Genomic DNA, 56,101 nt, shown 5'->3' with positions numbered 1-56,101 from the left:
GGCATCGCTGCGCACGAGCGCGTCGGAGACCTGCGTCCACTCCACGAGGTCGGTGGAGACAGCGTGGCCGATCGATGCGCGGTAGTGACGCGCGTCAGGGTCATGGAGAGCCCGCGAGGCGTAGAGGAAGAAGAGGTGGTAGAGGTCGCCGTCGTCGGCGAACCAGTAGTCCCAGACCCAGGAACCGGGGAGATCAAACATGGAAGTCCTTCTTGGTGGGTCGAGCACGCTGAGGCACTCGTGGCAGATGGGTTTCAACCGACCTCGGTGTCGAGTTCGGCGAGTCGCGGTGGATCCGCACCGGGACGTGACACGGTGATCGCGGCCGCGCGTCCGCATCGGGTCAGCAGGGCTTCGAGTTCGTCGGCGTCGATCTCACGCGATCCGCGGAGGTTGCCTGTGCCGCCGTCGATCGCGAGTATGCCGTCGATGAGAGCGCCCATGAACGTGTCGCCCGCGCCGACGGTGTCGACCACGGCGGTCGGAACGGACGGCACTTTCACCGTCAAGTGCGCCGTGACCCCTACCGCTCCCCCGGCACCGTAGGTCACGACGACGAGCGCAGGTCCGATGCGCTGCCATTCTCTGGCGACGTCGAGCACGTCGCGCTCGGGATGCAGCCACCGCAGGTCCTCGTCGCTGGCCTTGACGATGTCGGCGTTGCTCACCAGGGTTCTGACGTTTCGGAGGACGTCCGACGCGTCGTCGACCAGCGCGGGGCGGATGGTCGGGTCGAACGTGATCGTGGCCGTCGGACGTACCCGGCTGACGATGTCGGCTGTGTCTGAGGCCCCAGGTTCGAGCACCGCGGCAACGGAGCCGATGTGGACGAGAGCGGCTGTGCGGATGCCGCTGGCCTCGACCACCTCGGAAGTCGCGGGGAGATTCCATGTCAGGTCGAAGTCGTAGGTGGCGGCGCCTTCGTCATCGAGCGTGGCGGTCGCCGTCGCGGTTCGGTCGACTCGCTCGGCCCACACGTCCACGCCGGAGTCGGCCAGCCACGACCGCACCGTCTGCCCGCGTGCATCGTCGCCGAGCGCGGTGACGAGGGACACTCTGCGTTCGAGCCGGCCGAGGGTCAGCGCGACGTTCGCGGGGCTGCCTCCAGGGGTCTCATCGACCCGGCCGCCACGGTGGACGATGTCGACGAGCGATTCCCCGATGACCACGACGCTCGGCACTCCCCCCGTCATCCCTTGACCCCGCTTGCGGCGATGCTGCTGACGAAGGCCCGTTGGAAGATCAGGAACACGATGAGCACAGGGATCGTGATCAGCGACGTGTAGGCCATGACCTCACCCCACGCCGTGTTGAGCTGGAAGAAGTACTGCATCCCGACCATGACCGGGCGCAGTTCCTCCTTCTGGACCACCATGAGCGGCCAGAGGTACTGGTTCCATGCCGGCAGGAAGGTGAGGATCGCGACCGTCGCGAACGCAGGACCCGACAGCGGAACCAGGATGCGCCGGTAGATCGTGAACCAACTGGCACCGTCGATCCGTGCCGCCTCGTCGAGCGACTTCGGAATCGTGGAGAAGTACTGCGTGAAGAGGAAGATCGAGAACGCGTTGGCGATGAACGGCACGATCTGCACTTCGTACGTGTTCAGCCATCCGAAGTCGTACTTCAACACGCCACCCTCGATGACGAGCGTCGGCAGCTGCGCGACCCAGTAGACCATCGGCACGGCGATGGTCTCGAAGGGGACGATGAGCGTCGCGATCACCAGCGCGAGGACGACGACACGTCCCTTCCACTCCAGTCGCGACAGCGCGAACCCGGCCATCGAATTGACGATCAGCCCCAACCCCACAGTGAGGACCGTCACGAGGATCGAGTTGAACATGAACTGCGCGACCGGCACCCGGTCGAACACCCCGAAATAGTTGTCGAGGCTGATGTCACCGACGGGGAGGAACGCCATCGGCGAGTCGATATCCTGCAGGATCTGCGCGTCGGGCTTGAGGCTCGAGACGAACATGAACACCAGCGGGAAGAGAAAGATGATCCCGAAGAGCGTGAGGGCGACGTAGAGGAGGATCCTGCTACGCAAGCGCACCGCCTTCGCGCTGCTCTCCGGCACGGCCGGCGTACGGCGAGAAGCGCGTCGGGAGGTGGTGAGGGTACGGGTATCGGACATCGTCAGTCCTTCTCTCGCGTGAGGCGACGCTGGATCAGCGCAATGATGAGCACGGCGACGAAGAAGATGAGTGAGATCGCGGCGGCGTAGCCGATCTCCTGCTGCTCATAGCCTTTGCGAACGGCGTGGAACACGATGGTGGATGTCGAGTTGACCGGCCCGCCCTGGGTCATCACGTCGACCTGCACGAACAGTCCGAGGGCCGCGATGGTGATGGTGACGAGGACGAAGACCATGGTGGGCCGCAGTCCCGGCCAGGTGACGTTCGTGAACTGGCGCCACGGGCCCGCACCGTCCATCTTCGCTGCCTCGTACAGCTCTTCGGGGATAGTCTGCAGCCCGGACAGCCAGATGATCATGTGGAATCCGACGGCTTGCCAGATGGACAGCACGATGATGGCGCCCAGGGCGGTCTGCGGGTTGTTGAGCCAGTCGACGCCCGACCATGAGCCGAAGGTCAGGGCGTCGATCATCGCGTTGATGAGCCCATCCTTCTGGTACATGAACTTCCACAGGATCGACACCACGACGATCGAGGTGACGACCGGAATGAAGAAGATCACACGGAAGGCCGTGATGCCGCGCATCCGCCGGTTGACCAGCACCGCGAGCAGAAGCCCCAGGCCGGCCTGAACGGGCACGACGACGAGCGCGAAGATCGCGGTGTTGCCGACGGACTGCGCGAAGACGGGGTCGACGGTGAACGCGCGGATGAAGTTGTCGAAGCCGACGAACCGCGGTGGGTTCGGCGAGATGAGTCGCGCGTTCGTGAACGACAGCGTGAACGCGAGGATCACCGGGACCACAAGGAACAGGACGAGCAGCAGCCCTGCGGGTGCGATCATCCCGAGCCCTGCCCAGGTCTCACGTCCCTTGATGGAGCGGAAGCGACGATAGGCGCGCCGAGGCTCTTCGGCGGCGACCGTCGGAGGTGTGACAGTCATCATGAATCTCTCTGGAACGCGCCGGCGAGGGCGTGGAGCCCCCGCCGGCGCTGAGGCCTACTGGAAGCCGTAGCCGTCGTTCGACGCGATGTTCGCGTCGATCTCGGACACGGCACGGTCGAGCGCCTCCTGCACGTCGGCACCGTTCATGATGTCCTTCGCCGCGGTCTCGAACGTGGCCGAGATCACCGCGTACGCGCGCGTCTCCGGCCGAAGCACCGCATACTGCTGAGAGAACTCGACGAACGGGCGTAGCGCGCCTCCGTCACCGAAGTACTCCGATGCTTGCGCGGCGGCTTCGGTGGCCGGGATCACGACCTGCTTGTCGGCGAACTCGGTGATGTACTCGTCCTGGAAGCTGAATTCGAGGTACTCGCGGGCGCCGTCGGCGTCGTTGCACTCAGACGAGATCGCCCACTGCCACGAACCGCCGCCGATCTTCGGACCGTTGCCGAGGTCCGGCGGCGGGAGGATGAGCAGGTCGTCGCCGACCGCATCGAGCGCAGCGACGGCGTTCCACACGCCGGTGTAACTGAGCGCCACCTCGTCGTCGACGAACTCCTGGTTGCCGACCGTGCCGCTGTTGTTCGCGTAACCATCGGCGAACAGACCCTGGAACCACTCGCCCCACGCGACAGCGTCCTGACCGTTCAGCGAACTGTCGGCCGACAGCATGGTGTCGCGGTGGATGAGGTCGCCGCCGAAGCTCTGCAGGAACGGCGAGTATGCGTATGGCCACCACTCACCGGTGTCCTCTGCACCGATGTCGATGGGTGTCTCGTAGCCCGCGGCCTTGAGGGTCGCGAGCGCATCGGCGAACTCTTCCTCGTTCCACGGCTCGTCGAGTTAGCAGGGTTGTCAAGTTCCGCGAGCGATGCAGTAGCCGCGGCGACCATGTCCCCCGAAATACCTACAAACCTATGCGTTGTCTTATGAGAGCATGTAGAGGTGCAAATCGATTTGCATACCTTTCCCACATGAAGGAGAGCACGATGACTCACTCGACGAGAGGGCGCGTTCGTCGCGTCCTGGCCGGAGGGCTGGCGACCAGTACCCTTGCGGCCGCCGTCCTGATCGCCGGAGCCGCCCCTGCGACTGCTCAGTCAGGGCTCCAGGACGGCCCGGAGCCGACAATTCACACTCAGCAGGCGTACGCCCCCGAGGATGATTTCACCGCCAAGTGGACACGCGCCGACGCCCGCCAGTTGCAGCGCATGTCCGACCCCACCGCGCCGTCGCGCGAGAACTCGATGCCGGCGTCCGTCACCATGCCAACTGTGCCGCAGGACTTCCCGGACATGTCCAACGAGCAGGTGTGGGTGTGGGACACCTGGCCGCTGACGGATGAGGATGCCAACCAGTACTCCGTCAATGGCTGGGAGATCATCTTCTCGCTGGTGGCCGACCGCAACCTCGGCTTTGACGACCGGCACGTGTTCGCGAAGATCGGCTACTTCTACCGTCCCGCCGGCGTACCGGCGGCAGAGCGTCCCGAGAACGGCGGCTGGACGTATGGCGGGCTGGTGTTCAAGGAAGGCGTCACCGGCCAGATCTTCGAGGATCAGTCGTTCAGCCACCAGACCCAGTGGTCGGGGTCGGCGCGTGTGTCCAAGAACGGCGAGATCAAGCTGTTCTTCACCGACGTCGCGTTCTACCGCAACTCTGACGGCACGAACATCAAGCCCTATGACCCCCGCATCGCGCTGAGCGTCGGCAAGGTGAAGGCGAACAAGAAGGGCGTCACCCTCACTGGTTTCAATAAGGTGACCGACCTGCTGCAGGCGGACGGCACGTATTACCAGACGGGGGCGCAGAACGAGTTCTTCAACTTCCGCGACCCGTTCACCTTCGAGGACCCCGCGCACCCCGGCGAGACCTTCATGGTTTTTGAGGGCAACTCCGCCATGCAGCGCGAGACGGCGACCTGCAATGAGGCCGACCTCGGCTACCGCCAGGGCGATCCGTACGCCGAGACCGTCGACGATGTCAACGCCTCCGGCGCGACCTACCAGATCGGGAACGTGGGTCTCGCGAAGGCGAAGAACAAGCAACTGACGGAGTGGGAGTTCCTCCCGCCGATCCTGTCCGCGAACTGCGTTACAGACCAGACCGAGCGGCCGCAGATCTACTTCAAGGATGGTAAGTCGTACCTCTTCACGATCAGCCACCGCGGCACGTTCGCGGCGGGACTCGATGGCCCTGAGGGCGTATACGGATTCGTCGGCGACGGTATCCGCAGCGACTACCAGCCCCTCAACGGCGGATCGGGCCTTGCCCTCGGCAACCCGACGAACCTGAACTTCTTGGGCGGGCAGCCGTTCGCCCCTGACTTCAATCAGCACCCGGGGCACTTCCAGGCGTACTCCCACTACGTCATGCCCGGCGGCCTTGTCCAGTCGTTCATCGACACCATCGGAACGCACGATGACTTCGTTCGCGGCGGCACGCTCGCACCGACGGTGAAAATGGACATCGGCGTCGGGGGCGACCCGACCAAGACGGCCGTCGACTACTCGTACGGCAGCGAGGGGCTGGGCGGCTGGGCGGATATCCCGGCGAACAAGCACCTGTTCACAAACGGCAAGTTCGGCGTGGCGGTCTCCGACGAGGCGGCGCAGAAGATCCGCAAGATCCTCGGCTCGAAGTTCGACGACTACCTCGACGGCAAGCCCGTCTCAGCCACGGTGCGAGCCCTCATCGAGAAGCTGCTGGCACAATACGGCGGCTGACATGACGGATGCCTCGGACCGGCGATCATCGCGGTCCGAGGCATCCGACAGCACCATCACCACACATCGAGGAGTCGCAGCATGACCGAGGACACACCCGACAGCCACAGCCGTCCTCCGCGCAAGCACGCACGGATCGCGCTGGTCGCGGCCGGCGCAGTCGCAGCCGTTCTCGTGATCGTGGCGGCGGTACTCGTCTGGCCGCGACCCAGCGTCGCGCCCGCTCCCCCGGATGCCGCAACCCCGAGCGCCGACGCGAGCGACGAGGGGGTGTACCGTCTCCCCGCTTCGGAAGGCGCGTTGCGGCCGGCCCTGCACCTGACGCCGGAGCAGAACTGGATGAACGACCCCCAGAAACCGTTCCTCCTCGACGGCGTCTGGCATTACTACTATCTCTACAACGCCGACTACCCCGACGGGAACGGCACCGAATGGTTCCACGCTACCTCCACGGACCTGATCCATTGGACTGACCAAGGTGTCGCGATCGAGAAGTACAAGAACGGCCTCGGCGACATCTGGACCGGCACCGCGGTGGTCGATCACGACAACACAGCCGGCTTCGGCGCGGGCGCGGTGGTCGCCATAGTGACCCAGCAGGCCGACGGCATCCAACGCCAATCGCTGTTCGTGTCTCACGACGGCGGCTACTCATTCGAACCGTTCTCCGGCAACCCTGTAATGGAGAACCCCGGCACACGCGACTTCCGGGACCCGCGTGTGCTCTGGGACGCGGAGCGTGGCAACTGGGTGATGGCCCTGGCCGAGGGTGGCAAGATCGGGTTCTACACGTCCCCCGATCTGAAGGCGTGGACGTACAGCTCGGGCTTCGAGACGTCCGGACTCGGAGTCCTCGAGTGCCCCGACCTCTTCCCGATGGCCGTTGATGGCAACCCCGACGACGTGCGATGGGTTCTGATATCCGGCGCGAACGGCAGCGCGGAAGGCATGACGACGGGGACCGTGTACTGGGTGGGCGACTGGGACGGCAAGAGTTTCACACCGCACCACGCTGAGCACCAGTGGATGGACCGTGGCGCCGACTTCTACGCGGCAGTCACCTGGGACGACCCGCGCCTTACCGCGGAGGAGCGCCTCAACGAGCGTCACGCGATCGGCTGGCTCAACAATTGGGCGTACGCAGGACAGGTGCCGGGCGATGACTGGCACGGCGGTTCGGACAGCATCGTCCGCACTGTTCGCATGACAACTCGCGACGGTGTGGCCACCCTCCTCTCCGAGCCGATTGACGAGATGAATCAGCTCGCCGGGCCTGCCCAGTCCGTCTCAGAGGCGGAAGTCGCTCCGAACGCGCCAGTCGATCTGCCTGCACCCGATGCGGACGCCTACCGCATCGTCGTCGAGATTTCTGCACCGGGCGGAGACGCCGAGTTGCGGCTGCAGATCCCCCGCGGCGATGGAGCGTTCGCCACTGTCGGATACGACTTCTCTGGTCAAACGGCGTTCGCGGTTCGCGACCAAGACGCGATTGCATCAACGATGGCGTCGGCCTATCGCGAGCCGCGCACAGCGCAAATCCCCACACACGACGGCGTGGTACGACTCGATGTGATCGTCGACAACGGCTCGGTTGAGGCCTTCGTCAATGACGGCGAGGCCAGCCTCAGCATGGTGACCGGCAGTGGGAGTACTGCTTCTCAAGGTCTTCGAGCAGCTGCGGCGCGCGGTGCTGTCACAATCCACGAGGCGACGATCACACCGCTTCGCGTCGCCCCCGTCGAGCGGATGCAATGAGATCGAAGAGGGGCCTAGGCTGAGGCGATGGGATCAGTGGCAGACGCGCCCAATGGGAAGCGCCCGCGGATCTCAGATGTAGCCCGCCGCGCCGGCGTGTCTCCCACAACGGTCTCCCACGCGTTGAGCGGCGCCCGCGCGGTGAATGCTGAGACGCGTGACCGTGTCGTTCGCGCTGCCGTAGAACTGGGATACGTGCCGGATCGGCTAGCAAGCGGGTTGCGTCGCCAGAGAACCAGCCTGATCGGTTTCATTGGGGACCACGTCGCCACCACGCCGTTCGCTGGTCAGATGATCGCGGGCGCGCGTACCGCTGGACTCGATCAGGATGCCCTCATGGTCGTTGCCGAGACGGACGGCGACCCCTCGCAGGAGCATACGCTCATCGATCGGTTGCTCGCCCAGCGGGTTGACGGCCTGTTGATCGCGCGTATGTTCCACCAGCAGATCTCGCGCCCGACGATGCCTTCCACTGTGCCCATCGTTCTCGTCGACGCGGCTCCGGAAGCAGGATGGCACGTAGACGCGATCATTCCCGACGAAGCACAGATCGCGATCCTCGCGTGTGATTTTCTGCTCCGCGCAGGGCACCGCCAAATCGCGTACGCAGGCACCAGCGATTTATCTCGGGCCGCGAGAGCCCGGCTAATCGGCGTCCGTATGGCGCTCGGCGATGCCGGTGTCCATCTCTCGCCGCAGCGGATCGTCAGCGTGGATTCCGATGCCGCAGGCGGCCGGGAGGCCGGAGCGCGGATTCTCTCTCGGGCGCACCCCCCAACGGCGGTGATCTGCTTCAACGATCAGATTGCAATGGGCGTCATGCAGGCGGCCGCCCGGATCGGGCTCCGTGTTCCTCACGACCTATCGGTCATCGGAGTCGATGACCTTCGGCCTGTCGCCGATGCGCTCGATCCGGGGTTGACGACCATCGCGCTGCCTCACGCGGCAATGGGCCGGTGGGGCATGGAACGACTGCTTGCTCGCATCAACGGTGAACTTGATTCGCCCCCCGGGCACCTTGAACGAATGCCGGGCTGGCTCGTTGAACGCGGCAGCGTCACGCCGCCCGCCGATCGCTGATCCATACACTCGAGAGCTGACGGCAAGCGGACGCCTCTGCGGAGTCTCCGGACAGCTCCCGGAATCTATCTACCGCGACCACCTTCTCAGGTAAGGCGGATGCCCAAGCCCCGGTCACCTACCGATCCGAGGGCACATCACGCTCGTGAACCGACAGCGCCTCCACCTCGAACGGCTCATCAACGCCAGCACGATCGTTCCGGCCGTCAACCAGGTCGAGCTGCACCCCGCCCTGCAGAACCGCGACGTCATCGCCGCGAACACCCGCCACGGTATCGCGACCGAGGTGTGGAGCCCGCTCGCGCAGGCTGCCGTGCTCGGCGAGCCCGCCGTCACCACGATCGCTACGGCGCACGGCAAGACTCCCGCGCAGGTCGTGCCGCGCTGGCACCTGCAGGAAGGCCGCATCGTCATCCCGAAGTCGGTGACCCCGGCACGCATCGCCGAGAACCTCGACGTCTTCGACTTCGACCTGACCGTCGACGAGCTGTCCGTGATCGACGCGCTGGACCGCGACGGCCGCACCCCGCCGAGTTCCACGGCTAATGACCGCGCTTCGATTCCGCCCTCACGACCCGCCTCGGCAGGCGACTCCTTCCTGATGCGGTCATGCGCCCATGCTCCGAAGCGCGCCTGCGCTCGGCGCAATCAGTAGAGGAGGACACGGCGGTCAAACCACCGGACGACAGGAGTGCCGGGGATGCCGGACAACGGCATCCCCGGCACTTGTGTGTCAGCGCTTGACCGTGACTGTCAGCGGGTCGCTGCGGGTCGCCCCGGCCGCGTTGACGAACTCCACCACGTAGCTGCGCTTGCCCACGGCGGCCCCGGTGACGTCGAGCACGGCGGTCTGCCCACCAGGCGTCGCAGCGGTGAGCACGCCCTCGCCGATGACCCGCCCGTCCTCAAGGAACCGGTACGAGGTCGCGTTCGTCCCCCACCACAGGTGCGCGGTGAGCCGGTACGAGCCGTCCCCGTCGTGGTTGTCGTGCCGCAGCACGGGCTTCGCAGGGTTGGCCTGAGTCACCTTGACCGTCGTGCTCATAGTCGCGGTGACGCCCTTGCTGTTGACCAATTCGCCGGTGTAAACGTACGTTCCGTTGCCGCGCCCGGTGACCGGTACGGCCGCCCGCTGCGGCGCGAGTCCGTCGTACGTGAGCGGCACGGTCGCGATGAGCGCACCGTTCTCATACAGCCGGAACGTGGAGCCGTTCTCACCCCACCACAGGTTCATCGTGACGGTGTAGTCGCCGTCGGCGATACCGGTGTCCCACCCGTTGTCGTGCGACAGGGTGCCGCGCGCCGGCGGCGCGGTGGCGGCATCCGTCGGTTCCTCAGGAACCTTGTACATCGTCGGGGTGAGGGGTGTGACAGACAGCGACTCGACGATGGCGGTGCCGCCCTCCGCCCACGCCGTGACGGCAACAGCGCCCGCCTCTGGAAAGACCTGGTCCGTGAGCGTGACCCGGCCGTCCTCGGCGAAGAGCTCCACCGACGCGCGATCGAGGTACACCTCGAACGACACGGTGCCGTCCTCGGCGAGCGCGACGGGCGCGTCCTCCACCGAGGCGAATGCGGGGTGGAACCCGACGTCTCCCGAGTCCCTCCGGTCAATGAAGACCCGGCCGAGCTCGGCGTCGTACCCGATCCGGGTGCCCGAGTCGGCGTCACCGAACACAGTGATCCCGGCGCTCTCTGCGTCACCGGGCCGCAGCACCACGTCGAGCTTGGCGACCTCGGCGTCAAGCCCCAGGTCCGCCCGGCCGTCGACCGTCACTTCAGCGACGCTGGTGGCGTCGTCGGTCTCGAGCTGGTCGGAGATCTGCGGCACCACGCGCTGGGACAGACGCGGCCCCTGCGGCGTCGACACGAGGGTCACCTCGCGGGGAAACGCCATGGAGCTCCGCCACGTGGACGTCGGAATGTCGTTGGCGTAGTCCCAGTTATTCATCCAGGCCTGCATGATCCGCGCGCCCGGCGCGACACCCTCCGTACCGAAGTACGACACGCCAGCGTAGTAGTCCCGGCCCCAGTCGACCCAGTCGTAACTCTCTAGGCGCGTGGGGGCCGCGGCATCCGCGAACATCACCTGATCGACGAGGATGTGGCCCCATCCGAACCGGTTGTTGTCGATAATGCGGATGGATGCCTCGCGCCCGGCGAACTCTTTCACGTTCCAGTTCGTCCAGTCGAGCGTCTCGCTGTCGGCGCCGGTCGCGGTGCGCACGATCTCGCCGTCGACGATGAGGTTGACAGATGTCTCGTCCGAGCGCGCCTTCGCCGGCTCGTCGCCGACGATGAGGTGGTCGAACGTGAGGTGCCCCCAGCCCCCGGTCGCCTCGTCGCGGATACGCAGGGTGGCTTGGCGGCCCTGGTACTCCGCGACATCCCACGAACGCCAGTTCAGTTGGCGCGCCTCCGGCCCGGTCTGCGTGCGCACGACCTCGCCGTCGACGACGAGCTCGGCCTGCAGGGTGCCGTCGGTGCGTTTTCCGCCGCCGATGAGGAACGAGACGAAGGCTCCGTCGAGCGCGAACGCCGGCGAAGTGAAGAGGCCGACGTTGTCGTCGCCGTTGGGACCGCCCTCCCACGTGTTCACGCGCTTCGCGCCGAGGTAATAGTCGCCGCCCGCGGTCGACGGGTTGCGCGGGGGCTCGGTCGCGAAGTCGCCGGTGATGTCCCAGCCGCTGTCGGCGAGGGCCTGGCCGTCGGGCAGCTCGAAGTCGAACACCGCGGTGCCGGCGGGCGGCTCGTTCCCGAACTGCGTGCCGTCGACGTGCGGGTGGCGTCCACCGCCGACGAGCAGGTTCACATAGTCGTCCTCGATCGTGAACGAGGGCGACTCGAGCGTACCAAGGGGCCAATCGCCATCGTTGAACCCGTTCACGAGACCCCCGCCGATGAAGCCCGACACGGGGTTCTGTCCGGGTAGCGAGCCGGTCGGGGGCGCCAGGCCCCAGGGGCCGTCCTTCCAGTTGCCGGGCTCGTTGCCGACGGTCCATCCGCCGTATGTGCCGTCATCGAAACCCGCGAACAGCGTGCCCGCGGGAAGCGCATCCGCACCTTCGGTGCTCTCGCTGTTGAAAGTGACGCCGTCGAACTCGCCGACGAAGTACTGACCTCCGCTGCCGCCGGCGACCGACCCCGGATTGAGGTTGACGACCATCACCCACTTGCTGTTCCCCAGGTCACCGTCCACGGGCAGCTCGAACAGGTCGGGGCATTCCCAGATGCCACCGGTGGAGTTGGCGGGGCCGAAGTCCGAGAGGTGCTCCCAGTTCTTAAGGTCGGCGCTCTTGTACAGCACCACCTTGTGGTCGAGCGCTTCGACGGCGGCCATCACCCAGTAGGCACCGGCCGGTCCGTCGTACCAGAACACCTTGGGGTCGCGGAAGTTGCTGGACCCGCGGTCGAGGACGGGGTTGCCGGCGTACTTGGTCCAGGTGTACCCACCGTCGGTGCTGTAGGCGAGGGACTGCGCCTGCTTGCCGGCCAGGGTCGGATGGGCCGGTTCGTACGCGCTGGTGTAGATCGCGACGAGCGGTGCGCTGTCGCCGACGCCGAAGCCCGAGGTGTTGTCCTCATCGACGACGACCGATCCCGAGAAGATGCTCTCGATCGGGCGGCCCTCGGCGTCGAATGTCTGCGGGATCGCGATCGGCTGCTCTTCCCAGTGCAGCAGATCGCCGGATGTCGCGTGGCCCCAGCTCATGTTGCCCCACCGGGTGCCCTGCGGGTTGTGCTGGAAATAGAGGTGGTACGTGCCGTCGACATGGACCATGCCGTTGGGGTCGTTCATCCAGTTCTTCTCCGGCGAGAAGTGGACCAGGGGCCTGTACTGTTCGTCGCCCGGCTCCGTCTCGGCGCCGGATGCGGGAGCCGTCGTCAGTCCGGCGAAGAGGAGCGCGGCGGCGACCGCCGCCGCGATCGCGGTGCGCCTGCGCCTGGAATTCGCGTCGCTGATCGGTTGGGGGATGTCGGCGTCGAGGTGCGGCGGCCTTGGCGGCTTCATTCGCTCTCCTTCGGGCGGCGCCGTCTCCCCGGCGCGGGGCGAGTGACAACGATGTCAGTCGCGATGGGCGATGCTAGGGACTGTCCACAGGACAATGCAAGCGCCCCTCGCCCGTTCTTTCGCGACGGGGATCGGAAACCTACGCAGGTGGCGGGATCTCGCCGCTGCCGCGAGCGATGAGCGTGGTGGGGATGAGCAAGTGGCGGGGCGGGCTGGCATCGCCTTCCAGACGCGCGAACATGCGCTCCACGGCGACCCTCCCGATCTCATGCGGATCCTGGGCGACGACGGTGACGCCAGGGTCGACGAGGTCCGCGAGCGGGACGTCGTCGAAACCGACCAGCGCGACCGTATGCTGCAGGCCGTGTGCGCGCAGCGCGTGCAGGGCTCCCACTGTGATCAGGTTCTGGCCACTGAACACCGCGGTCGGGGGGTCGTGGGACTCGAGCAGATCGGTGAGAGCGGCGCGCGCCGCCGCCTCGTCGTGCAACTCGGTGACGATCGTCGCGAGCGAGGTCGGGATGCCGGCGCGTCCCATGGCGTCGAGGAAGCCATCCCGACGCGCCTGCGCGGACTGAATCTCGAGCCGGTCGGCGAGCAGCGCGATGCGGCGATGCCCGCGAGCGATGAGATGGGTGGTCGCAGCATCCGCCCCTCCCCGATTGTCGCTCGCGACCGCATCCACGCCCACGGCAGCCGGCTCCCGGTCGATGTAGACGACGGGTATGCCGCGCCCCTCGATCGCTCCCAGATACCCCGGCCGGCGTTGGGCCGTCGTCAGGATCAGCCCGTCGACGCGACGGCGGAGGAACGCCGCGACGGCGCGCTCCTCGCGCTCGGGATCATCGTCGAGGCTCGATGCGAACACCGCGACCTCGCGCCGGAGCGAGACCTCTTCGATGACGCGGTGGATCACGCCCGAGAACGGGTTGTCGACGCTGCCGACGAGGAGCCCCAGCGTCCGTGTGCGACCGTCGGTGCGCCGCAAGCTCCCCGCCTGCAAGTCGATGTGATAGTCGAGCGCCCGCACGGCGTCCCACACACGCGCGGCTGTCGCCGGCGCCACGTTCGGCTCGTCGTTGACTTCCTGCGATCCGCATCCGACCCGACACGTTCGAGATCGCAATCGACGGCGAAGAGGTCGAACCGGCCCCGTCCGCATCTCTTCCGCTGGCCCAGCTGTACAGCATGTTCTGACGCCTCCATGGACTCCGCCACGCACACCGTCAGCCTGCTGCTGGCCGACGCACGCCTTCCCTCGGGAGGGCATGCTTTCTCGGCAGGGGTGGAGCCCGCCATCCAGGGAGGCCTGCCGCGGGCGGACGTCGGTGCATTCCTGCGTGCCCGGGCGCTCACGACCACGCGAGTCGATGCCGCGACGGCCGTCGTCGCACGGCGCGCGGGTCTGACCGGCGGGTCTTACGCGCCGGTCGAACGAGCATGGGCCGCGCGCACACCGAGTCGCGCGGCGAGAACCGCCTCGATGGACCTCGGTCGCGGACTTCTGCGACTCGCGCAGCGGCTGTGGCCGCAGTCACCGGCGATCACCGCGCTGAGCGCGCGCGGCGCGGCTGCCGCTCCCCGGCCCATCGTGCTCGGCGCGATCGCCGCGCACACCGGGCTCGACGCGGAGACGCTGGTGCGCGTGGCGGTGTACGACGACATGGCCGGCGGAGTCGCTGCTCTGCTCAAACTGGAGCCCGGTGACCCCGTCGAGGGGGTTCGGCTCGTCATGGACGCCTGCGCGGCCGTCGATCCGTTCATCGAGCAGCTCGCGATGACCGACACGCCCGCGGCGATCCCCGCCGCGAGCGCCCCCCAGGCCGAAGCGTGGACCGAACTCCACGCCGCAACGAACAGGAGACTCTTCCGTGGCTGAGACATCACACCCCTCTCGGGCCCTCCGGCTCGGCGTCGCCGGCCCCGTCGGCACAGGCAAGTCGTCGCTCATCGCCACGGTGTGTCGCGTTCTCGCCGCCGAACTCCGGCTCGGGGTGATCACGAACGACATCTACACGGACGAGGATGCCCGATTTCTTCGCTCCGCGGGCGTGCTCGCGCCCGAGCGCATCCGCGCCGTCGAGACCGGGGCGTGCCCGCACACCGCGATCCGAGACGACATCACGGCGAACCTCCTCGCCGCGGAAGACCTCGAGCGCGACTTCGCACCCCTGGACGTTGTGCTGATCGAGTCGGGCGGGGACAACCTGACAGCGACCTTCTCCCCCGCGCTCGTCGACGCGCAGATCTTCGTCCTCGACGTCGCCGGCGGCGGGGACGTCGCCCGCAAGGGTGGTCCGGGCATCGGCCGTGCGGACCTGCTGGTGGTCAACAAGACAGACCTCGCGCCGTACGTGGGCGTGGACGTCGCGCAGATGGTGACGGATGCCGAGGCAGCGCGCGAGGGCCGTGCCGTCCTCGCGCTGTCACGGCATGACGCGTCCTCCGTCGCGGCGCTTCGCGCGTGGGTCCTCACCGTTCTGGCGAGTCACCGCGCGGGCACGCATGTCGCGCAGGACCCGGGACCGATGGCGCCGCACTTCCACGCCGACGAGGAGCACCCCGACGGCGGTTTCGTGCATGCGCACGAGGAGAACCAGAGGCTCGGGACCGACTTCGGACACCAGCACTCGCACGCTCACGCCGGTGCGCGCGGGGAAGCGACCGAGTGACGCCCACGCGCATCGCGGTCATACCCGGCGAGCCGCGCGCGCGTGTTGAGCTCACCGTCGGGGCTCTCGCGCCGCGGCTCATCTCCCGCGAAAGCGCACGAGCTCACGTCGCCGTCGCTGCGGCCGGGATGGTGCTCCTCGGCGGTGACCGGGTGGACATCGAGATCGACATCGCCCCCGGCTGCACACTCGAGATCGAAGACGTGGGGGGAACTGTCGCCTACCCCGGCCCCCGGTCGACCTGGAACCTCTCGGTCCGCATCGGAGCCGGTGGAGCGCTGACATGGGACGGTCTCCCCTTCGTCGTCACCACGGGAGCGGACGTCCTGCGCAGAAGTTCCCTCACTCTCGGCGCCGATGCGCGAGCTGTCATCCGCGAAACTCTCGTGCTCGGCAGGCACGGAGAGCACGGCGGCCGACTGGTTTCGGAACTCGCGGTGACCGACGACGAGGGCCCTCTCGTCGTGGAGCGACTGGACGTGCACGGCGATGCGCCGGAGCCCGGCGTTCTGGGTGACAACCGGGTGCTCGACGCGGTGATCGCGATTGGTTTCCGTCCGCCGACGCGAGCCGCCGACCTCGAGTTCGCCGGGGCCGGAGCGATGGCCCGACACCTTTCCGATCACACTCACGGCTCACCGTTGGACGACGTATGGGGCAGCTGGGTCGCACACGCGGAGAGGTCCCGCCATGACGTCACGGTCTGACGCGCCCGCGACCCCGCGCATGCGAGGCGGCACGATCGGTGTCATCGCTTTCATCATGCTGCTGCACGGGCTGGGGTGGGGGGTGCTCATCCTGCTCGTGATACCCGCCGGCATTCCACTCGGCGGGGCCAGTGCGAACGGGAGTGGCGCGCTGGTCACGCTGGGCGTCGGGTTGACCGCCTATGCGCTCGGCGCTCGGCACGCGTTCGATGCCGACCACATCGCGGCGATCGACAACACGACACGCCGCCTCGCGGAACGGGGCAGATCCGCCAACACAGTGGGCTTCTGGTTCTCACTCGGACATTCGACGGTCGTCGTGGTTCTGTGCATCCTGCTGACGCTGGGGATCGCCGCAATCGGCTCGTCGCTCGCCGATGAGTCTTCCGCACTTCGCACCTGGACCGGAGTGATCGGGCCGGTCGTCTCCAGCCTCTTCCTCATCGTGATCGCAGCGGTCAACGTCGCCACACTGCGCCGCCGCCACGGACATCTCGGTGGCCCCGTCCTTCGACTGCTCGGACCGTTCGAAGCAGCGGTCGATCGGCCTTCGCGGATGTACGCGGTCGGGCTCTTGTTCGGTCTCGGCTTCGACACCGCGACCGAGATCGGGCTGCTCACCCTGGCCGGCGCCGCCACACTCGGAACCGTCCCATGGTGGGCGACGCTCACCCTTCCGGTCCTGTTCGCCGCAGGGATGAGTGCGTGCGACACCACCCAAGGCGCAGTGATGCGACGCGCCTACGGCTGGCAGACGGGCGGCAGACGGTCAGGCGCCATCTACGCGCTCGCGATGACAGGACTGTCCGTGATCGCCGCCGTGCTGATAGCGACCGTGCAACTCGCGGGGGTACTCGTCGAAAATGTCGCCCTTGCGGGTCCCCTTGAGTGGCTGGCCTCCGTCGGCATCGATGGCCTCGGGTTCGTGCTGACCGGCATACTCCTGGCCACGTGGGGTGTCGTGCTCGTCACCGCACGAAGAGGTTTCACGCAAGTCAAGTGACGCTCTTTGGCGAGGTTGATGCTGCCGGCCGGTTGCCGCACACAATGCCGCGTCGACCGGACCGCGGTCTATCCACTATGGGCAGAAGCGCGGCAGCGGCTACCGTCGCACCCACGCCGACCAGCACACGGGATACATCGATCCCCCGTCTACGCCTCCCTACGCGTTCGGTCGCCTATCGTCCACCACCTTTGGATACAAGACCATCGCAGCTCAGTCCTCTCGGTGCCGACCGACGGCGGAACGATCCGAGTCGGGGTTGGGTTTGCGCCGGGCTCCTGCTCGCGCTCTTTGGCCTCGTCTTGTCGGATTCGGCCTTAAGTTCCGCATCCGTGACTGGTCGAGAAGGCGCGGGATCGCGCGTCCGGCGGATGCGCCACCCGTCCCAGACGTCGGCTCGACCTGACGCTGCCGACACGCCGCGCAAGTGCGGCTCGCACGTCCTGCGCTCGTCGAGGTACCCTCATCGCGCAGTGCCCGATTGCGGATCGCATGGGGGCGTGAATCGGGTTGTTGATCGCGTACGCTCGCGGCATGGAGCCGTACACCCCGGTCGAGCTCGCGCGTCTTCTCGGATACAGCAACGAGGCTCGGCCTGGACTCGTGGTCCGCAAATACCTCCGCGCCACGTATCCCGATCACGTGAAGAACTCCCGGTGGGAGCTGACCGAAGCGGAAGCCGCCGACGTGCTCGCGAACGTTCCGAGAGCTCAACTCGGAAGCAACATGTAGCCTCCCTCGCGTCACGCCAGACTGGTGAGCGCTGCGACGGTCCATCGGTTCCGTGCTGCCCCGGACGCGGACGTCAGGTGCCAGGCGTGGCAGGACCGGCAGGGGTGTATCCCAGCCTCGCCTCGCTCTGGATGCTCGCGGTGGATACGGCGGAGTGCACGCGCGGCGCTCGCTGGTGTCGGATACGGGCGTTTCTGGCAGGCGGGCATCGCCGCTCCCTTCATGTGAGGAAACGACGCGCTTCGGCCTAGCCTGCCGACCAACGTCCGAGCCTGCGGCTCTATCCAACCCAGGCCCTGCGGGATGCCAGTCCGGACTTACACCGAGATCAGCATGCCCGACGCGGCCACGAACCCGCAATCAGCGCCCGAGTGCAAGGTGTCATCGCCAATCGAGGCCGCGAGCCTCCAGGCATGCCTTGGCCATTGGTACGTCGAGCGAGTAGCGCTCGACGTACCAATGCGGGCCGGCGATGGTGATGAATCGACCGTTCGGATCCTCGTGGGCGACGATCTCCTCGAGCTCGTTTTCGAACGCAGCCTCCTGCAAGGGCCAACACCCTCGGCACTCGTGTCCGTCATCGATGATTCGGTACGCCATGTGAACCCTTCTGCAAAGCGGTGCCGTGCAAGTCGCTATCGGTGTAGGGGGAATGTCTCGGTGAGCCGGCGGTACACGGTATCCGCATCGATCGAGGCTCCGTTGGCGGGAATGATCCGATTCACGAGCAGTCGGGGCCACACGACGTGGATCCCGCCGACGATGAAGTCCCCGCCGATGAGCGGCCAGTCCGCCTCAACGAAGCACAGCACTCCGGTCACCGTGACCGCCGGATCGGCGATGGCGTCCCTCACACTTTCGACCTGAGTCGTGACGCCGGCGACGAGTTTCGTGCCATCGCGCCCGCCGATCCGCAGCGATTCACTACGTGGACGGATCAGGCCACCCTCAACTTGCAATCTGGGGCGCCTGCCTTTGTAGCGCTTCGTGTCGATGACCCAGACCCCCGTCGGCGTGACCACGATGTGATCGATGTTGGCACGTGTGCCGGGGATCCGGCGGTCGTGAAGGACACGCGCCGTGTCGGGGAGTTCTTGGAGACGCGATGCGAGAAGTTCCTCACCGACTGCGCCACGCTCCCATGCCCTTGTGCTCTGCGGCTCGTCCGTCAAAGCGAGGATCAGCCACCCAAGCTTGGGGTGGCTGCTTCTGATCCGTGATTCGCGGGCGTTCTTGCGTCTCTCGTACTCGCGGCGTGCAGAGCCGCCGGCGATGTCTGCTGCCGGCTCGGTCACGGACGGGCATGCGACGCATCGCACCGTCTTCGTCGCGCGCTCGTATATGGCCTCCCGCCCAGCGCGCAGATCGTCGCCGCACAACCGACAAGTGCCGGCGTACCGCAGCCGCATCTGCTTGTCCGCACTCGCCGACTCCTCAGTCACGCGCCGAACCTAGCAGTCGATGCCGACCTCGCACTGCAGCGGCTCAACTTGGTCGCGGGACGGCAACCGCGACACAGTCGACCGCACCCGCATCGCGGGTACCCCATGGTGCAACTGTCCGCACGTGAGTCCGTCAGAGCGAGATCTCAGGTCCGCGTTTGGCGAGGTCGGTCGTGAGCCAGCGGAAGACGGTGATCGACGACGTCGGCGACGCAACACTCGCCCTCAGGTAGCCACGGCTCGCGAACTCGAGCGCGTGACGGCGGGGCTCCGTGTGCACGTCGAGCGGCAGCATCCCACCCCTGAAGCGCGCCCGCGAGACCTCAGCGACCCGCGCACGAAGCTCCACCTCGTGTTCGGCGAAGTACTCCTCGGCGATCGCGAGGATCTCGCGGACGACACGACGGTTCTCCGAACGCTCCTGCATCGCGTGAACCAACTCGGGTGGGGTCGGCACGTCTTGCTCTCTGATGCGAGCGACTTCCTGACCACTGCGCCTTTTCGCGAAGAACTCGTCCGCTGCAGCGTCGTTGTGGCGTCGATCCGGAGCGTGCACCCGGTGGAGCTGTCGCTCGGGTAGCCCGGCGCGTGCTCGGCGACGCGCGAGGCGCCTCGCTTCGTTCTCGCGCTCACGATACGTCGCACGCTGTTCAGGAGTGGGCGACCAGGCCGAGTCCCGCCCGCCGGCCCTGGCGCGGTCGACGGCGCGGCGACGGGCCTCATTCGCCTTCTGAGGGTCGGCCGCCTCACGTGCGCGACGACGCTCGGCGATCGCGTCCCGATTCCGGTGGTAGTAGTCGCGCTGAGCCTGCTTGTACGCCTCGGGATGCTTCTGCTTGTACCGCTCGCGCGCTCGCTGGCGCTCCTCTGGGTGCTCCTTCGCCCACGCCGTCGCGCGATCGATGCCCTTCTGGCGTCGAGCCTTCTCCTCGCGCTCACGTTGCGCGCGATCACGCTCACGCTCACGGTTCTTGCGACGGATGTCCTCGCGATTGCGCTCCCGGTACTCGGCGTAGTAGCCCGGGTGCGCGTCGTTCCAGGCCTTCCGCTGTGCGGCCAGGCGGGCCGCACGCTCTTCATCACTCGGGTGGGTGTCACTCATGGTCATCTGCGACGAACACGCCGTCGAGCTCCGCGAGCGCAGTGAACAACTCTTCGCGCGTCGCGGTGGGGTCCGTGATGGCGCGCGCGAACAGCTCGGCGATCCGGCCCCGTTCGGCGTCGGACACGTCACCGAGCCGCGCCAGACACCAATCGATGTCCTCGTCGAGGCTGTAGCTCGGATCATCCGCCTCGATGCCGGGGTAGTAGAGGAAGGCGAGCACAGCTACGTGCTCCAGGACGGCGTCAGCGCGCTCACGATCGCTCATGGCAGGAAGGTGCACATGGCGCGCCCAAGGGACGCCCGGCGGTGTCTGTGACCCGTTCTACGCTCATGGGTGTTCGGCTGGAGGAGGAGACCCAATGGCCGAGTCGAGCCGATGGCACCCGATCATCGCGGCGAGGGAAGGTCCGCCGGGCACGTGGAGCTTGCTCGACGGGTTCGAGCGCGTCTATGGCACCATCGAGATCCGCCGCGTGAACGCCACCGACGTCCGCTACCGCGCCACCTTCCAGGGAGAGGTCATCGGCTGGTCAACGAGCCTCAACGTCGCCTGCGAGCACGTACACGCCGCGTTCATTCAAGCCCATGGGCCGAGAGGTGGACCGATCGCGAGTTGGGGCCGAAGCGCCCCGAACCGGTAGGTCGATCCTCTCCTACGCGGCTTCGGTGTCTTCCTCATCGAGGAAGTCGAGCGCCGGATCGTCAGCCGCCCCGTTGTCTGTCGAGAGAAGCGAGGTGTCCGGATTCGTGCGGCGCAGAGTCCGTTCGAGGATTCCTGCTGGCCCCCGGTCCACGGTGCGGTCGGGCTCGATGTAGTGCCCCTCTGTGATCGCCGTCGATCCGTGGCCGAGGAAGGTCGCGGCAGCGTCGGCGCTCGCACCTCGCGCGATGACCGTGGCGCCCGTGCGCCGATACCAGCGAAGGGTGATCCCCTCCCCCGCGAGATCCGCCAGCTCGAGAAACGCGCGGAAGGTCCGCCGCACGTTGAACGGGCTGAGAGGCTTGCCTGCGCGGTTGGCGAAGATCGTCCGTTGATGGTCACTGGTCGGGATGCCGGCGAGGCGTGCGCGAAGCACGGCAGCTGCGAAGTCGGGGACCGCGATGCGGCGGATTGAGTGCTCGGTCTTCGGGTGATCTTGACGCACAGCGCCGCTCCCCGTTCGCAACACGACCGTCCCTTTCACCGAGATCGTCATCCCACTTGGACCGTCATCGACGTCGCACACACGGAGGGCAAGGCACTCGCCGATGCGGAGCGCGGTGCCGAGAAGCACTTCGATGATGTCGCGCACCTGACCATCGGGCTTGGGGCCCTTGACGTCGGGACCGGTGCGCCAGCGACCTGCGGCGTCACGGATCGCGTTGATCTGGTCGACCGTCAGCGCCTGCGGCTCGCCCTTGGGTCGGCGGAGTGGGCTGGTGCCCTGCACGGGGTTGCGCGGAATCGCATCGTGTCGGAGCGCAAACCCGAACAGAAGATTGAGCATTGTCCGCGAGTGCTTCGCTCGGGAGAAGGACACAGCGGCCTCAGAACGCAGAAACCATTCGACGCGCCCGGTCGTGATCTCCCCCAGAGTGAAGTGCTCGAACTGCGGCAACACATGGAGGCGCAGGTCGTCGCGGTAGTTGTCCTTCGTTCCCTCAGAGAGCTTCTGCAGCGCGAGGTCCTCCAGCCACAGTTCGGCGAGGTCACGGAACGAGCTGGTGAGATCAAGCAAGCCACCCGTACCAAAGCTCGGCCGTTCGAGCAGTCGCTGCTTCAACCTCGCCCGGGCCGCCGAGTCGGTGCGCGCGGCACCGGTCACTCTACGCAGGCGCCCGTCAGCGTCGCGAATGCGCGCCAGCGCCACGTAGGACGTTCCGCGCCTGGTCACGCTGATGGTCCCGTACGAACCGATCAGGGTGCGTGGCCGCCCACCGTTCACGATGCGCCGCCGGCGTGGCGCTGCTCGTCGGCGAGCTCCATGCGCTCGACCCACGCGTCGATCTCGCTCTCGCGAAACCGCAACTGGGTGCCGACACGGAACCCGCGGGGGCCGCGCCCCTTGCTGCGAAGGTCGTAGATCGTCTGGACGGAGACCTTCAGCTGCGCGGCAAGCTCAGCGAGCGAGACATAGTTCCCGTGTCCCGAATCTGAAGTGCTGACGCCGTCCATATCGCGAAGGTGCGCGGGCTGTGCCGCGTACCTTCCAGATACTCCGAGAAGGCTCGAAAGCGCCCTGCGGCGACTCGGCGAAGTGTCCAGTAAACGACTACCAAACATTCCAACTCCCTGATCAGGGAGTGAAGTTTCGGTGCTTTACCGGGAGTTTTGGTGGACCTGAGGGGACTCGAACCCCTGACCCCCTGCATGCCATGCAGGTGCGCTACCAGCTGCGCCACAGGCCCTCCGTCGCCGCTCGCGGCAACCCCACTAGATTACTACACGCCGAGGGGTGCCGCGAACCACGACGCCTATTGCGCGGTGGTGTGGGTCGGAATGTCCACCGCGATGACGGGGCAGTCCTTCCACAGCCGCTCGAGGCCGTAGTACACCCGCTCCTCCTCGTGGAAGATGTGCACGACGAGGTCGCCGAAGTCCAGGAGCACCCAGCGGGACTCCTGCCGGCCCTCACGGCGCAGGCGCTTGAAGCCCGCCTGGAGGAGCTGGTCCTCGATCTCGTCGGCGATCGCCGCGACGTTGCGCTCACTGCGGCCGGTGACCAGCAGGAACGCGTCGACGAGCGGGAGGGGCTGGGAGACGTCGAAGGCGACGAAGTCCTCCCCGCCCTTGGAATCCGCGGCGGCTGCCGCGATCTGCACCATCCGGTGCGATTGTTCGCTTGCTGCCATCAGAACACTCCTGTCACGAAGGCGAGGATGAGGACCCCCGCCAGGGCGAGCGCGAGGACGCCCGCCGTGATGGCCAGCGCCATCATCAATTTGCTGCCCTTCTCCGGCGCCGGGGGACGGATGATGTCCTCAGCGCTCTTGATGGTGCTGACCGCCGCGCTGGCGGCGATCGGCGTCGGAGAGGAGGCGGAAGGGAGCTCGCCGTCGAGCAGGACGGCGTCGACGTCCTTGCCGTCGGCGGAGCCGGGGACACGTCCGGTGGAGCCGTAGGTGTCCGGGAGGGCGAAGGTGCCGGTGATGAGCACCTCGCCGGTCGCGGCGACGGGAGAGACCAGCGATCCGGTCTCGGGCGTCTGCGAGAGGATGAGCGCGTTCGCCGTCGACAGGGACGCGCCGCCGTTGCCGCCGCGGGGCAGCATCTGGTCGAAGGATGGCGGCAGCGCGATCTCGATGTCGACCTCGGCGGGCTCATCGCTGCGCCCGAGGCCGAACGCCGCACCGGCGACAGCGGGCGCGGCCTCCTCGGGCTCGGCTGCGTCGGAGTGCTCGCCGGGCTCGACGGGCTCGGCATCTTCGGCCGCCACGGGCACGGAGTCGTCGGACGCCGGTGCCTCGTCGACCGCTGTCTCCGCTGCCTCCGCCGATGCCGGTTCTGCGTCCTCGGCCACGTCCGGTTCCGCCTCGATGACCGCCGTGACGGGGCCGGTCGACGCGGAGTCCTCGGGAGCGTCGTCGCGCGTGGCGACGAGCTCCTCGACCGGGTCTCCGGCATCCTGCCCGGCGGACCCGGCGGCCCCGTCGGCCGGGGCGTCGCCTGCCGGAGCGGCGGACTGCACGGGGATCGCCGCGGTGCGGAGCCGCTCCTGCTGACGGGCGGCGCGGCGGGTGAGGGCGTGGCCGCCCAGGTCGACGGCCGAGTCGGCGATCGGCGCCTCGGGGATGTCCACGGGCACGGCGGCGCGCGGAAGCGGTGCGACCGGCGCGGACGCGGGCGCGGGAACCTCCGCCGGGGCCTCCGCCGCGGCATCCGTCACCGGGGTCTCCCCGGTCTCGGCGCGTGCCATGTCGGGCGTGATGATGGGGGTCGATGCGGTGTTGCGTATTTCGCGCAGCTGGCGGCGGGTCAGCTGAGGAGTCTCCGGCTGGTCGGGTGTGCTCATGCCTCGCTCCGGTAAAGGTGGTGCTTCGCAATGTATTGGACGACGCCGTCAGGGACGAGGTACCACACCGGGTGTCCGCGTCCGACGCGGGCCCGGCAGTCCGTCGACGAGATCGACAGGGCGGGGATCTCGAGCATGCTCACATCGTCGGTGGGCAGTCCTGCGGTGCTCAGGACGTGCCCCGGTCGGGAGACGGCGACGAAATGAGCGAGGTCCCAGAGTTCATCATGGTCCCTCCAGCTGAGAATCTGCGCGATGGCGTCTGCGCCGGTGATGAAGAAGAGCTCCGAGTCCGGTCGCTGCGCGTGCAGATCACGGAGCGTGTCGATCGTGTAGGTCGGGCCCGTCCGATCGATGTCGACCCGGCTGACGGTGAACTGCGGGTTGGATGCGGTCGCGATCACCGTCATCAGGTAGCGGTGCTCGCTGGGCGAGACCTTCTCCTTCTGGTACGGGATGCCGGTCGGCACGAAGATCACTTCGTCGAGGTCGAACGACTGGGCGACCTCGCTGGCCGCCACCAGGTGCCCGTGGTGGATCGGGTCGAACGTTCCGCCCATCACACCGATGCGCGGGGCGCGCGTGGCTGCCATCCGCGCGGCCTAGTGGTGGTGCCCTGCCTGGAGTTCGGCGCCGTGAGCCTGCGCGTACGCCTCCGCCTTGTGGGCGTGGCGGTTGGCCACGTTGCGGTAGGACAGCGTGACGAAGCCCAGCAGCAGGAAGACGACGAAGGCGATGATGCCGAAGACGAAGGTCTCCGCCTGGACGTTGCCGTGGTGCTCCTCGGTGGCGAGGGCGACGATCGTGGCGAGGGTCATTCGTGCTCCGTTTCGGTTCGGGTGGCGCTCGGCCCAGTTTAGGCGGTCAGGACCGGATCTGCCCGGACCCGCGGGCGAGCCACTTCACACTCGTGAGCTCAGGGAGGCCCATAGGCCCGCGCGCGTGCAGCTTCTGCGTCGAGATGCCCACCTCCGCACCGAAGCCGAACTCGCCTCCGTCGGTGAACCGCGTCGAGGCGTTCGCCATCACGACGGCGGCGTCCACCTCGGCGAGGAACCGCTCGGCGTGGGCATCGTCGGTCGTGATGATGGACTCGGTGTGCTGTGTGGAGTACGTGCGGATGTGCGTGAGCGCCTCGTCGAGGTCGTCGACGATCCGCAGCGAGAGGTCGAGGCTCATGTGCTCGGTCGCCCAGTCCTCCTCGGTGGCGGGCACGATGCCGGGCGCGAGGCGCCGGGCATCGGCGTCGCCGTGCACCGTGACGCCGGCGCTCTGCAGCGCCGCGACGACGGGCGGGACGAGCCGCTCGGCGGCGTCGCGGAGGACGAGGACGGTTTCGACGGCGTTGCAGACGCTGGGCCGCTGCACCTTCGCGTTCACGACGATGTCGCGCGCCCAGTCCAGCGGCGCGGACGAGTCGAGCACGATGTGCACGACGCCGGCTCCCGTCTCGATGACAGGGACCGACGACTCGGCGACGACGGTGCGGATGAGCTCCGCACTCCCCCGCGGGACGAGCACGTCGACGAGTCCGCGGGCGCGCATGAGCTCGCGGGCGCCGTCGCGGCCGAAGTCGTCGACGGTCTGGATCGCCTCGGGGTCGACTCCCTGCGCGGCCAGGACGCCCCGCATCACGGCGATGAGGGCGGCGTTGGATGACTGGGCGGCGCTGCCGCCGCGCAGGACCACGGCGTTCCCGGCCCGGAGGGCGAGCGAGGCGATGTCGACGGTGACGTTGGGGCGTGCCTCGTAGATCGATCCGATGACGCCGAACGGCACGGAGACCTTCTGCAGCCGCACGCCGCCGGCGATCGTCCGCTCCTCGAGGACCCGTCCGACCGGGTCGGGCAGGTCGGCGACGTCGCGCACGGCGGATGCCAGGGCGTGCACGCGCGCCTCGTCGAGGCGGAGGCGGTCCTGCAGGCCGGCCGAGAGGCCGTTCGCGCGGCCGCGCTCGAGATCCTCGGCATTGGCGGCGACGATCTCCGCCGCCGCGGCGTCGATGCCGTCCGCGATGGCGCGCAGCAGGTCGGCCTTCTGCGCGTCGGTGAGAAGCCCGACGCTCCGCGAGGCGTCCTTGGCCAGCAGCATGCGCTCCCGCGCGGTGGCGGCGATGACGGTCATCCCGCCAGTCTACCGAGGCGGGGCGCCGGAGCGGCCCGGCTCAGATCGTCGACGAGGTGTGGACGGGCGCCGTGCCGGCCGGGACCGGAGCGGCCGGGTTCGGCGCGAACCAGGTGCCGATCTCGGCCCCCCGCAGTGCCTCCTCGACGAGGTCGGCGCTCGTGACGAGCACGCCGACGCCCGCGGTGGCGGCGAGTCGGGCGGCGGACACCTTGGTCGCCGCTCCCCCGGTGCCGACGCTGTTGACGACGACCGAGCCGAATTCGAACCCGTGGAGGTCGTCGCCGAACTCGACACGGTCGATGGGGCGGGCGCCCGGCTCGCCGGGCGGGCGGGTGTAGAGGCACTCGATGTCGCTCAGCAGCACGAGCGCGTCGGCGCCGATCAGCTGCGCGACGAGCGCGGCGAGCCGGTCGTTGTCGCCGAAGCGGATCTCATGGGTCGCGACGGTGTCGTTCTCGTTCACGATGGGGAGGATGCGCAAGCCCAGCAGCCGTTCCATGGCGCGGCGCGCGTTGGAGCGGTGCGTGGGATTCTCGAGGTCCCCCGCGGTCAGGAGTACCTGGCCGGTGACGATCGCGAAGGGGCGCAGCGCATCCTGATAGCGGTAGATCAGCACGTTCTGGCCGACGGCGGCGGCCGCCTGCTGGGTCGCGAGGTCGACGGGACGCTCATCCAGGAGCAGGTACGGCATCCCGGTCGCGATCGCGCCGGACGAGACGAGCACGACCTCGGTGCCGCGGGCGTGCGCGGCTGCGAGGGCTTCCACGATCGGCTGGATCTTGTGCGCGTTCTCGCCGCTGATCGATGACGAGCCGACCTTCACGACGACACGACGTGCCCCGGCGAGGCCGGCGCGCTCCCTCACGGTCACAGCTCGTCCTCGTCCTCCCCGCCGCGGACGGCGAGTCGCTCCGCCTCGAGCTCGGCGCGTGCGTCGGCCTTGGCATCCATGCGCTCGTGGTAGCGGTCGCGGCGCTGCGACGTCGTACGGCGCGGGTTGAGATCCAGTCGCGGGTCCGTGCCGCGTGGTGCGGTCATGAGCTCGGCGGCCGAGGAGAGCGTCGGATGCCAGTCGAAGACGATGCCGTCGCCCTCGCCGATGACGACGGTGGACCCGGCCTCGGCTCCCACGCGGAAGAGCTCGTCCTCCACCCCCAGCTTCTCGAGCCGGTCGGCGAGGAAGCCGACGGCCTCCTCGTTCTGGAAGTCGGTCTGCTGCACCCAGCGGAGCGGTTTCGCGCCGAGGATCCGGTACACGTTGCCGTAGGTGCCGCCTTCGACCCGGATCTCGAACTCGCGGCGCGAGCCCTGCGGACGGATGATGACGCGCTCCGGCGCCGGTGCGGCGGCCAGGTCGGCGCGGTGCTGCGCGACGATGTCGCCCAGCGCGTAGTTCAGCTGGCGGAGGCCCTCATGACTGACCGTGGAGATCTCGAAGACCCGGTAGCCGCGCGCCTCCAGGTCGGGGCGCACGAGGTCGGCGAGGTCCTTCGCCTCCGGGACGTCGACCTTGTTGAGCGCGACGAGCTGCGGACGCTCCAGCAGCGGGAGCTGACCCTCCGGGACCGGGTAGGCCGCGAGCTCGGCGAGGATGACGTCGAGATCGCTGATCGGGTCGCGGCCGGGCTCGAGGGTCGCGCAGTCCAGGACATGGACGAGGGCGGTGCAGCGCTCCACGTGGCGGAGGAACTCCAGGCCCAGGCCCTTCCCCTCGCTCGCCCCCTCGATGAGGCCGGGCACGTCGGCGATCGTGTAGCGGACGTCGCCGGCCTGCACGACACCGAGGTTCGGGTGCAGCGTCGTGAACGGATAGTCCGCGATCTTGGGGCGGGCGGCGGAGACGGCCGCGATGAGGCTCGACTTCCCGGCCGACGGGAAGCCGACGAGCGCGACGTCGGCGACGGTCTTCAGCTCGAGGAGGACATCGCCCTCCCAGCCCGGCGTGCCGAGCAGCGCGAAGCCGGGCGCCTTGCGCTTGGTGGTCGCAAGCGCCGCGTTGCCGAGCCCGCCCTGACCGCCGGGAGCGGCGACGAACCGCGTGCCCGGGACGACGAGATCGGCGAGGACCTCGCCGTCGACGTCCTTGACCACGGTGCCGACCGGCACAGGCAGCTCGAGGGGCTCGCCCAGCGCGCCGGAGCGGTGATCGCCCATGCCGAAGCCGCCGTTGCCGGCGGAGCGGTGCGGTGAGTGGTGGTACGACAGCAGGGTCGTGACCTGCGGGTCTGCGACGAGCACCACGTCGCCGCCGTGGCCGCCGTTTCCACCGTCCGGACCGGCGAGGGGCTTGAACTTCTCGCGCTTGACGGAGACGCAACCGTTGCCGCCCTTGCCCGCCCTCAGATGGAGCGTGACGCGATCGACGAAGGTCACCATGGAATGTCTCCTGACGGGAACAGGCGAGGGGCGAGCCGAAGCCCGCCCCTCGCCAAGGAAGTGTGTACGACTACTCTGCGGCCGCCACGATGTTGACGACCTTGCGGCCGCCCTTCGTGCCGAACTGCACGGCGCCCGCTTCGAGAGCGAACAGCGTGTCGTCGCCACCGCGGCCGACATTGGCGCCCGGGTGGAAGTGGGTTCCGCGCTGGCGGACGATGATCTCGCCGGCGAGGACGGTCTGGCCGCCGAAGCGCTTCACGCCCAGTCGCTGGGCGTTGGAGTCGCGACCGTTACGGGTGGAGCTTGCGCCCTTTTTGTGTGCCATCTCTGCGTCTCCCTGGCTTTACTTGATGCCGGTGATCTTGACGCGCGTGAGGTCCTGACGGTGGCCCTGGCGCTTCTTGTAGCCGGTCTTGTTCTTGAACTTCTGGATCACGATCTTCGGGCCGCGCTCCTCGCCGAGGACCTCCGCGGTCACGACGACCTTCGCGAGCTTGTCGGCGTCGGTCGTGACGGCGTCGCCGTCGACGAAGAGGACGGCGGGCAGCTCGATCTTGTCGCCGACCTTCGCCGCCTGACGGTCCAGCACGACGATGGTGCCGACCTCGACCTTTTCCTGACGGCCACCGGCGCGCACAACTGCGTAAACCACTTCACACCTGTTTTTCTTCTGTGGAGCGCACGGCTCCGTCTGTCTTTGTGAGACTGGGAAGTCTTGGTGCGGAAGCAAAGCTCTCGGTCGCCATAGGCCAGCGACACGCGACGCACCAAGGGTCCACTTTACCGGATGCCGTGCAGGAGGGCAAAAGCACGCGTCTGGCGTGTCGGAATCGGCGCCATGCCTAGGATCGGGACGTGGCCATCCTCGTCGACGAAGCAATCTGGCCGGCGCACGGCCGGCTGTGGTCGCACATGGTCAGCGACAGCGATCTGGCGGAGCTGCACGCGTTCGCGCGGGCGCACGGCATCCCCCCGCGGGCGTTCGACCTGGACCACTACGACGTCCCGGAGGACGCGCTGGAGCGGCTCGTCGCGGGCGGCGCCGAGCGCGTGAGCGGGCACGAGCTCGTCCGACGCCTGATCGGCTCCGGCCTGCGGGTGACAGCACGCGAGCGCCGCGGGCTCTGACGCGCAGAGCCCGCGGCGCCGGGTGATCAGTCCTCGGACGGCGCGGTGCTCACCGGCGTGCCGCTGAGCGCGGCCGTCGTGACGCGGCGGCGCGAACGCCCCTGCCCGGGAGCCTTCGGCTCGGGAAGCGCGCTCAGGACGGTCTCCAGGAGCAGGTCCTTCTCGGTCTTGGGCGCTCGCGAGGCGGGCGGCGCGCCATCCGTCTTCTTCTTGCGCGACTTCTTGGGGCGCTCGACGGGTTCGGCGGTCTCCACGACCGGCTGCTCCCCCGCGTCCTCGGCGGCGGTGTGGATGGTGGACGCCGCGATCTGGGCGAGGGCGGACTTCGCGCCCTCGGTGATCACGTGCGTGCCACCATTGCCGCCGGCGGGAGCCGGGGGCGCCTGCCGCGGGCGGCGGGCGGAGCTGCTCTGCTGCGGGGCGCGGTGCTTGACGACGGGGTCGTGGTGGACGATGACGCCCCGACCGGCGCAGACCTCGCACGCCTCGCTGAAGGTCTCGAGGAGGCCCAGTCCGAGCTTCTTGCGCGTCATCTGCACGAGGCCCAGCGACGTGACCTCGGCCACCTGGTGCTTCGTCCGGTCACGGCTCAGGCATTCGACGAGGCGACGCAGCACGAGGTCGCGGTTGGACTCAAGGACCATGTCGATGAAGTCGACGACGATGATGCCGCCGATGTCGCGGAGCCGCAGCTGCCGGACGATCTCCTCCGCCGCCTCGAGGTTGTTCTTCGTGACGGTCTCCTCGAGGTTGCCCCCGGTTCCGACGAACTTGCCGGTGTTGACGTCGACGACCGTCATGGCCTCGGTGCGGTCGATGACGAGCGAGCCGCCGGAGGGCAGCCAGACCTTGCGGTCCAGCGCCTTCTCGATCTGCTCGGTGACGCGGAACCGGTCGAACGGGTCCTGCTCGTCCTCGTACTTCTCGATGCGCTCGATGAGGTCCGGCGCGACGCCGGCGAGGTACGAGGTGATCGTCTGGTGCGCGTCCTCACCCTGGATGAGCATCTTCCGGAAGTCCTCGTTGAAGACGTCGCGGACGATCTTGACCAGGAGGTCGGGCTCGGAGTGCAGGAGAGCGGGCGCCTGGATGTTCTCCAGCTGCGCGCTGATGTGCTCCCACTGCGAGGTGAGGCGCTGCACGTCGCGCGTGAGCTGCTCCTCCGTGGCGCCTTCGGCGGCCGTGCGGACGATGACGCCGCTGGACTCCGGGAGGACCTCCTTCAGGATGCGCTTGAGGCGCGCCCGCTCGGTGTCCGGGAGCTTGCGGGAGATCCCGTTCATGTTGCCGCCGGGCACGTACACCAGGTAGCGACCGGGGAGCGAGATCTGGCTCGTGAGCCGGGCGCCCTTGTGCCCGACGGGGTCCTTCGTGACCTGCACGAGGACGCGGTCGCCGGATTTGAGGGCGAGCTCGATGCGGCGGGGCTGGTTGCCGGTCTCCACGGCATCCCAGTCGACTTCGCCCGAGTACAGCACCGCGTTGCGGCCGCGGCCGATGTCGACGAACGCGGCTTCCATGCTCGGCAGCACGTTCTGCACGCGCCCGAGGTAGACGTTGCCGATGAGGGACGCGTCCTGGTTGCGGGCGACGTAGTGCTCGACGAGGACGTTGTCCTCGAGGACGGCGATCTGGATGCGGCCGTTCTTGGAGCGGACGATCATGTCGCGGTCGACGGCCTCGCGGCGCGCGAGGAACTCGGCCTCGGTGACGACGGGGCGGCGATGGCCGGCTTCGCGACCGTCACGGCGACGCTGCTTCTTGGCCTCCAGGCGCGTGGAGCCCTTGATGCGCTGCGGCTCGGTGATGAGCTCGACGGCGCGACGACGGGGCTGCGCGGGGGCCTCGTCGGGGGCGTCGGCCCCGTTCGCTCCCCCGCGGCGGCGGTTGCGGCGCCGGGCGCTGGAAGGCGACTCGGCGTCCTGCTCCTCCCGGGACTCGTCGTCGTGGCGGGGCGGCAGCGGCGCGATGGCCGGGGCGTAGAACACCAGCTGCGTCGAGACGGCGGAGACGAAGTTCTCCGGCAGGAGGCCCAGGCTCACGGCCGTGAGCGGCTTCTCCGGCTCGGCGGGCGTCTCCGGCTCGGCCGGCGTCTCCGGCTCGGCGTCGGCCGCACCATCGGCCTCGGGCGCAGGCGTCGCGTCGTTGGCGGCGGGCGCGTGCTCCTCGACGGCCTCGACGGAGGTCACGACATCGGCGAGCTCCGCGGCGGGCGCGTCGCTCAGCGTGACGGGCTGCTCGTTGTCGGACGGGGAATCTTCGGTGTGCTCATCGGCCATCACTGGCTTACTCCTAGCGGGACGGCACCGCGCGCCGTCCGGCGAAAATCTGGCGGCGCCGCTCCGGTTCGGAGGAGCCGCGGTCTCACTCGGTCTGCAGCGGGAGCTTGCTCATCTGGCCGTGGCTCGTGCTGCGAAGGGCGTTCATCGCCCGAAGTCTTCGGTGATGTCCGGTCGCGGCGCGGCCGCGGGGAGCATCGGCGACCATTATCGCACTTTCGGTGCCCGAATGCTCGTTTCGCTGTCCGCGGCGCGTGCCGGTGCGGTGCCGGGAGTCCGTTCGCCGGTCGATGCGATAATCGCAACCATGCCCACCCGCCTCACGCACACCCGTCCGCGGGCGCTCGCGGTATGGCTCATCATCGCCGGCGCCGTGGGCCTCTTGGCCGCTTTCGAGCTGACGGTGGAGAAGTTCCACCTCCTCGCCGAGCCCGGGTCGACGGCATCCTGCGACGTCAACATCGTCGTGCAGTGCGGGAAGAACCTCGACTCCTGGCAGGGCGCGGTTTTCGGCTTCCCGAACCCGCTCCTCGGGCTCGTCGGCTGGGTCGCCCCGATCGCGGTCGGCGTCGCCATCCTCGCGGGCGCCCGGTTCGCCCGCTGGTTCTGGTGGCTGTTCTGGTCCGGCACGGCGTTCGCGTTCGGCTTCGTCGTGTGGCTCATCGCGCAGAGCGTGTTCGTCCTCGGCACCCTCTGCCCGTGGTGCATGGTGACGTGGATCGTCACGATCCCGACGTTCTATGCCGTCACGCTGCACGTGCTGCGCTCGGGCGTCGCACCGGCACCGGGCCGCGTGCGCGCGGCGTCGGACACCCTCCTCGGGTGGGTCCCGCTCCTCGCGATCCTCAGCTACGCCGTGATCGCACTGATCGCCCAGCTGCGGCTGGACTGGATCGGCACCCTGTAACCGCAGCGCGCCCTGCCGTGTCCCGGTTCATGCGGGTCGCGCCGCGCCGCACCCGCGCATGGCGGGACATGCGGCGGGTCGGCGTCACAGCATCCGCGGCTCCGCACGGACGCCGGATCCCGGCTCAGCCGAACCAGATCTCCAGCTCGCGCGCGGCCGACTCGGGGCTGTCGCTGCCGTGCACGAGGTTCTGCTGCACCGCGAGGCCCCAGTCGCGGCCGAAGTCGCCGCGGATCGTGCCGGGCGCGGCCGTCGTCGGGTCGGTCGTGCCGGCGAGCGAACGGAAGCCCTCGATGACGCGGTTGCCGGCGAGGCGGATCGCGACGGAGGGACCCGACATCATGAACTCCAGGAGCGGCTCGTAGAAGGGCTTGCCGGCGTGCTCGGCGTAGTGCCGCTCGAGCGTGTCGCGCTCCGGCTCGACGAGGGCGATGTCCACGAGCGCGTAGCCCTTGGCTTCGATGCGGGCGAGGATCGCGCCGGTGAGTCCGCGCGCGACGCCGTCCGGCTTGACGAGGACGAGGGTCTCTTCCGTGTGCATGTCAGTCTCCGTTCGATTCCGCCTGAGCGGCCAGCTGTGCGTTGCGCTTGTCCAGCGCGCCGCCCTTGATGGTGCCATACGCGTACATGGCACCGAAAACGAGGGCGACCAGGAGCAGCGCCGGCAGCACGATGGCGCCCAGTGCGACGACGAGCTGCCACACCCAGCCGAGCGCGATCCCCCAGCGGTGGCGGGCGACGGCTCCGGTGGCCACCATGAGGACGGCGAGGACGCTGCCCGCGACGATGGCCCACCAGCCGGGGACCCCGTCCGGGAGGGCGCCGAGCCCGTAGGCGACCATGCCGCCGAGGAAGACCACGAGGGCTTCCGCGGCCAGCACGATGGATGCCAGCGACTCGGCGGCGCCGCGGGGACGGCGGGGTCGCCGGACGCGCTCGCTCACTCCTGCCACCCGCTCTTCCAGTCGTCGTCCGCGGCGAGCATCACGGCTTCCCCGGCGAGCACGACGCTGCCGGCGATGATGACGGCGCGACGGTCGGACGCGGCCGCCCACGCGCGGGCGGCCTCGGCCGCGTCGGCGAGGCCGTGGTGCACGGTCACCGGCGACCCGGCGTCCTCCACGAGGTCGGCGATCTGCTCCGGGTCGGCGGCGCGCTCGGAGTCCGGTGCCGTGGCGAACACGTGCGCGGCGGCCGGGGCGAGGGTCGAGACGATGCCCGCGGTGTCCTTGTCGCCGAACACCCCCAGCACGAGGCCCCACTCGTCGAAGTCGAACGACTCGCGGAGCGCCGCGACGAGGGCGGCCGCGCCGTGCGGGTTGTGGGCGCTGTCGGCGAGCACGGTCGGCGCGACGCCGATCAGCTGCAGACGGCCCGGCGAGGTGACGTTCGCGAGGGCATCGGCGAGGACGTCGGGCGCGATCGGCTGCGTCCCGGCGCCGATGAGCGACTCGACGGCGGCGATCGCGAGGGCCGCGTTTCGGCCCTGGTGCGCGCCGTACAGCGGCAGGTACAGCTCGTCGTAGGTGCCGGCGAGGCCGCGCACCGAGATCTGCTGCCCGCCGACGGCCAGCCGCTGCGCCGTGAGGGCGAACTGGTCGCCGTCGACGGCGAGGGACGCGTCGTGCGCGGCGGCCGCGGCACGCAGGACGGCGGCGGCGGCCGGGTCCTGGGCGGCGGAGACGACGGCGGCATCCTGCTTGATGATGCCGGACTTCACGGTGGCGATCGCCTCGATCGTGTCGCCCAGCCGGTCGGCGTGGTCGATGTCGATGGGCGCGAAGACGGCGACGTCGCCGTCCGCGGTGTTCGTGGAGTCCCACGCCCCGCCCATCCCGACCTCGATGACGGCGACGTCCACCGGGGCGTCTGCGAAGGCGACGAACGCCAGCACCGTCAGAAGCTCGAAGAAGGTCAGCGGCGCCTCGCCGGTGGCGGCGAGTTCGGCATCCACGAGGTCGACGAACGGGGAGATCTCCTCCCACGCGTCGGCGATCGCGGCGTCCGCGATCGGCTCCCCGTCGATCATGATCCGCTCCGTGAAGCGCTCCAGGTGCGGGCTCGTGAACAGCCCGGTGCGCAGGCCGTGGGCGCGCACGATCGTCTCGATGATGCGGCTCGTGGACGTCTTGCCGTTCGTGCCGGTGACGTGCACGACCCGGTAGGTGTGCTGCGGGTCGGCGAGCAGCTCCAGGACGCGCCGGGTGCGCTCTACGCGGGGCTGCACCCAGCGCTCGCCCTGCCGGGTCAGCAGCGCCGCGTAGACGGCATCCGCTCTCGCGCGGTCGTTCATGCGGATGCTCCGATCCGGGACACGGCGACGTGGAAGCCGCCCTCGTTGGCGAACAGGCCCTCGCGCTGGTAGGCGACGTGCTCCGGCGCGGCGCCGAACGCGGCGCGCTGCCAGGACTCGTCGGTCTCGCCGCCCCGCACCGGCACGTCGCGTCCTTCGACGGCGATGGAGTGCTCGAGCGCGAGGGTCTCCCCCGCGACCTCGGCCGTGTCGAAGGCGGCGGAGACGGCATCCGCGTCCGCCGCCGAGGCGAACACGAGTCGCAGGCGGATGCGGTCGCTGACCTCGAAGCCGGCGGCCTTCCGGGTGTCCTGCACGGCGCGGATGACGTCGCGGGCCAGGCCTTCGGCCTCCAGCTCCGGCGTCGTGGCGGTGTCGAGCAGCACGAAGCCACCCGCGGGCAGCAGCGCGATCGCCGTGCCGGCGGCCATTCCGCCCGCCTCGAGCGTGAGCTCGTACTCCCCCTCCTGGAGGGCGATCCCGTCGACGACGACGACACCGTCGACGACGGACCACAGACCGGCCTTGGCACCGCCGATGACGTGCTGCACCTGCTTGCCGAGGCGCGGTCCGGCCGCGCGCGCGTTGACGGCGAGCCGCTGGCTGATGCCGTACCGCTCGGCGAGCCCGTCGACGAGCTCGACGACCTCGACGCGCTTGACGTTGAGCTCCTCCCGGAGGATGTCCTCGAACTGCGCGAGGCCTGCCGCGTCCGCGACGGCGACGGTCAGGCTCGCGAGGGGCAGCCGCACGCGCTTGCCCTCGCGCTTGCGCAGCGCGTTGGCGACGGAGGAGACCTCGCGGACGGTGTCCATCGCGACGCGGATGTCGGCCGCGGGGGCGAACGCGTCGGCGTCGGGCCAGTCCTGCAGGTGCACGCTGCGCCCGCCGGTGAGCCCCTGCCAGACACGCTCGGCGACGAGCGGGATGAGCGGCGCCGCGACGCGCGTGAGGGTCTCGAGCACCGTGTAGAGGGTGTCGAAGGCCTCCGTGGAGGTCTCGTCGGCCGAGACGCCGACCCAGAACCGGTCGCGGGAGCGGCGGATGTACCAGTTCGTCAGCGCCTCCGCGAAGTCGCGGAGCTTGGCCGCGGCCATCGTGGAGTCCAGCGCCTCCAGGTCGGTCGCGACGTCGCGGACGAGGTCGCCGGTGAGGGCGAGGATGTACCGGTCGAGCACATTCGTCGAGTCGGTGCGCCACTGCGCGTCGTAGCCGGCGCCGTCCGGCCCGCCGGCGGCGCCGGCGTACGTGGCGAAGAAGTACCACGCGTTCCACAACGGCAGCAGGAACTCGCGCACTCCGGCGCGGATCCCCTCCTCCGTGACGACGAGGTTCCCGCCGCGGAGCACGGAGGATCCCATGAGGAACCAGCGCATCGCGTCCGAACCGTCGCGGTCGAACACCTCGCTGACGTCGGGGTAGTTCCGCAACGACTTGGACATCTTCTGCCCGTCGCTGCCCAGCACGATGCCGTGGCACGCGACGCCCGTGAACGCCGGGCGGTCGAACAGCGCGCCGGAGAGCACGTGCATGACGTAGAACCACCCGCGCGTCTGCCCGATGTACTCCACGATGAAGTCCGCGGGGGCGTGCTCGTCGAACCATTCCCGGTTCCCGAACGGGTAGTGCACCTGCGCGTACGGCATCGAGCCGGAGTCGAACCACACGTCGAAGACGTCCTCGATGCGGCGCATCGTGGCGCGCCCCGTGGGGTCGTCGGGGTTCGGGCGCGTCAGGTCGTCGATGTACGGGCGGTGCAGGTCGACCTCGCCCGCCTCGTTGACGGGGAGGCGGCCGAAGTCGCGCTCGATGTCGGCAAGCGAGCCGTACACGTCGACCCGCGGGTACTCGGGGTCATCGCTCTTCCACACCGGGATCGGCGACCCCCAGAACCGGTTGCGGCTCACGGACCAGTCGCGCGCGCCCTCGAGCCACTTGCCGAACTGTCCGTGCTTGACGTTCTCCGGCGCCCACGTGATCTGCTCGTTGAGCTCGACGAGGCGGTCCTTGATGGCCGTGACGCGCACGAACCAGCTGGAGACGGCCTTGTAGATGAGCGGGTTCCGGCACCGCCAGCAGTGCGGGTAGGAGTGCTCGTAGCTCGCCTCACGCAGCAGCCGGCCCTCGGCCTTGATGAGGCGGATGAGCGGACGGTTCGCATCCATCCACAGCTGCCCGGCGACATCGGTCACCTGCGGCAGGAACTTGCCGCTGTCGTCGAGGCTCATGATGAGCGGGATGCCGGCGGCCTCGGTGATGCGCTGGTCGTCCTCGCCGTAGGCCGGGGCCTGGTGGACGATGCCGGTGCCGTCGCTCGTCGTCACGTAGGCGTCGACGAGGATGCGCCAGGCGCGATCGGTGCCCCAGGTCGCGGCATCCGCGTAGTAGTCGAAGAGGGCGTCGTAGTGCACGTCGGCGAGCTCGGCGCCGAGGATCGTCCGCTCGACGGCGGCGTGCGCGGCCTCCGCCGACGCGTAGCCGAGGTCCTTCGCGTACCCGCCGAGCAGGGCGGATGCCAGGAGGTAGCGGTGCGCGTCCGCCTCCGCGCGGTCCTCGTGCACGTCGGCGACACCCTCCGGGCCGCCCGGGAGCACGGCGTACTCGATCTCCGGTCCGACGGCGAGGGCGAGGTTCGTCGGCAGCGTCCAGGGCGTCGTCGTCCAGGCGAGGGCACGGACGCCGGTGAGCCCCAGCGCCTCCGCCTTCGTGCCCACGAGGGGGAACGTGACCGTCACGGACGGGTCCTGACGCATCTTGTAGACGTCGTCATCCATCCGCAGCTCGTGGTTGCTCAGCGGCGTCTCGTCGCGCCAGCAGTAGGGCAGGACGCGGTGGCCCTCGTACGCGAGGTCCTTGTCCCACAGCGTCTTGAACGCCCACAGCACCGACTCCATGTAGCCGGGGTCGAGCGTCTTGTAGCCGCGCTCGAAGTCGACCCAGCGCGCCTGCCGCGTGACGTAGTCCTCCCACTCGCGCGTGTAGGCCAGGACGGAGGAGCGCGCCTTGTCGTTGAACGCGGCGATCCCCATCTGCTCGATCTCGCTCTTCTCGGTGATCCCGAGCTGCTTCATCGCCTCGAGCTCGGCGGGCAGGCCGTGCGTGTCCCACCCGAAGACGCGGTCGACCTTGTGGCCGCGCATCGTCTGGAAGCGCGGGAAGAGGTCCTTGGCGTAGCCGGTGAGGAGGTGGCCGTAGTGCGGCAGGCCGTTCGCGAACGGCGGGCCGTCGTAGAAGACCCACTCGGGTGCGTCCGCGCGCTGCGCGATCGAGGCGCGGAAGGTGTCGTCGTCCTTCCAGAAGGCCAGGATCTCCTGCTCGATCTGCGGGAACCGCGGGCTCGCGACGAGATCGGCGGCGGGGCCGAACGATGAGGGCTTCGGGTAGGTCATGTCTCTCCAGCAGGTCGCGGTGCTTCCTGCGAGGACGATCTGACGACCGCGGTACCACCCCGCTTGCCCCGGAGGGCCACTCTCCCTGCGGCTGTGACGGGCCTGCCCCGTCCGGTTCTACTCCCCCGCGGGGTTTCTTCCGGAAGCTCCCCGGTGATGGCCGGATCGATGCTGGTCGTCCCATCATACGCGCGCGATAGGGTCCCGGCATGGCCCGGCGCACCGACTCCCCCGTCCCTCCCCGCGATGCGGCACCCGATCTGCCCGCCCGGCTGGAGGCCGTCACCGGCCTCGCCCGGCATGGGGATCTGCTCGGCGCGCGGGTCGCGGATGTCACCGGCGCGGTGGATGCCGCACACTGCCGGCTCACCGAATCCGTGGTGGAGGGGATGAGCGCCGACCGGCTGGACCTGACGGGCGCGGTGCTGACCGACGTCCGGCTGGCCGAGCCGCGCGCGACCGAGATCGTCGCCCGCGACGGGCGGTGGCGGAGCGTGGAGATCGTCGGCGGGCGGATCGGCACGCTCGACCTGCTGCGGGGCGAGCTGGACGGCGTCGTGCTGCGGGACGTCCGCATCGACTACCTGAGCCTCCCCTCCGCGCGGATCGCGGATCTGCAGGTCGTCGGCTGCGTCATCGGGACCATGGATCTGCCGGAGGCCGACGTGACGCGCGTGGCCTTCCAGGACACGCGCGTGGACGAGGTCGACACGCGGGGGCTCCGGGCGACGGACCTCGACCTGCGCGGCCTGGAGGCGCTGTCCTACACCGAGCCCGCGGCGCTCCGCGGCGCGACGATGTCCGCGGCGCAGCTGCTGCTGCACGCCGGCGCCTTCGCGCGGGCACTCGGCATCCGCGTCCTCGGCTGACCCGGCCGACCCGGCGCCGCCCCGGGACCCCGGTAGAATGGCCGGACATTCCCACACTCAGGCACGCTCACACAGTGCCGCATATACGGCTCGAGGAGTCCCATGACGAACGCGCACATTCCCGACAAGCCGGCCCTCGAGGGCCTCGAGCAGAAGTGGGACGCGGCCTGGGCCGCGCAGGGCACGTACCTGTTCGACCGCGATGCCGCGAAGGCCGCCGGTCGCGCCGGCGTCTTCTCCGTCGACACCCCGCCGCCGACGGCATCCGGGTCGCTGCACATCGGGCACGTCTTCAGCTACACCCACACCGACGTCAAGGTGCGCTTCGAGCGCATGCGCGGCAAGACGGTCTTCTACCCGATGGGCTGGGACGACAACGGCCTGCCCACCGAGCGCCGCGTGCAGAACTACTACGGGGTGCGCTGCGACCCGTCGCTGCCCTACGACCCTGACTTCACCCCGCCGTTCGCCGGCGACGCCAAGAGCCTGAAGCCCGCCGACCAGGTGGCGATCAGCCGCCGCAACTTCATCGAGCTGTGCGAGAGCCTGACCCTCGAGGACGAGAAGCACTTCGAGGCGCTGTTCCGTCAGCTGGGCCTGTCCGTCGACTGGACGCAGACCTACCGGACGATCTCGGACGACACGATCCGCACGAGCCAGCTCGCGTTCCTGCGGAACCTCGAGCGCGACGAGGCGTACCAGGCCATGGCGCCGACGCTGTGGGACATCGACTTCCGCTCCGCCATCGCGCAGGCCGAGCTGGAGGACCGCGAGCAGCCCGCCGCGTACCACCGCGTCGCGTTCCACCGCACCGACGGCACCGGCGACTTCCACATCGAGACGACCCGTCCGGAGCTCCTTGCGGCGTGCGTCGCGCTCGTGGCGCACCCCGACGACGAGCGGTACCAGGCGTCGTTCGGGACGACGGTCCGCACGCCGCTGTTCGACGTGGAGGTCCCCGTCCTCGCGCATCCCCTCGCCCAGAAGGACAAGGGCTCGGGCATCGCCATGATCTGCACGTTCGGCGACGTCACCGACATCATCTGGTGGCGGGAGCTCGACCTCCCCAACCGTACGATCCTCGGCAAGGACGGCCGTGTCCTCGCGGAGGCTCCGGACGTGATCGTGACGGATGCCGCGCGTGCGGCGTACGCCGAGATCGCGGGGAAGACGGTCTTCAGCGCCAAGAAGCGCATCGTCGAGCTCCTGCAGGAGTCCGGCGAGCTCATCGGCGACCCCAAGCCGTTCACGCACCCGGTGAAGTTCTACGAGAAGGGCGACCGCCCCCTCGAGATCGTGTCGACCCGGCAGTGGTACCTCCGCAACGGCGCGCGCGACGCGCAGCTGCGCGACAAACTCATCGCCCTCGGGCAGGAGATGAACTGGCATCCCGACTTCATGCGCGTCCGCTACGAGAACTGGACCAACGGTCTCACCGGCGACTGGCTCGTCTCGCGCCAGCGCTTTTTCGGCGTGCCGATCCCGGTCTGGTACGCCCTGGACGAGAACGGGGAGCGCGACTACAACCGCGTCCTCACGCCGGACCACGCGAGTCTGCCCATCGACCCGACGACCGACGTGCCCCCGGGCTTCACCGAGGACCAGCGCGGCGTGCCGGGGGGGTTCGACGGGGAGAAGGACATCTTCGACACGTGGGCCACGTCGTCGCTGACCGCGCAGCTCGCGGGCGGCTGGGAGCGCGACGGCGAGCTCTGGAACCTCGTCGCACCGTTCGACCTGCGGCCGCAGGGGCAGGACATCATCCGCACATGGCTGTTCTCCACGATGGTGCGCAGCGCCCTCGAGGACGACCGCGCGCCCTGGACGGATGCCGCCATCTCCGGCTTCATCGTCGACCCCGACCGCAAGAAGATGTCGAAGTCCAAGGGCAACGTCGTCACGCCCGCCGACATCCTGGACACGCACGGCACCGACGCGGTGCGCTACTGGTCGGCGTCGAGCCGGCTCGGCGCGGACGCGGCGTTCGACCCGCAGAACCCCACGCAGGTCAAGATCGGCCGCCGTCTCGCGATCAAGGTGCTCAACGCGGCGAAGTTCGTGCTGTCCTTCCCGGTTCCCGAGGGCGCCGAGGTGACGCACGCGCTCGACGCGTCGATGCTGGCGACCCTGGACGGCGTCGTGCGGGAGGCGACGAAGGCGTTCGAGGCCTACGACCACGCCCGCGCCCTCGAGCTCACGGAAGGGTTCTTCTGGACCTTCTGCGACGACTACCTCGAACTCGTCAAGGAGCGCGCGTACAACCAGACCGACGTGGGGCAGGCCTCCGCCGCCCTCGCCCTGCGCCTGGCGCTGTCGACGCTCCTGCGGCTCCTCGCGCCCGTGCTGTCCTTCGCCGCCGAAGAGGCGTGGTCGTGGTTCGAGGAGGGCTCGGTGCACAACGCGAGCTGGCCCGAGCCGCTCGGCATCGAGGGCGACCCGGCGGTCCTGCGCACCGTGGGTGAGGCGCTCATCGGCGTCCGCCGCGCGAAGACCGAGGCGAAGGCCTCGCAGAAGACCCCCGTCGACACGCTCACGATCACGGGCCCGGAGGCCGCGATCGCCGCGATCCAGACGGCGGAAGGCGACCTCAAGGCCGTCGGCCGGATCGGCGAGATCACCTACGGCACGGGCGAGTCGATCGCCGTGACGGAGATCGTCCTGACGGTGCAGGAGGCCTGACATGCAGCTCGGAACGCGCTGGTCGAGCGGCGACGAGCCGCCGACCGCGGTCCCGGCCGTCCTGCGGCCGCAGATCGCGGCGGTCGATGCCGCGATGCCGGGTGATCAGCTCGGGCAGCCCCGGCCGCGCTGGACGCTGACGTGGCTCGAGGGCCGACCCATCGCCGAGCTCGACACCGGCGTCCTCGTCGAGCTCGACGCGGCCGGGAACGTCGTCGTCCGCCACGACGTCGGCGACGAGTTCGGCTGAGCCTCAGTCAGCGGCGGCTGCCGAGAGTGACTCTGCTCCCGCACGGCGGGTGCCGGCCACGACGGGGCGGGCGCTCACCAGTGCGGTGAGCACGACGACGGCGCCGCCGATCCAGAACGGCATCCGCAGATCTGCGCGGCCCACCCAGCCGCCGACGACGGTCGCGATGGGGAAGAGCCCCCAGGTGAGCGTGCGGATGACGCCGAGCACCCGGCCGAACATCTCCGGCGGGACGATCTGCTGACGCAGGCTCCCCCACGGCACGTTCCAGATGGCGATCGAGCACGCCGACAGCGCGAACGAGGCGACGGCGGTCCAGACGTTCGGAGAGGCGCCGGTGCCCAGGAGCGTCACGCCGCTCGCGAGCACCGCGCCGAACATCACGGGACCCCGCCCGAACCTCGCGACCAGCCGCGGCGCAAGCAGCGAGCCGCCGAGCGCGCCGACGCCGATGCCGGCCGTCACGAACCCGATGATGGCGGCGGGGACGGCCATCGTGTCGAGGAAGAACAGGATGATGACCGCCTGGGAGAAGGACAGCGCGGACCCGATCACCGAGGTGAAGACGACCATCGCACGCAGATACCGGTGTCGCCAGAGGAAGGCGAGCGCGTCGCGCGTGCTGACGCGACGTGACCCCTCATGGCCCGCTTTCTCCCCGGTGCGCACCGCCCGCGCGGCCGACAGCGGCAGCAACAGGGCGAGGGCGACCGGCACGATGTAGCCGAGCGCACCGAGCCACAACGGGAGGGCGAGCGAGACGGCGAACAGGATGCCGGCGATGGGTGTCGCGATGAAGCTGTCGATCGTGATCTGCGCCGCCTGCATCCAGCCGTTGGCCCGGTCGAGCCGGCGGCGCCCCACCACCCCCGGGATCGCCGCGTTCGTCGCGTTGTCGAAGAGCGTCTCACCGACTCCGAACACGAGGACGCCGAGGAAGAGCCACCAGATGGTGAGGCCACCGGAGACGGTCAGCAGCGCCAGCGCGAGCGCCACGCCGCCGCGCAGGGCGTTGGCGGACGCCATCACGACCCGCCGGTCGCATCGATCCACGATCATTCCGGCGGGCAGGCCGAACACGAGCCACGGGACGAAGGCCAGCGCCGCGATGATGGAGATGGCGAGCGGATCGCGGGTGAGCGTCGTGGCGATCAGCGGGACGGCGGTGCGGCCGAGGCCATCGGCGAGGTTGCTGAACGCCGCCGCGGTCCAGAGCTTGCCGAAGTCCCGGCCGAGCGAGGGACGGGTGTCCGTCACCGCCCGGCCGGGCCTGTCGAGACGGGTCACCCGTTGAGCCGCCCGCCGAAGCCGTACGTCGAGGCCGTGGCACGGACATCGAGTGCGCTGACGACGGTGCGGGCGGGCCGGGAGGAGGCGACGCGGCGCTCCAGGCGGGCGAGGACGAAAGCGTCGATCCGATCCGAGGTGGTGAGCAGCGCGCGCTCGAACCAGGTGGCGCGCGCGAGAGTGCGGGGTGCGATGACTGCGGTCATGACTGTTCTCCGAGAGAGGGGAGCGGGAACAGGTCGGCACGGATTGTCACGGGCCGGACGTTCTCGCCGGTTTGATTGCGATAGGTGTCCACGGCTTCGTCGATGACGGCCATGATCTTCAGCGTCAGCTCTTTGCTCTGTTCGGGAGTGAGCCGCGTGGTGGCGGTGGAGATGAGCGTCCCCTCCTGCCATTCTTCGCTTTCGGCGGCGATGCCCCGGTTCACGAAGTCGAGGAGCTGGTCGTTGCGGTTGCGGAGGAACTCGCTCATCACGAGCTGCGTGGCCGCACGCCCGGCGGGCGTCGCCATGGCATCCGGATTGGTGAACGACACCCCGCCGACCGGACGCTCCCACCAGCGCTCCCGGGCCGTACCGCGGTCCGCGGCCTCACGGATCAGGTCGTGCTTGGCGAGCGCGCGAAGGTGGTAGCTGGTCGAACCGCTGGACTCCCCCAGGCGCTCGGCGAGGGTGCTCGCCGTCTGGGGGCCGTACTGGCTGAGGATGTCGTAGATCCGCACGCGCAGCGGGTGCGCGAGCGCCCGGAGTGCGCCGGTGTCGAGGACGCGGTCCTGGTTGTGCCGCGCCTCGGCGCGAGCCAGCGCATCCGCCTGCGCCCGAATATCGGGAGCGGTCTCGTTCTCTGCCATGCCCATCACGATACACATGCAAAGGATCCTTTGCAACACGTTCTTTGCAAAGATTCCGCGGCATCGTTCTCGAGGAGTCGATAGGCTAACCGGATGACGATCGAGAACCCGCTGCTGTCCCCCTCATCGCTGCCGTACGGCCTGCCCGACTACACCGCCATCCGGCCCGCCCACTACCTCCCGGCCTTCCGTGAGGCGTTCGCGCGGCACGCGGCCGAGGTCGCGGCGATCACGTCCGACCCCGCTCCCCCGACGTTCGAGAACACCCTGCTCCCGCTGGAGGAGAGCGGCCGGCTTCTCGGCGACGTCGCACGCACCTTCTACACGGTGTCCTCCGCCGACGCGACCCCGGAGATCCAGGAGATCGAGGAGGAGCTTGCGCCGTTGATGTCGGCCCATCAGGACGCGATCCAGCTCGATGCAGCCCTCTTCGCGCGGGTCGCCGCCATCCACGCGCAGCTCGACGCGCTCCCGCTGAGCCCGGAGCAGCGCTACCTCGTCGAGCGGCACCACCGCGAGATGGCGCACGCGGGTGCCGCACTGGGCGAGGATGCCAAGGCCGAGCTCACGGCGCTGAACCAGCGGCTGTCGACCCTGACGACGACGTTCGAGAAGAACCTCCTCGCCGACACCAACGACCTCGCGGTCGTCTTCGACACTGCGGACGAGCTGGAGGGGCTGACCGAGGGCGAGCTCTCGGCCGCCGCGCAGGCGGCCGCCGACCGGGGACTGGAGGGCAAGTGGGCCGTGACGCTCACCCTGTTCACGGGCCACCCCTACCTCTCGTCCCTCGTCCGCCGCTCCAGCCGCAAGCGCATCCTCGACGCCTCACGCTCGCGGGGTTCCCGCGGCAACGACGCCGACAACCGTGGGGTCCTGCGTGAGATCGTCCGGCTGCGCGCGCAGCGGGCGGCCCTCCTGGGCTATGAATCGCACGCCGCGTACATCACCTCCGACGAGACCGCCGGCTCCCCCGCAGCCGTGCACGACCTCCTCCGCCGGCTCGCCGTGCCCGCCGCCCGCAACGCCCGCAACGAGCAGGCGGCCCTGCAGGCCATCATCGACGCCGAGACCGAGCCGTTCCCGCTGGAGGCGCACGACTGGGCGTTCTACACGGAGAAGGTGCGCGCGGCGGAGTACGACCTCGACCGGGGAGCCCTGCGCCCGTGGTTCGAATCCGAGCGGGTGCTGCGGGGCGGCGTGTTCCGGGCCGCGACCGAGCTGTACGGCGTGACCTTCACCGAGCGCACCGACATCCCGGCCTACCACCCCGATGCCCGCGTCTTCGAGCTGCACAACGCGGACGGCTCCGAGCTCGGCCTCTTCGTCCTCGACCTGTACACGCGCGACACGAAGCGCGGCGGCGCGTGGATGAACTCGATCGTCTCGCAGTCGGCACTGCGGGGCACCCGGCCGATCGTCGTCAACAACCTCAACGTGCCCAAGCCCGCCCCGGGCCGGCCGACCCTCCTCACCCTCGACGAGGTCACCACCCTGTTCCACGAGTTCGGGCACGCGCTGCACGGCCTCTTCGCAACCGTGACCTACCCGCACTTCGCGGGCACGGCGGTCTTCCGCGACTTCGTCGAGTTCCCCAGCCAGGTCAACGAGATGTGGATCTACTGGCCGGAGATCCTCGCCTCGTACGCGCGGCACGTCGACACGGATGAGCCCCTGCCGGCGGAGGTCGTGGAGAAGCTCCACGCATCCGAGGCGTTCAACCAGGGCTTCGCGACGAGCGAGTACCTGGCCGCGGCCTGGCTCGACCAGGCGTGGCACTCCCTCGGGGTCGCCGAGGCCGAGGCGGAGATCGACGTGGCGGCCTTCGAGGCGCAGGCACTCGCCGAGATCGGGCTCGACAATCCCGTCGTGCCGACGCGCTACTCCTCGACGTACTTCGCGCACGTCTTCTCCGGCGGATACAGCGCGGGGTACTACTCGTACATCTGGAGCGAGGTGCTCGACGCGGACACCGTCGAATGGTTCCGCGAGAACGGCGGCCTGACGCGCGCGAACGGCGACCGGTTCCGACAGCGACTCCTGGGCGTCGGCGGGTCGAAGGACCCGCTCGACGCCTACCGCGACTTCCGCGGTCGGGATGCCGAGATCGACCCGCTGCTGAAGCGCCGCGGCCTGTCGGACTGAGCCTGGACGGCGACGGGGAACGCGGGGAGGATGTCATCATGACCGACCCTGCCTTCCCCACCGCTGTGTTCGCTCCGGCCGAGCGGATCACGCTGCAGGCGACACCTCTTGCCGTGATCCGGGAGGAAGGCCTCCGCGTGGCGGATCTCGGCGCCGTGTTCGACCGCGGCTATACCGCGATCGGCGGACTCTTCCAGTCCGGTGAGCTCGTGCCCACCGGACCCGCGCTCGCGATCTACTACGGCGATCCGATGGGCGAGTTCGACCTCGAACTCGGGTTCCCCGTCACCGTGTCGCCGGCGGCTCCGATCGTTCGTGGCGACGTCGTCGTCCGGGCATCGCAGCTGCCCGCGGGCCCGGCGTTCGCCACCACCCACATCGGGCCCTACGACGGTCTCGGGGCAGCCTGGGGTGAGCTGGCGGGCGCCGCCGACGGGACGCCCACGGGCGTCTGGATCGAGAGCTACGTCGGAGAACCGGGCAGCACGGCGCCGGAGGAGCTGCGGACCGATCTCATCCTGCCGGTGCGGGACTGACCGCGTAGACGAGTCGCGCGAACTGGCCGACGGCCTTCGCGCTGACGAGCCGGAGCCGGTCCGAGTCCAGTCGGCGCGGGAGGAGGGGCGCCCCGCCGGTCAGCAGCACGGGCGCGATCGACACGGCGATCTCGTCGAGCGCGCCCGCGTCGAGGAACTGACCGGCCAGGTCACCGCCGCCCACGACCCAGATGTCGGTGTCGCCCGCCACCTCCCGGATCGCGGGGAGTGCGTCGGCGACGGGGCCGGACACGAAGCGGATGTCCGCACCCTCGGGGCGCGGCAGATCGCGCGTCGTGAAGACGAACGTGGGACGGTCGCCGTGGAAGTCCTGCCACTTCTCCGGGTGCGCGAGGATGTCGGACTCGGCGAGCACCCACTCGTAGGTCGTCGACCCCTCCACCAGCACCCCGGCGTTCCCGGGCAGCACTTCCGCATCCGGTGTCGTCCCGCCGTCGACGGCGAAGAGCCAGCTCAGCGAGTTGTCCTCGTCGGCGATCCAGCCGTTGAGAGAGGTCGCGGTGTCGAAAGTGATGCGCGTCATGACGTGACGCTACCGCCGGCCGCGGACACGCGCTCGATGCCGGCTCAGCCGAGGAGGCCGAGCCCTCCCGCGAAGGCACGGACCCGGTCGGCCATGGCGCGAGGGACCTCGGCGACGGTGAAGTGCCCACCGCGCTCCAGCCGCTCGAACGTGCGGATGTCACGGTAGAACCGGCGGGCCAGGGACTCCGGGTAGTCCCTCTCGTGGCGCTGGATGTGGATGGACGCCGGCACCTCGACCGGCGGGATGGCATCGGGCTGATCGGCGCCCTCGTAATAGGGCCGGAAGGAGGTTCCGATGCTCTGCGCCGCCCAGTACAGCATCGCCTCGGTGAGGATCCGGTCGCGGGCGATGAGCTGCTCGACCTGGGACGGGTCGCCGCTCGGCGTGTCGCTCCACTCCACGAGCTTCTCCGCGAGCCACGCGAGCAGCCCGGCGGGCGAGTCGTTGAGCGCGGCAGCGAGCGTGTCGGGGCGCGTCGCCTGCACGTGGCCGTATGCGCCGCTCGCCGCGCTCCACGCGGCGAGCCGGTCGAAGAACGCCCGTTCGTCCTCGTCGTCGAGCGCAGCACGCTCGGCCTGTGACGGGAAATGCGCGTGCGTCACGACGATCCCCGCCACCGCCTCCGGATGCGTCGCGGCGAGCAGATCGTTGACGTTCGCCGAGACGTCCTCGCCGTAGGTCAGGTAGCTCGCGTAGCCCAGGACGTCTGTCATGAGCTTATGCATGGTCTCCGCCAGTCGGACCTCCGTCATCGGTTCGTCGGCATACGGCGCGGAGAAGGCGAAACCCGGAAAGCTCGGCACGACGACGTGGAAGTCGGGCAGCAGGTCGGCGAAGTCCAACTGCAGGGCGAACGTATGCGGCCATCCGTGCATGACGAGGAGGGCGGGCGCGTCCGGCCGGGCGGAGCGGAGATGGGCGAAGTGCACCGTCGTGTCACCGATCGGCGCCCGGAACTGCGGGTGCGTGTTGAGCCATGACTCGCGGGCACGCCAGTCGAAGGCGCCCCAGGACGCGACGAGCGCATTCAGGTAGTCAGCGCTCATTCCTGCGGCGGGACGCCGCGGCGAATCGGGCAGCGCCCGCGTCCGCGACAGGCGCGTACGCAAGTCGTCGAGGACGGCATCCTCGACCCGGACGACGAAGGGTTCGACGGTCATGCGGCGACGCTACGCGCGGCATCCGACACCCACCGCTGCCGCAGGGGCCCCGGGGCGTCAGGCGCTCTTGCGCTTCTGCCGGAGCACGAGCGTCGGCGCGGCGCCCTCGGTGACCGCGGGAAGCGTGACGATGACCTTCACGACGTCCTCGGCGGACGGGATCTCGAACATGATCGGCCCGAGCACGTCTTCGAGGATCGCGCGGAGGCCGCGGGCGCCGGTCTTGCGCGCGACGGCGAGATCGGCGATCGCCATGAGCGCGTCGTCGTCGAACTCCAGCTCGACGCCGTCCAGCTGGAACATCCGCTGGTACTGCTTGACGAACGCGTTCTTGGGGCCGGTGAGGATCTCGATGAGCGCCTTCTGGTCCAGCGGCGACACCGAGGTGACGACGGGCAGGCGGCCGATGAACTCGGGGATCAGGCCGAACTTGTGGAGGTCTTCGGTCTGCACCTCGCTGAACAGGTCGAGGTCCTTGCCCTTCTCGTGCAGCGGGGCGCCGAAGCCGACACCGTGCTTGCCCACGCGGGCCGAGATGATGTCCTCGAGACCCGCGAAGGCGCCCGCCACGATGAACAGGACGTTCGTCGTGTCGATCTGGATGAACTCCTGGTGCGGGTGCTTGCGGCCGCCCTGCGGAGGGACCGAGGCCACCGTGCCCTCGAGGATCTTCAGCAGCGCCTGCTGCACGCCCTCGCCCGACACGTCGCGCGTGATCGAGGGGTTCTCGGCCTTGCGGGCGATCTTGTCGACCTCGTCGATGTAGATGATGCCGGTCTCGGCGCGCTTGACGTCGAAGTCCGCGGCCTGCAGGAGCTTCAGGAGGATGTTCTCGACATCCTCCCCGACGTACCCGGCCTCCGTCAGCGCGGTCGCGTCGGCGACGGCGAACGGGACGTTGAGGCGCTTCGCGAGCGTCTGCGCGAGGTAGGTCTTGCCGCAGCCGGTGGGACCGAGGAGCAGGATGTTGCTCTTGGCGATCTCCACCTCGTCGGCGCGCTGCTCGGCCGGCTGCAGGGTCGCGTGGGCGCGGACGCGCTTGTAGTGGTTGTAGACGGCGACGGACAGCGCCCGCTTGGCGGGGTCCTGACCGACGACGTACTCCTCGAGGAAGGAGAAGATCTCGCGCGGCTTCGGCAGATCGAAGTCGGCGACGGCGCCGTCTCCGGACTCCGCCATCCGCTCTTCGATGATCTCGTTGCAGAGTTCGACGCACTCGTCGCAGATGTACACGCCGGGGCCCGCGATCAGCTGCTGGACCTGCTTCTGGCTCTTGCCGCAGAAGGAGCACTTGAACAGGTCGGCGCTCTCACCGATACGAGCCATGGCGCCCTCCTTCAGGGTTCACTGCGAATGCGTTCTCGAGCCTAATCGCTGACACCGACAACGTGGCGGATTGCGACGGGGATTGCGGAAGCCGGACGACGGAGCCCCGCCCGAGGTGGGCGGGGCTCCGGTGCGTCGATCAGACCGTGATGGCCGACGGCGTGCGCTTGCGCGAAGTGAGCACCTGGTCGACGATGCCGTACTCCATCGCCTCGGACGCCGAGAGGATCTTGTCGCGGTCGATGTCCTTGTTGACCTGCTCCTGGGTGCGGTTGGTGTGCCGCGCCATCGTCTCCTCGAGCCAGGTGCGCATGCGGAGGATCTCCGCCGCCTGGATCTCGATGTCCGACGCCTGCCCGTGGCCGGCCTCGCCGACGGCGGGCTGATGGATGAGGATGCGGGCGTTGGGCAGCGCGAGGCGCTTGCCCGGCGCGCCGGCGGCCAGCAGGACGGATGCCGCGGATGCCGCCTGGCCGAGGACCACCGTCTGGATCTCGGGCGAGACGTACTGCATCGTGTCGTAGATCGCCGTCATGGCAGTGAAGGAGCCGCCGGGCGAGTTGATGTACATGATGATGTCGCGGTCGGGGTCCTGGCTCTCCAGCACGAGGAGCTGCGCCATGACGTCATCCGCGGACGCGTCGTCGACCTGGACGCCCAGGAAGATCACGCGGTCCTCGAACAGCTTGTTGTAGGGGTCCTGGCGCTTGTAGCCGTAGGCGGTGCGCTCCTCGAACTGCGGGAGGATGTACCGGCTGGAGGGCATCTGCACGCCCTGCGGGATGCCGAAGGTCGGGGTGTTCATTTCTGGATGTTCCTCCGGTGCTTTCAGTTCTCGGTTCCGCCGCCGCCGATGACATCGGACGCGGATTCGCGGATGTGGTCGACGAAGCCGTACTCGAGCGCCTGGTCCGCTGTGAACCAGCGGTCGCGGTCGCCGTCGGCGTTGATCTGCTCGACGGTCTTGCCCGTCTGCGCCGCCGTGATCTCGGCGAGGCGCTTCTTCATGTCGAGGATGAGCTGCGCCTGCGTCTGGATGTCGCTGGAGGTGCCGCCGAACCCGCCGTGGGGCTGGTGCAGCAGGACGCGGGCGTTGGGCGTGATGTAGCGCTTGCCCTTCGTGCCGGCCGTCAGCAGCAGCTGACCCATCGACGCGGCCATGCCGATGCCGACGGTGACGATGTCGTTCGGGACGAACTGCATCGTGTCGTAGATCGCCATGCCGGCCGTGATCGAGCCGCCGGGCGAGTTGATGTAGAGGTAGATGTCCTTCTGCGAGTCCTCGGCGGCGAGCAGGAGGATCTTGGCGCAGATCTCGTTCGCGTTCTCGTCGCGCACCTCCGACCCGAGCCAGATGATGCGGTCCCTCAGCAGTCTGTCGAAGACGCTCGTCGCGACAAGTGGTTCAGCCATGAATGCTCCTGTTTCCGGGTTGCGGTTCGTCAATGAATCTACCGACGCGCCGCGAGCGACCCGCCCGTGTTCGCCGTCGGCATATCGGGCGGCCGGCGGAGACGACGAACGGGCGGATGCCGCAGCATCCGCCCGTTCGCGAAAGGGGTCTTACTCGGCGTCGGCCTTGGGGGCGGCAGCCTTCTTCGCGGCTGGCTTCTTGGCCGGGGCCTTCTTCGCGGGCGCCTCCTCGGGGGCCGCCTCGTCGGCGTCGGCCTTCTTGGCGGCCGGCTTCTTGGCGGGAGCCTTCTTCGCCGGCGCCTTCTTGGCGGGCTTCTCCTCGGCGGCGGTCTCCGACTCGGCGGTCTCGGACTCGGCCGTCTCGGCGTCGTCGTCCTCGGCGGCGAAGCCGGTCAGGTCGACGGCCTTGCCGTTCGAGTCGACGACGGAGACCTTGCCGAGCGCGATCGCGAGCGCCTTGTTGCGGGCGACCTCGCCGATCATGGCGGGCAGCTGGTTGCCCTGCTGCAGCGCGTCGACGAACTCCTGCGGTGCCATGCCGTACTGCGCGGAGGACTGGATGAGGTACTGCGTCAGCTCCTCCTGCGAGACCTGCACCTCGTGCTTCTCGGCGAGCTTGTCGAGGATCATCTGGGTGCGGAATTGCTTCTGGCTGGCCTCGGTGACCTCGGCGCGGTGCACGTCGTCCTCGAGGCGGCCCTCGCCCTCGAGGTGCGCGTGCACCTCGTCCTCGACGAGCTGCTCGGGGACGGGGATCTCGACCTTCTCCAGCAGCGCCTCGACGAGCTTGTCGCGCGCGGCGGCACCCTGCGTGAAGACGGACTGCTGCGACACGCGCTCGACGAGGCTCTCGCGGAGCTCGGCGATGGTGTCGAACTCGCTCGCCATCTGGGCGAAGTCGTCGTCGGCCTCGGGGAGCTCGCGCTCCTTGACGGCCTTGACCGACACGGAGACCTCGGCCTCTTCGCCGGCGTGGTCGCCGCCGATGAGCTTCGAGCGGAACGTGGTGTCCTCACCTGCGGTGAGGGACTCGATGGCCTCGTCGATGCCCTCGAGGAGCTCGCCGGAGCCGAGCTCGTACGACACGCCCTCGGCGCGGTCGATCTCGTTGCCGTCGATCGTGGCGACGAGGTCGAGTTCGACGAAGTCACCGGTCGCGGCGGGACGGTCAACGGTCACCAGGGTGCCGAAACGCGCACGGAGGCGGTCCAGCTCGGCGTCGATCGCGGCGTCGTCGGTCTCGACGGCGTCGACCTCGATCGTGACGTCGTCGTAGGACGGCAGCTCGAACTCGGGGCGGACGTCCACCTCGACCTCGACCTTGAGGTCGCCGGAGTAGTCCTTCTCGCTCGGCCACTCGACGATCTCCGCCGACGGACGGCCGACGATGCGCACCTCGTTGGCCGTGACGGCCTCGCGGTAGAACGTGTCCAGGCCCTCGCTGACGGCGTGCTCGAGCACGGCGCCGCGGCCGATGCGCTGATCGATGATCGGCGCGGGGACCTTGCCCTTGCGGAAGCCGGGGATCTGGACGTCCTGGGCGATGTGCTCGTACGCGTGCGCGATGCTGGGCTTGAGCTCGTCCGGGGTGACCGTGATGTGGAGCTTCACCCGGGTGGGGCTGAGCTTCTCGACGGTGCTGGTGACCATGCCTGTTCGTTCTCCTCCGTGAAGCGGCCGCGCACATGCGCGTCCGCTGGTGGTCTGGTTCTGGGGGCCGTTGTCGGGGCGACAGGATTTGAACCTGCGGCCTCCCGCTCCCAAAGCGGGCGCTCTACCAAGCTGAGCTACGCCCCGGGCGCGCACGCAGGCGAGCGCCGAAATACGGCCGCGGGTCAGTCTAGCCGACGCGTCCGCGGATCCCGGTGGCGGGCCCCGGATGCTAGCGGGCCTGCACCCACTGCGCGCGCCATTCCGGCGCGGGGAACGGCTTCGTCCAGTACGCCGTCTCCTTCGCGATCTTGCCGTCGCGCAGCTCGAAGATGAAGACCGTCTGGTAGGGATCGCCGTCACCGTAGTCGAGGTCGGCCTCCGCGACCCAGAGGTCGCCCTCCCCCGTGATCCGTCGCGGAGTGATGCTCGGCAGTTGCGGGAACGCCCCGTACACGCCGCGGCGATTGTCTCCTCCGACGATCCGCTCCCCCGACTGCGGCCATTCCATGACCGCGTCCTCATGGAAGACGGCATCCATGCCCGGCACGTCGCCCGCGTTCAGTGTGGCGATCAGCGCCTCGATGACCTGCTGTCCCGACATCATCGTCTCCTCCCGTGATCCGCGCGGAGGCTGGCGTCAGGGGGCGATGCCCGGTCGTGTATTAGGATGGATCGGTGCCCGTCAGCGGGCGCACGGGGATGTAGCTCAATGGTAGAGCCTCAGTCTTCCAAACTGATGGTGCGGGTTCGATTCCCGTCATCCCCTCCGAACTCCTCCTCCCGCAGCATCCCGACCGATGTCGCACAGGCGTCTCCCCGCCAGGCCTCGATGCCTTCGCGGACCGCGAAGCCGGCGATCACGAGCGCGGCGAGGGAATCGGCCCACCACCAGCCGAACCACCCGTTCAGCATCAGGCCGATGAGCACCGCGGCGCTCAGATAGGCGCAGATGAGGGTCTGTTTCGAGTCGGCGACGGCGGTGGCCGATCCGAGTTCGCGGCCGGTCGTCCGCTCCCACCACGACAGGACCGGCATGACGACGACGCTGACGGCGGCGACGAGGATGCCGAGGGTGGAGTGCTCCGGCTCGGCCCACACCCCCGTGAGGGTGAGCGCGGCGCTCACCGTCACCCATGCCGCGAGGGCGAAGAACGCCACCGCGATCACACGGAGGGTGGGCTTCTCCCACCGCTCCGGGTCGCGTCGCGTGAACTGCCACGCGACGGCCGCCGCGGAGAGCACTTCGATCGTGGAGTCCAGGCCGAACCCGATCAAGGCCGTCGAGGACGCGGCGGCACCGGCCGCGAGGGCGATGACCGCCTCGACGAGGTTGTAGGTGATCGTGATGCCGACGATGAGCCGGATGCGGCGCTGGAGCGCCGATCGGCGCACCGACGTGAGCGAGGTCACAGCACTGCCTCGCAGGAGTCCGCGTCGCGGTTCATGATGCCCCTTTCAGTGCGGGTGCCGGTGGTGTGCGTCCGGGTAGTGCTCGTGCGAGTGCGTGACGGCCTCGTGCGTGTGCACATGCCGGTGCCGCGCCCCGGCCGGCAGCACCGCGCCGCCCGGATGCTCGTGCTGGTGGTGTTCGTCGTGCGTGTGCCAGTGCTCGTGGGTGAGCGCCTCGTGGGTGTGCTCGTGTTCGTGGTGCTCGGTCAGATGCAGCCACACGCCCGTGGCCATGAGGGCGGCGGCGATCACGAGAGGCAGCGTGACGGGCTCCCCGAGGAGGACCGCGAGCACGGCGCCGAAGAACGGGGCGACGGAGAAGTACGCGCCGGCACGCGCCGTGCCGACGTGCCGCATCCCGACGATGAAGAGGGCGAGCGAGACGCCGTAGGCGAACAGGCCGACGGTCATCGCCGCCCCGACTGCCCAGATCTGCGGAAGCTCGGCGCCGAGGACGAACGCGAGGGCGAGGTTGACGGGTCCGGCGACCATGCCCTTCACCGCCGCGAGCCACGTCGCATCGTTGAGCGCGACCTTGCGGGTGAGGTTGTTGTCCAGGCCCCAGCACAGGCACGCGCCGAGGATCGCGAGGGCGGGCCATCCGGATCCGAAGTCGGCACCCCACGGCACGCTCAGGAGGACCGCGCCCGCCACGATCGCGACCATCCCGAGCGCGATCCGCCGGTCGACGTTCTCGCGGAAGACGACCCAGGCGAGGAGTGCCGTGAAGACGGCCTCGGCGTTGAGCAGGAGCGACGCGCCGGATGCCGGCATCCCCGCGAGACCCGCCATCAGCAGGACGGGCGCCACGACGCCCCCGAGGAGGACGGCCCCCGCCAGCGGAGGGAGTTCCTGCCGAGGGATGCGGACCCGCGGCGCCCGCCGGACCAGCCGCCACGCCGTGAGACCCAGCCCCGACCCGGTGTACAGCAACCCGGCGAGCAGCCACGGGCTCACTTCGCCCAGGAGCAGCTTCGCAAGGGGGGTGCCCGCGCCGAACAGGACCGCCGCTGCGACCGCTGCCTGCACGCCGACCTGCCGGACACCTCTCATGCCTCAAGTATCGTCCGGGCGTCCTCTCGCAGCGCACCGCGGCGGCTCGGCCGGCTCAGGCGGCTC

The 56,101-nt window shown here is 69.1% G+C and carries 55 protein-coding genes, 3 tRNA genes and 1 pseudogene (1 of these 59 cut by a window edge); 18 read left to right on the top strand and 41 right to left on the bottom strand.

The window, feature by feature from the left end; all coding sequences use genetic code 11:
• The 5 genes and pseudogenes from MSA03_RS12410 to MSA03_RS12390 form a co-directional block, all read right to left on the bottom strand.
• A protein-coding gene (locus tag MSA03_RS12410) for a family 43 glycosylhydrolase (protein WP_147051234.1) crosses the window boundary here: on the bottom strand, positions 1–201 show its 5' end (the start). 765 nt of this gene lie to the left of the window's left edge; the window shows 201 of its 966 coding nt (coding positions 1–201); the start codon lies at positions 199–201; its stop codon lies off the left edge, out of view.
• Between the two features lie 53 nt (positions 202–254).
• On the bottom strand, positions 255–1,193 hold the full coding sequence (locus tag MSA03_RS12405) for a carbohydrate kinase family protein (RefSeq protein WP_147051233.1): 939 nt from the start codon (positions 1,191–1,193) through the stop codon (positions 255–257).
• Complete coding sequence (locus tag MSA03_RS12400; RefSeq protein ID WP_371863103.1) at positions 1,190–2,053, bottom strand: carbohydrate ABC transporter permease; 864 nt, start codon at positions 2,051–2,053, stop codon at positions 1,190–1,192. Before MSA03_RS12400 ends, MSA03_RS12405 begins: the two co-directional genes overlap by 4 nt.
• A gap of 89 nt (positions 2,054–2,142) precedes the next feature.
• Entirely contained in the window at positions 2,143–3,084 is a 942-nt protein-coding gene (locus MSA03_RS12395; RefSeq protein WP_147051231.1) for a carbohydrate ABC transporter permease, read from the bottom strand.
• Between the two features lie 57 nt (positions 3,085–3,141).
• Positions 3,142–3,918: pseudogene (locus tag MSA03_RS12390) on the bottom strand (extracellular solute-binding protein); the annotation flags it as partial.
• Between the two features lie 143 nt (positions 3,919–4,061).
• Here MSA03_RS12390 and MSA03_RS12385 point away from each other — a divergent pair.
• The 4 genes from MSA03_RS12385 to MSA03_RS12370 all read left to right on the top strand — a co-directional run bounded on the left by MSA03_RS12385 (position 4,062) and on the right by MSA03_RS12370 (position 9,303).
• The gene (locus tag MSA03_RS12385) at positions 4,062–5,813 is read left to right on the top strand and encodes a glycoside hydrolase family 68 protein (RefSeq protein ID WP_244946418.1); all 1,752 of its coding nucleotides are present in this window, start codon (positions 4,062–4,064) and stop codon (positions 5,811–5,813) included.
• Between the two features lie 81 nt (positions 5,814–5,894).
• Positions 5,895–7,568 carry a glycoside hydrolase family 32 protein gene (locus tag MSA03_RS12380; protein ID WP_147051230.1) on the top strand — a complete coding sequence of 558 codons (1,674 nt, stop codon included), beginning with the start codon at positions 5,895–5,897 and terminating at the stop codon, positions 7,566–7,568.
• Positions 7,569–7,595: 27 nt separating this feature from the next.
• Positions 7,596–8,648: a LacI family DNA-binding transcriptional regulator gene (locus MSA03_RS12375; RefSeq protein WP_147051229.1), complete on the top strand. Its 1,053-nt coding sequence runs from the start codon at positions 7,596–7,598 to the stop codon at positions 8,646–8,648.
• 145 nt (positions 8,649–8,793) lie between these two features.
• A complete protein-coding gene (locus tag MSA03_RS12370; protein ID WP_244946417.1) occupies positions 8,794–9,303 on the top strand; it encodes an aldo/keto reductase in 510 nt (169 codons plus the stop codon).
• Between the two features lie 78 nt (positions 9,304–9,381).
• Here MSA03_RS12370 and MSA03_RS12365 read toward each other — a convergent pair whose 3' ends face one another.
• Together MSA03_RS12365 and MSA03_RS12360 are read right to left on the bottom strand one after the other, a co-directional pair.
• On the bottom strand, positions 9,382–12,660 hold the full coding sequence (locus MSA03_RS12365) for a GH32 C-terminal domain-containing protein (protein ID WP_147051227.1): 3,279 nt from the start codon (positions 12,658–12,660) through the stop codon (positions 9,382–9,384).
• A gap of 139 nt (positions 12,661–12,799) precedes the next feature.
• A complete protein-coding gene (locus tag MSA03_RS12360) occupies positions 12,800–13,822 on the bottom strand; it encodes a LacI family DNA-binding transcriptional regulator (protein ID WP_147051226.1) in 1,023 nt (340 codons plus the stop codon).
• Between the two features lie 42 nt (positions 13,823–13,864).
• Here MSA03_RS12360 and MSA03_RS12355 point away from each other — a divergent pair, with 42 nt between their 5' ends.
• The 5 genes from MSA03_RS12355 (at position 13,865) to MSA03_RS12335 (ending at position 17,774) form a co-directional block, all read left to right on the top strand.
• Complete coding sequence (locus MSA03_RS12355; protein ID WP_147051225.1) at positions 13,865–14,539, top strand: urease accessory protein UreF; 675 nt, start codon at positions 13,865–13,867, stop codon at positions 14,537–14,539.
• Complete coding sequence (gene ureG / locus MSA03_RS12350) at positions 14,532–15,332, top strand: urease accessory protein UreG (protein WP_147051224.1); 801 nt, start codon at positions 14,532–14,534, stop codon at positions 15,330–15,332. Before MSA03_RS12355 ends, ureG begins: the two co-directional genes overlap by 8 nt.
• Complete coding sequence (locus MSA03_RS12345; RefSeq protein ID WP_244946416.1) at positions 15,329–16,039, top strand: urease accessory protein UreD; 711 nt, start codon at positions 15,329–15,331, stop codon at positions 16,037–16,039. The genes ureG and MSA03_RS12345 overlap by 4 nt, the downstream gene beginning before the upstream one ends.
• Positions 16,040–16,058: 19 nt before the next feature.
• On the top strand, positions 16,059–17,042 hold the full coding sequence (locus MSA03_RS12340; protein ID WP_218028819.1) for a HoxN/HupN/NixA family nickel/cobalt transporter: 984 nt from the start codon (positions 16,059–16,061) through the stop codon (positions 17,040–17,042).
• Between the two features lie 534 nt (positions 17,043–17,576).
• A complete protein-coding gene (locus tag MSA03_RS12335; protein WP_147051222.1) occupies positions 17,577–17,774 on the top strand; it encodes a hypothetical protein in 198 nt (65 codons plus the stop codon).
• A gap of 381 nt (positions 17,775–18,155) precedes the next feature.
• Here the strand turns inward: MSA03_RS12335 and MSA03_RS12330 are convergent, their stop codons facing one another.
• The 4 genes from MSA03_RS12330 to MSA03_RS12315 form a co-directional block, all read right to left on the bottom strand.
• A complete protein-coding gene (locus MSA03_RS12330; protein ID WP_147051221.1) occupies positions 18,156–18,374 on the bottom strand; it encodes a hypothetical protein in 219 nt (72 codons plus the stop codon).
• A 35-nt stretch (positions 18,375–18,409) separates the two neighbouring features.
• Positions 18,410–19,216, bottom strand: coding sequence for a nuclease-related domain-containing protein (locus MSA03_RS12325; RefSeq protein ID WP_244946415.1), 807 nt, complete (start codon positions 19,214–19,216; stop codon positions 18,410–18,412).
• 133 nt (positions 19,217–19,349) lie between these two features.
• Complete coding sequence (locus tag MSA03_RS12320) at positions 19,350–20,318, bottom strand: hypothetical protein (protein WP_147051220.1); 969 nt, start codon at positions 20,316–20,318, stop codon at positions 19,350–19,352.
• Positions 20,311–20,541 carry a hypothetical protein gene (locus tag MSA03_RS12315; RefSeq protein WP_147051219.1) on the bottom strand — a complete coding sequence of 77 codons (231 nt, stop codon included), beginning with the start codon at positions 20,539–20,541 and terminating at the stop codon, positions 20,311–20,313. The genes MSA03_RS12320 and MSA03_RS12315 overlap by 8 nt, the downstream gene beginning before the upstream one ends.
• A 139-nt stretch (positions 20,542–20,680) precedes the next feature.
• Between MSA03_RS12315 and MSA03_RS12310 the strand changes: the two genes are divergently transcribed.
• Positions 20,681–20,962 (top strand): hypothetical protein, encoded by a 282-nt coding sequence (locus tag MSA03_RS12310; protein WP_147051218.1) that lies wholly within the window; start codon positions 20,681–20,683, stop codon positions 20,960–20,962.
• A 12-nt stretch (positions 20,963–20,974) separates the two neighbouring features.
• On the opposite strand, the gene MSA03_RS12305 is transcribed toward MSA03_RS12310, so the two are convergent.
• The 12 genes from MSA03_RS12305 to rplU form a co-directional block, all read right to left on the bottom strand.
• Positions 20,975–22,171 (bottom strand): site-specific integrase, encoded by a 1,197-nt coding sequence (locus tag MSA03_RS12305; RefSeq protein WP_170245504.1) that lies wholly within the window; start codon positions 22,169–22,171, stop codon positions 20,975–20,977.
• 71 nt (positions 22,172–22,242) lie between these two features.
• Positions 22,243–22,476: a helix-turn-helix transcriptional regulator gene (locus tag MSA03_RS12300; RefSeq protein ID WP_147051216.1), complete on the bottom strand. Its 234-nt coding sequence runs from the start codon at positions 22,474–22,476 to the stop codon at positions 22,243–22,245.
• Positions 22,477–22,633: 157 nt separating this feature from the next.
• A tRNA-Ala gene (locus MSA03_RS12295) sits at positions 22,634–22,709 on the bottom strand.
• A 66-nt stretch (positions 22,710–22,775) separates the two neighbouring features.
• Positions 22,776–23,153, bottom strand: coding sequence for a ribosome silencing factor (gene rsfS, locus MSA03_RS12290; RefSeq protein ID WP_028495529.1), 378 nt, complete (start codon positions 23,151–23,153; stop codon positions 22,776–22,778).
• Positions 23,153–24,313, bottom strand: coding sequence for a hypothetical protein (locus tag MSA03_RS12285; RefSeq protein ID WP_147051215.1), 1,161 nt, complete (start codon positions 24,311–24,313; stop codon positions 23,153–23,155). The genes rsfS and MSA03_RS12285 overlap by 1 nt, the downstream gene beginning before the upstream one ends.
• Entirely contained in the window at positions 24,310–24,906 is a 597-nt protein-coding gene (gene nadD / locus MSA03_RS12280) for a nicotinate-nucleotide adenylyltransferase (RefSeq protein ID WP_028495527.1), read from the bottom strand. The genes MSA03_RS12285 and nadD overlap by 4 nt, the downstream gene beginning before the upstream one ends.
• A 9-nt stretch (positions 24,907–24,915) precedes the next feature.
• Positions 24,916–25,131, bottom strand: a complete 216-nt coding sequence (locus MSA03_RS12275; protein WP_028495526.1) for a hypothetical protein — start codon at positions 25,129–25,131, stop codon at positions 24,916–24,918.
• Positions 25,132–25,177: 46 nt separating this feature from the next.
• Entirely contained in the window at positions 25,178–26,437 is a 1,260-nt protein-coding gene (locus MSA03_RS12270) for a glutamate-5-semialdehyde dehydrogenase (protein ID WP_147051214.1), read from the bottom strand.
• Between the two features lie 40 nt (positions 26,438–26,477).
• Complete coding sequence (proB, locus tag MSA03_RS12265; RefSeq protein ID WP_028495524.1) at positions 26,478–27,311, bottom strand: glutamate 5-kinase; 834 nt, start codon at positions 27,309–27,311, stop codon at positions 26,478–26,480.
• On the bottom strand, positions 27,308–28,816 hold the full coding sequence (gene obgE, locus MSA03_RS12260; RefSeq protein ID WP_028495523.1) for a GTPase ObgE: 1,509 nt from the start codon (positions 28,814–28,816) through the stop codon (positions 27,308–27,310). Before obgE ends, proB begins: the two co-directional genes overlap by 4 nt.
• Before the next feature lie 70 nt (positions 28,817–28,886).
• A complete protein-coding gene (gene rpmA, locus MSA03_RS12255; protein ID WP_028495522.1) occupies positions 28,887–29,144 on the bottom strand; it encodes a 50S ribosomal protein L27 in 258 nt (85 codons plus the stop codon).
• 18 nt (positions 29,145–29,162) lie between these two features.
• Complete coding sequence (gene rplU / locus MSA03_RS12250; protein WP_028495521.1) at positions 29,163–29,471, bottom strand: 50S ribosomal protein L21; 309 nt, start codon at positions 29,469–29,471, stop codon at positions 29,163–29,165.
• A 203-nt stretch (positions 29,472–29,674) separates the two neighbouring features.
• Here rplU and MSA03_RS12245 point away from each other — a divergent pair, with 203 nt between their 5' ends.
• A complete protein-coding gene (locus tag MSA03_RS12245) occupies positions 29,675–29,947 on the top strand; it encodes a DUF4031 domain-containing protein (protein WP_028495520.1) in 273 nt (90 codons plus the stop codon).
• Between the two features lie 26 nt (positions 29,948–29,973).
• Here the strand turns inward: MSA03_RS12245 and MSA03_RS12240 are convergent, their stop codons facing one another.
• Entirely contained in the window at positions 29,974–32,226 is a 2,253-nt protein-coding gene (locus MSA03_RS12240) for an Rne/Rng family ribonuclease (RefSeq protein ID WP_147051213.1), read from the bottom strand.
• A gap of 307 nt (positions 32,227–32,533) precedes the next feature.
• Here MSA03_RS12240 and MSA03_RS12235 point away from each other — a divergent pair, with 307 nt between their 5' ends.
• Positions 32,534–33,133, top strand: a complete 600-nt coding sequence (locus MSA03_RS12235) for a vitamin K epoxide reductase family protein (RefSeq protein WP_147051212.1) — start codon at positions 32,534–32,536, stop codon at positions 33,131–33,133.
• A 124-nt stretch (positions 33,134–33,257) separates the two neighbouring features.
• On the opposite strand, the gene ndk is transcribed toward MSA03_RS12235, so the two are convergent.
• The 4 genes from ndk to ileS are packed head-to-tail and all read right to left on the bottom strand — an operon-like array spanning position 33,258 to position 38,815.
• A complete protein-coding gene (ndk, locus tag MSA03_RS12230; RefSeq protein WP_028495517.1) occupies positions 33,258–33,674 on the bottom strand; it encodes a nucleoside-diphosphate kinase in 417 nt (138 codons plus the stop codon).
• A gap of 1 nt (position 33,675) precedes the next feature.
• The gene (locus MSA03_RS12225; protein WP_231478565.1) at positions 33,676–34,077 is read right to left on the bottom strand and encodes a DUF4233 domain-containing protein; all 402 of its coding nucleotides are present in this window, start codon (positions 34,075–34,077) and stop codon (positions 33,676–33,678) included.
• Positions 34,074–35,426, bottom strand: a complete 1,353-nt coding sequence (locus MSA03_RS12220) for a bifunctional folylpolyglutamate synthase/dihydrofolate synthase (RefSeq protein ID WP_147051211.1) — start codon at positions 35,424–35,426, stop codon at positions 34,074–34,076. Before MSA03_RS12220 ends, MSA03_RS12225 begins: the two co-directional genes overlap by 4 nt.
• Positions 35,423–38,815 (bottom strand): isoleucine--tRNA ligase, encoded by a 3,393-nt coding sequence (gene ileS / locus MSA03_RS12215; RefSeq protein ID WP_147051210.1) that lies wholly within the window; start codon positions 38,813–38,815, stop codon positions 35,423–35,425. Before ileS ends, MSA03_RS12220 begins: the two co-directional genes overlap by 4 nt.
• A 209-nt stretch (positions 38,816–39,024) precedes the next feature.
• Between ileS and MSA03_RS12210 the strand changes: the two genes are divergently transcribed.
• From MSA03_RS12210 to MSA03_RS12200, 3 genes are all read left to right on the top strand, one after another.
• Complete coding sequence (locus tag MSA03_RS12210) at positions 39,025–39,684, top strand: pentapeptide repeat-containing protein (protein ID WP_147051209.1); 660 nt, start codon at positions 39,025–39,027, stop codon at positions 39,682–39,684.
• A 102-nt stretch (positions 39,685–39,786) separates the two neighbouring features.
• Positions 39,787–42,363, top strand: coding sequence for a valine--tRNA ligase (gene valS, locus MSA03_RS12205; protein ID WP_147051208.1), 2,577 nt, complete (start codon positions 39,787–39,789; stop codon positions 42,361–42,363).
• A 1-nt stretch (position 42,364) separates the two neighbouring features.
• The gene (locus MSA03_RS12200) at positions 42,365–42,613 is read left to right on the top strand and encodes a hypothetical protein (RefSeq protein WP_028495511.1); all 249 of its coding nucleotides are present in this window, start codon (positions 42,365–42,367) and stop codon (positions 42,611–42,613) included.
• Between the two features lie 3 nt (positions 42,614–42,616).
• On the opposite strand, the gene MSA03_RS12195 is transcribed toward MSA03_RS12200, so the two are convergent.
• Genes MSA03_RS12195 through MSA03_RS12185 form a run of 3 tightly spaced genes read right to left on the bottom strand, consistent with a single transcriptional unit; the run spans position 42,617 to position 44,753 of the window.
• Complete coding sequence (locus MSA03_RS12195) at positions 42,617–43,900, bottom strand: MFS transporter (protein ID WP_147051207.1); 1,284 nt, start codon at positions 43,898–43,900, stop codon at positions 42,617–42,619.
• Positions 43,897–44,106 (bottom strand): hypothetical protein, encoded by a 210-nt coding sequence (locus MSA03_RS12190; RefSeq protein WP_147051206.1) that lies wholly within the window; start codon positions 44,104–44,106, stop codon positions 43,897–43,899. The genes MSA03_RS12195 and MSA03_RS12190 overlap by 4 nt, the downstream gene beginning before the upstream one ends.
• Positions 44,103–44,753 (bottom strand): ArsR/SmtB family transcription factor, encoded by a 651-nt coding sequence (locus MSA03_RS12185; RefSeq protein ID WP_081782663.1) that lies wholly within the window; start codon positions 44,751–44,753, stop codon positions 44,103–44,105. Before MSA03_RS12185 ends, MSA03_RS12190 begins: the two co-directional genes overlap by 4 nt.
• 93 nt (positions 44,754–44,846) lie before the next feature.
• Here MSA03_RS12185 and MSA03_RS12180 point away from each other — a divergent pair, with 93 nt between their 5' ends.
• Positions 44,847–46,898 (top strand): M3 family metallopeptidase, encoded by a 2,052-nt coding sequence (locus MSA03_RS12180; protein ID WP_147051205.1) that lies wholly within the window; start codon positions 44,847–44,849, stop codon positions 46,896–46,898.
• 38 nt (positions 46,899–46,936) lie between these two features.
• Positions 46,937–47,434, top strand: a complete 498-nt coding sequence (locus MSA03_RS12175; RefSeq protein WP_147051204.1) for a GyrI-like domain-containing protein — start codon at positions 46,937–46,939, stop codon at positions 47,432–47,434.
• On the opposite strand, the gene MSA03_RS12170 is transcribed toward MSA03_RS12175, so the two are convergent.
• The 8 genes from MSA03_RS12170 to MSA03_RS12135 form a co-directional block, all read right to left on the bottom strand.
• Entirely contained in the window at positions 47,412–47,978 is a 567-nt protein-coding gene (locus MSA03_RS12170; protein WP_147051203.1) for a dihydrofolate reductase family protein, read from the bottom strand. The two genes, MSA03_RS12175 and MSA03_RS12170, sit on opposite strands and share 23 nt — an antisense overlap.
• Before the next feature lie 44 nt (positions 47,979–48,022).
• The gene (locus MSA03_RS12165) at positions 48,023–49,141 is read right to left on the bottom strand and encodes an epoxide hydrolase family protein (RefSeq protein WP_147051202.1); all 1,119 of its coding nucleotides are present in this window, start codon (positions 49,139–49,141) and stop codon (positions 48,023–48,025) included.
• 57 nt (positions 49,142–49,198) lie between these two features.
• A complete protein-coding gene (clpX, locus tag MSA03_RS12160) occupies positions 49,199–50,467 on the bottom strand; it encodes an ATP-dependent Clp protease ATP-binding subunit ClpX (RefSeq protein WP_028495504.1) in 1,269 nt (422 codons plus the stop codon).
• Between the two features lie 139 nt (positions 50,468–50,606).
• On the bottom strand, positions 50,607–51,272 hold the full coding sequence (locus MSA03_RS12155; RefSeq protein WP_147051201.1) for an ATP-dependent Clp protease proteolytic subunit: 666 nt from the start codon (positions 51,270–51,272) through the stop codon (positions 50,607–50,609).
• Between the two features lie 23 nt (positions 51,273–51,295).
• Positions 51,296–51,880, bottom strand: coding sequence for an ATP-dependent Clp protease proteolytic subunit (locus MSA03_RS12150; RefSeq protein ID WP_028495502.1), 585 nt, complete (start codon positions 51,878–51,880; stop codon positions 51,296–51,298).
• 150 nt (positions 51,881–52,030) lie between these two features.
• Positions 52,031–53,530, bottom strand: coding sequence for a trigger factor (gene tig / locus MSA03_RS12145; RefSeq protein ID WP_147051200.1), 1,500 nt, complete (start codon positions 53,528–53,530; stop codon positions 52,031–52,033).
• A gap of 73 nt (positions 53,531–53,603) precedes the next feature.
• A tRNA-Pro gene (locus MSA03_RS12140) sits at positions 53,604–53,677 on the bottom strand.
• An 85-nt stretch (positions 53,678–53,762) separates the two neighbouring features.
• Entirely contained in the window at positions 53,763–54,134 is a 372-nt protein-coding gene (locus MSA03_RS12135; protein ID WP_028495500.1) for a nuclear transport factor 2 family protein, read from the bottom strand.
• Positions 54,135–54,228: 94 nt separating this feature from the next.
• Between MSA03_RS12135 and MSA03_RS12130 the strand changes: the two genes are divergently transcribed.
• Positions 54,229–54,299: transfer RNA gene (locus tag MSA03_RS12130), tRNA-Gly, on the top strand.
• Here MSA03_RS12130 and MSA03_RS12125 read toward each other — a convergent pair.
• Together MSA03_RS12125 and MSA03_RS12120 are read right to left on the bottom strand one after the other, a co-directional pair.
• Positions 54,254–54,943: a cation efflux transmembrane domain-containing protein gene (locus tag MSA03_RS12125; protein WP_147051235.1), complete on the bottom strand. Its 690-nt coding sequence runs from the start codon at positions 54,941–54,943 to the stop codon at positions 54,254–54,256. The two genes, MSA03_RS12130 and MSA03_RS12125, sit on opposite strands and share 46 nt — an antisense overlap.
• A 45-nt stretch (positions 54,944–54,988) precedes the next feature.
• Positions 54,989–56,035, bottom strand: coding sequence for a DMT family transporter (locus MSA03_RS12120; protein ID WP_147051199.1), 1,047 nt, complete (start codon positions 56,033–56,035; stop codon positions 54,989–54,991).
• Between the last annotated feature and the right edge of the window lie 66 nt (positions 56,036–56,101).

The sequence above is a fragment of the Microbacterium saccharophilum genome (genome assembly GCF_007992455.1).
In the GTDB taxonomy this organism is placed as follows: Bacteria; Actinomycetota; Actinomycetes; order Actinomycetales; family Microbacteriaceae; genus Microbacterium; species Microbacterium saccharophilum.
Note: the sequence above shows the minus strand (reverse complement) of the source record. Positions and strands in the feature narration are given on the sequence as shown.

Bases quoted from the DNA above. Each gene is read 5' to 3' on its own strand.
- MSA03_RS12405 (WP_147051233.1), bottom strand. From the start codon at position 1,193: ATGACGGGGGGAGTGCCGAGCGTCGTGGTCATCGGGGAATCGCTCGTC.
- MSA03_RS12395 (WP_147051231.1), bottom strand. From the start codon at position 3,084: ATGACTGTCACACCTCCGACGGTCGCCGCCGAAGAGCCTCGGCGCGCC.
- MSA03_RS12385 (WP_244946418.1), top strand. From the start codon at position 4,062: ATGAAGGAGAGCACGATGACTCACTCGACGAGAGGGCGCGTTCGTCGC.
- MSA03_RS12380 (WP_147051230.1), top strand. From the start codon at position 5,895: ATGACCGAGGACACACCCGACAGCCACAGCCGTCCTCCGCGCAAGCAC.
- MSA03_RS12375 (WP_147051229.1), top strand. From the start codon at position 7,596: ATGGGATCAGTGGCAGACGCGCCCAATGGGAAGCGCCCGCGGATCTCA.
- MSA03_RS12365 (WP_147051227.1), bottom strand. From the start codon at position 12,660: ATGAAGCCGCCAAGGCCGCCGCACCTCGACGCCGACATCCCCCAACCG.
- MSA03_RS12360 (WP_147051226.1), bottom strand. From the start codon at position 13,822: ATGCGGACGGGGCCGGTTCGACCTCTTCGCCGTCGATTGCGATCTCGA.
- MSA03_RS12355 (WP_147051225.1), top strand. From the start codon at position 13,865: ATGGACTCCGCCACGCACACCGTCAGCCTGCTGCTGGCCGACGCACGC.
- MSA03_RS12340 (WP_218028819.1), top strand. From the start codon at position 16,059: ATGCGAGGCGGCACGATCGGTGTCATCGCTTTCATCATGCTGCTGCAC.
- MSA03_RS12335 (WP_147051222.1), top strand. From the start codon at position 17,577: ATGGAGCCGTACACCCCGGTCGAGCTCGCGCGTCTTCTCGGATACAGC.
- MSA03_RS12330 (WP_147051221.1), bottom strand. From the start codon at position 18,374: ATGGCGTACCGAATCATCGATGACGGACACGAGTGCCGAGGGTGTTGG.
- MSA03_RS12320 (WP_147051220.1), bottom strand. From the start codon at position 20,318: ATGAGTGACACCCACCCGAGTGATGAAGAGCGTGCGGCCCGCCTGGCC.
- MSA03_RS12310 (WP_147051218.1), top strand. From the start codon at position 20,681: ATGGCCGAGTCGAGCCGATGGCACCCGATCATCGCGGCGAGGGAAGGT.
- MSA03_RS12300 (WP_147051216.1), bottom strand. From the start codon at position 22,476: ATGGACGGCGTCAGCACTTCAGATTCGGGACACGGGAACTATGTCTCG.
- rsfS (WP_028495529.1), bottom strand. From the start codon at position 23,153: ATGGCAGCAAGCGAACAATCGCACCGGATGGTGCAGATCGCGGCAGCC.
- MSA03_RS12285 (WP_147051215.1), bottom strand. From the start codon at position 24,313: ATGAGCACACCCGACCAGCCGGAGACTCCTCAGCTGACCCGCCGCCAG.
- nadD (WP_028495527.1), bottom strand. From the start codon at position 24,906: ATGGCAGCCACGCGCGCCCCGCGCATCGGTGTGATGGGCGGAACGTTC.
- MSA03_RS12275 (WP_028495526.1), bottom strand. From the start codon at position 25,131: ATGACCCTCGCCACGATCGTCGCCCTCGCCACCGAGGAGCACCACGGC.
- MSA03_RS12270 (WP_147051214.1), bottom strand. From the start codon at position 26,437: ATGACCGTCATCGCCGCCACCGCGCGGGAGCGCATGCTGCTGGCCAAG.
- obgE (WP_028495523.1), bottom strand. From the start codon at position 28,816: ATGGTGACCTTCGTCGATCGCGTCACGCTCCATCTGAGGGCGGGCAAG.
- rpmA (WP_028495522.1), bottom strand. From the start codon at position 29,144: ATGGCACACAAAAAGGGCGCAAGCTCCACCCGTAACGGTCGCGACTCC.
- MSA03_RS12240 (WP_147051213.1), bottom strand. From the start codon at position 32,226: ATGGCCGATGAGCACACCGAAGATTCCCCGTCCGACAACGAGCAGCCC.
- MSA03_RS12235 (WP_147051212.1), top strand. From the start codon at position 32,534: ATGCCCACCCGCCTCACGCACACCCGTCCGCGGGCGCTCGCGGTATGG.
- ndk (WP_028495517.1), bottom strand. From the start codon at position 33,674: ATGCACACGGAAGAGACCCTCGTCCTCGTCAAGCCGGACGGCGTCGCG.
- MSA03_RS12220 (WP_147051211.1), bottom strand. From the start codon at position 35,426: ATGAACGACCGCGCGAGAGCGGATGCCGTCTACGCGGCGCTGCTGACC.
- ileS (WP_147051210.1), bottom strand. From the start codon at position 38,815: ATGACCTACCCGAAGCCCTCATCGTTCGGCCCCGCCGCCGATCTCGTC.
- MSA03_RS12210 (WP_147051209.1), top strand. From the start codon at position 39,025: ATGGCCCGGCGCACCGACTCCCCCGTCCCTCCCCGCGATGCGGCACCC.
- valS (WP_147051208.1), top strand. From the start codon at position 39,787: ATGACGAACGCGCACATTCCCGACAAGCCGGCCCTCGAGGGCCTCGAG.
- MSA03_RS12200 (WP_028495511.1), top strand. From the start codon at position 42,365: ATGCAGCTCGGAACGCGCTGGTCGAGCGGCGACGAGCCGCCGACCGCG.
- MSA03_RS12190 (WP_147051206.1), bottom strand. From the start codon at position 44,106: ATGACCGCAGTCATCGCACCCCGCACTCTCGCGCGCGCCACCTGGTTC.
- MSA03_RS12185 (WP_081782663.1), bottom strand. From the start codon at position 44,753: ATGGCAGAGAACGAGACCGCTCCCGATATTCGGGCGCAGGCGGATGCG.
- MSA03_RS12180 (WP_147051205.1), top strand. From the start codon at position 44,847: ATGACGATCGAGAACCCGCTGCTGTCCCCCTCATCGCTGCCGTACGGC.
- MSA03_RS12175 (WP_147051204.1), top strand. From the start codon at position 46,937: ATGACCGACCCTGCCTTCCCCACCGCTGTGTTCGCTCCGGCCGAGCGG.
- MSA03_RS12170 (WP_147051203.1), bottom strand. From the start codon at position 47,978: ATGACGCGCATCACTTTCGACACCGCGACCTCTCTCAACGGCTGGATC.
- MSA03_RS12165 (WP_147051202.1), bottom strand. From the start codon at position 49,141: ATGACCGTCGAACCCTTCGTCGTCCGGGTCGAGGATGCCGTCCTCGAC.
- clpX (WP_028495504.1), bottom strand. From the start codon at position 50,467: ATGGCTCGTATCGGTGAGAGCGCCGACCTGTTCAAGTGCTCCTTCTGC.
- MSA03_RS12155 (WP_147051201.1), bottom strand. From the start codon at position 51,272: ATGAACACCCCGACCTTCGGCATCCCGCAGGGCGTGCAGATGCCCTCC.
- MSA03_RS12150 (WP_028495502.1), bottom strand. From the start codon at position 51,880: ATGGCTGAACCACTTGTCGCGACGAGCGTCTTCGACAGACTGCTGAGG.
- tig (WP_147051200.1), bottom strand. From the start codon at position 53,530: ATGGTCACCAGCACCGTCGAGAAGCTCAGCCCCACCCGGGTGAAGCTC.
- MSA03_RS12135 (WP_028495500.1), bottom strand. From the start codon at position 54,134: ATGTCGGGACAGCAGGTCATCGAGGCGCTGATCGCCACACTGAACGCG.
- MSA03_RS12120 (WP_147051199.1), bottom strand. From the start codon at position 56,035: ATGAGAGGTGTCCGGCAGGTCGGCGTGCAGGCAGCGGTCGCAGCGGCG.